The organism is Oxalobacter paraformigenes, from assembly GCF_000158475.2.
Lineage (GTDB): Bacteria > Pseudomonadota > Gammaproteobacteria > Burkholderiales > Burkholderiaceae_D > Oxalobacter > Oxalobacter paraformigenes.
Window position 1 is genome coordinate 688,083 of record NZ_KI392031.1, and the last position, 43,380, is coordinate 731,462.

Below are 43,380 nucleotides of genomic sequence, written 5' to 3' on the forward strand. Positions count from 1 at the left end.
GGGTCGTCCCAGTGTTTGGTGAAGTCGGGAAGATCGGTTTCCGCCTTTTCCACTCTTTCCGCCCTTTCTTTTTTGGCCGGTTCGGCTTTTAACGGCCCGGTTTGGGGAAGGGGCGTTTCCGGTTCGTTGGCCGGGGTCAGGCCGGTTGGAGCCGCGGTAAAGCCGGGAGCGTTACTGGCCGGTTTGTTCAGGGTTTGCTGTCTTTCCAGCGCTTTCCTTTGCCGCTCAAGTTCTCTTTGCTGTTTGTCTGCCCAGCCGTTTTGTTCGTCGGGGTTCTGGCTGCCGGAAAACCTCTCTCCTGCTGAACCGAAGTGGTTTTCAAAGTCGTTCATGGTTTTCTCCTCCCAAAAAAAAAGCCCTCCGGCAACGCCGGAGGGCTTTGTTCAAATACGCGGGGCGCAAAGACCCCGCCACACTTGATTTATACCCGATAGATGATCTTCGGTCAGCTATGGCTGTCGGGATGTTGAAAAAATGCCGGTCAGCGGTGCCGATCCTGGCGTTGGGCCATCTTTTTCGCGGTGTGAGAGGCGGTAGCGGACAGGCGCAAGGCCGGCCGATGCGGCGGGAAAGAAGCCGGTTTTGAAACGGTGCTATAAAGAATGTCTTACCGTGAAGGCTTTTCCTTTGGCAAGGGGAAGCGGTGTTGTTCGGGCAGGTTTTCGCGTGTTCGGGAAAGGAAAAGGTTTTGCTTTTGGGAGGGGTTTCCATCCGGAAGGGAAACCGCTTGTCCACGCTTTTTTGACGGATGTTTTTCTTTTGTCCGACAGGGCCTGCCTGTTTTTCGGCTCGACGGAAAACGGGGAGAGGAAGGGGAAAGGCGCCGGTAGCGGGAACGGCGGGAAAGGGGATGAAATGACAGGAAGAGAGCGGATGGAAAGCGCAGGGAAAGGAAGGGAAAGGAAGGGAAAGGGCCGGGACATTTTTCCGGCGGAATACAGTAGGGAGGGGTTAGAAAGAGGATGAATCAAAAAGGCTGAAAAGGGCGTGAAACCCGCCTGCATGCCGGGTTTGCCGGTTTTTGCAAAAAATGGTGATTTCCGGACCGTTCGGGTGAAAATCCGGGAAAAAACCGCGGGAAAAAGTCGGGAAATCCCGTTTTGGATCGGGAAAAAATCCCTTGTCACATGGCTGAAAAACCGACTTCAGACGATTCAACTGGCCTTTTTATGGGGAATGGTGACGGAAAATATGGGCCGGAAATCCAGTCCGGTTTATCCGGAAACCAGACCCGCTGTACTCATACCCGGGAGAGGAAAAGATATCGCCGGGCCGGCGGCGGTTTTTCATGCCTTGCCGTTTGTCCGGCGCGGCTGTTTTGCGCAGGCGAGGAGGTTTTCCGGCGGCGGATGGCAGGGGATTTGCAGTGCAATACGCCTTCAAAACCGCTTGCCGGAAAACGGGCTGGCGGGGAAGAAGGCTTGTTTTTTAAGGTTTTTTTGGGTTTTCCGGTTTTTTTGCCGTTTTTTGTCTGTTTAAGACGTCATTTGGGCACGGTTTTATGGCGGCGTCCGCGGGCTTGTCGTAAACTCGCTGGACAGGGCGGCTTGTCCAGTCCGTTTTGGGGCTGTTTTTCGGGCGATTCTGCAGGGGCCGGTGCAGACGTTCCGGAGGGTATGGCCGCGCCGTTTGCCGGTGGAAAGGAGGCAGGAATGGGTGTGGGTATCGGAAGGGGAAACAGGTTCAGGCTGTTTCCGGAAGGGATGTGGCTCTTTCTGTTTCTGGTGGTGTGCGAAGCGGTGTCGCTGTCGGAAGCGCTGGCGTTTGAGGGGGACAGAAGGGGCAGGTCACGGGAAGGCGCGGTGGCGGTCTTGTCGGCTGCCGAAGAGGACAAGGCGGACAGGCTTTTCGAGCTGGTTTTGCTCAAAGACCGGGCCGAGGAGGGCGATCCGGAAGCCCGGTTCGAGCTGGGGCGGCGCTATCTTCAGGGCGTGGGGCTGGAACGCAACGATATCATGGCGCTTCACTGGGTGCGGGCGGCGGCCGAACAGGGTTACGCCCGGGCGCAGGCGGGGCTTGGCTGGATGTACGCGGTCGGCCGCGGAGTGGAACGGGACGAGACGCAATCGTTCATCTGGTACGAACGGGCGGCGAAGGAGGGGTATCCGGTCGCCCAGCGGATGCTTGGCAAGTGTTATGAAAAGGGCATCGGCGTCGGAAAGGATCGGGCGATGGCGAAAGTCTGGTATGAAAAGGCGGCGGCTCAGGGAGATGAGCAGTCTGTCCGGCGTCTGAAAGATTGGGAGACGGAAGCGGACTGATTTTTCCCGGACAGTCCGGCGGGCGTATGGCGCTGGCGGTCGGGGTCTGACCGGGCGTTTGCCTGTGTCCGGCCCGGAGCGGGCGGCTGCGCCGTTTTTTTCCTGTTTTCCCGTGTCCGCCGCTTGCCGGTGTGCCGGATGGGATAGGCGCGGGGCATACCGGGCATTCGGGCCGGTGTTTGCCGGAAGCGCTTGAACCGGAGGCCTGTTCTCTCCCGGTCGGGTTGCCGGGAAAGCCCGGATGGCCCTGATGGGCCGGCAGACTTTCTCTTCTTGTCGGGGCAGGGCTTTTCCTTTCCTGTTTTGGCACTGGCGGGCGGTTTCGGGCTTGCCGCCGCCGTCGTGCAAGCCGCGTTCGTGCCGGATCGGCGGGCAAAAGGCAGCCTGCAGGCGGGCTGCGCCAGGCCAGAAGCCGGATGGCGTTTCCCGGCCGGTTCTCCGTTTTTTCCTTCTTCTTTTACGTTTGCCGCTTTTCTGTTATCCTGTATTTAGTTAGGTACCTTATTAATGGAGGGGAGTCATGCAGGACAGGGAAGCGATGGATATTTTCGGCAATTTGCGCTTGTGTTTCACTCTGTTGCACCGGGGCGGCGAGAGGCGGCGGCACTGTCATGGCGGGTTCAGGGGGCGGGGCCGGATGCTGGCGTTTTTGCGGGAACATCCCGGGATCAGCCAGCGGGAGATGGCGGAATCGCTCGGTATCCGGCCGCCGTCGGCCAGCGAGTTGCTGGAACGGCTGGCTGCCGGGGGACTGGTCGAACGGCGGGTCAACGAGGCCGACCGGCGTTCGCTACAGGTTTTTCTGACGGAAAAGGGGGCGAAGCTGGCCGATCATGTCGGCCGGAACCGGCAACGGGAAGCGGCGGAATTGCTGGAGGGCTTTAGTGAGGCGGAGCGCGCGCAGTTGGCGCGTTTGCTGGAAAAGCTGGCGGTTTCGCTGAAAAAACAGACGGCTTTTGCCGGCGGAGATGAGGAAGGGGAGCCGGGTCATGGCGGCGCTTGCGGCTGCGGCGGGCATGGCGGGTGTTTTTCCCATGCGGCCGGAGAGGAGCGGGAAGCGGACGGCCCGGAAGGGAACCGTCGCCGTCACGGCTGCGGCTGTGGCGGGATGCGGGGCAAACGGCGGGGCAACATGGCGATCTGAACGGGCAGGGAAAGCGGAGCCCCGGAGGGAAGCCTGTTTTTGAACGCGTGTCCGGGACAGAGGGGGGCTTTGACGCAAACGACTTCCGGCAGGGAACGGCAAGGGCGGTTCCCTGTCGAACCGGATAGGGTTTTCCGCGGGAAGGCCGGGTTTTCGCGCCGTTTTGCCGGGCCGGGGAGCTGGCGGAAAGCGCTTCGTGGTGAAGACAGGAGACTCTTTCAGGAAAGGGAGGAACGATGCGTTCGATGAGGTCGTGGAGGCAGGGGAGTATGGTGCTGGCCGCCGTTTTTTTGCTGCCGTGCTGTGTTTTTTTCGTGGGGGCGCCGTCGGGTAATGCGCAAACCGTCTTGCCGGCAGATGTGCCGGCGGTCACGCGTTATGCGGACGCTCCGCTGGCGCTGGTGAAGGAAAGGGCCAGGGATGGGGAGGATGCGGCGGAACTGGAACTGGGCCTTCGCTATGTGCTCGGTTCGGACGGGGTCAGGAATGTGCCGGCCGGGGTGAAATGGATCGGGATGGCGGCCAAAAAGGGGATGCCGCAGGCCGAACACGAATTCGGTTCCCTGTATCTGATGGGGGTGGGTGTGCCCCAGAGCGATGCGCTGGCTGTCCAGTGGTTCAGGAAGGCGGCGATTCAGGGGTATGCCCCGTCGCAGACGGCGATGGGGTTCGCCTATGAAAACGGGGCGGGGGTGCCGAGGAACCCGGAAAAAGCCGCTTACTGGTTTGACAAGGCGGCTTCGCAGGGAAACGGTATTGCCGAGGAAAGTGTGGAGGGGGGCATGTGATGTCTGTTTCACGCAACGTCATGTGAAGGGTGTAAACGATGCGTTGAACGAAGGAATACCGGGGCCGGTTCTTTTTGAACCGGCTTTTTGTTTTTTGCGGTCGCCGGACGGCATGAAGAATCGGCCGGTTTTCTTTATAAAAGTGGTGGAAAGAAAAAGCGGAAGTATGAAAGAATACTCCTGGTTAACAGGCCGGAACGGTTTTCCGGCCGGGGGCGGTTTGTCCGTCCGTCCGCTTGCGCGGCCGGGCGTCTTGCAAGGTGGCAAAAAAGAGGATAGGTCTGGATGGGTCTGGGTTTCCGGTTTCGGTTTAGGGCGCTGGCGTGCGGGGTGTGGGCGACGCTGCTGCCGGTTTGCGGTTTTGCCGCGGACAAGCCTGTTTCTGCCCCGGTGGCGCGGAACGCGCCGGCGGATGGTTTTTCCCTGTCTTCTCCGGCGCCTGCCGCGTCCGTTTCGCCGCCTTTGTCGGCGGCTGAGGCGGCGCTGGCGGCCGGGGCGGAAAAGGGCGACGCCCGGATGAAAATGGCGCTGGGCCTCCGGTACGCGATGGGCCGGGGGGTGCCGGCGGATGATGCGCGGGCGCAAGTATGGCTGAAAAGGGCGGCCATGGAAGGCAATGCCGTGGCGCAGGTCAGTCTGGCGGCGATGATGGCTTTCGAGAGCGATGTTCAGGACGCGCCGGGAGCGGCGGTCTGGTTCGGCAAGGCCGCGGCGCAGGGCAATACGCAGGCGCAGGCGGAACTGGCGAGGATGCTGGAAACCGGACTGGGCGTTTCCCGCAATCCCGAAGAAGCGAGGCAGTGGCGGGAGGAGGCAAGGGAACAGGCCGATAAGGTGATGCTGGACTGGGCATGGAAGATCGCCGCGACGGGAGGCCGGAGATGGGAGGTGGCCTTTTCCGGGCCGGATGCGGACGGGACGGTGGCCCGGCCGAAAGGGGAATTTCCTGGACGGGCGGTTTCGCAAAAGAGGATCGCCACCGGGATTTTAACGCCGGACGGCGCGGGGATTTCGCTGGACGTGGAAGCGGTCGGCCGGGCGGTCGAAAGCGGCGACCCGCAGGCATGGACGGTGGGCGCGCTTCTTCTGGCGACAGGTAACGGGGTGAAAAAGGACGAGGCGCTGGCGGTGGAATGGTTCGGAAAAGCGGCAAGGGCGGGCTATCCGCCGGCGCAGGCGGTGCTGGGCGAACTTTACATGCTGGGCTGGGGGCCGCTGGAAGCGGACAATGCCGCGGCGGCGCGATGGATGAAACAGGCGGCGGTGCAGGGGTTGCGTGAGGCGCAGACGAGTTACGGTTCGATGCTGGCGGGCGGCAAGGGGGTGACGGAGGACAAGAAGGAAGCGTTTGGGTGGATCCGGCAGGCGGCGGAAAAGGACGAGGCGCGCGCGCAGCTGATGATGGCGATGAACGCGCTTTCCAAAGGGGATCGCGAAGGCGCGGCGACCTGGTTTTACCGGGCCGCGGAAAATGGCGACGACGAGGTGCTGTCGATTCTGGGGGTGCTCTACGGCTGGGGCGACGGCGCGATTGCGGGCGAAAGCGAAAAGATGACGGAGGTGCGCCGCTACGCGCAGCGGGGCGAGCCGGAAGCGCAGCTGATGCTGGGATTGCTGTATGGAGAAGGCTGGGGCGCGCCGCGGGACGGGGTGTTGGCCGAACACTGGTTTGGGGAGGCGGCACGGCAGCATTATGCCGATGTGTTGCTGCCGCTGGGGCTTTTTTACGCGGAAACGGATCGCCCGGATCTGGCGGCGGGCCTGTTTGATGAGGCGGTCAGGCAAAAGGCTTACGCTTTCGCGCGCGACCGCGAAATCCTGCAACTGCTTTTTGTCGAAACGGAAAGGATGCCGGAGCTGGAAGAAGCCTTGCGGGATCGGGCAGCGGCCTCTGGAAGGGAGGAAACGGCCAGTCCGGAAGGAGAAGGGAAAGCCGGCCCCGGCAAGGTCCGGCAGGCGGAGGGCGGCCCGGCGGGGGCCGTAATGCCCGATGCGGCAAAGGGGGCGGGTTCCGGCCTTCGCCGGGAACGGATTGCGAAAAAGATCGCTTTTCTGAAAGAGCGGGCGGCGCGGGGCGATCCGGCGGCGGAACTCATGATGGCGACGCTGCTGGAGGAGGGCTGGAGTGTGCAAAGGGATGGGGAAACGGCCCGGAGGTTGCGCGATAAGGCCCGTGAACAAATCTGTGCGGCAGGTGGCGGGGCGGAGGATGAACCCGAATGCGCCTTGCCCGATGGGCAGAAAGAGGCGGAGGCTGCCGGTTTGGGCGGGGAAGACGATGCGGACGGGCCAAAGGCCGGGGAAAACGGGCATGGGGAAGAAGACGAGGGTTCCCTGTCGCTGAAGGTGACGGATTATTCCGCGAAAGGGGGCCTGTGAAACGATTTTGTGTGATGGCGGTGGCGTCGGTCTGGCTGGCGGCCGGTTTGCCGGGGCTGGCGGCGGATACGGCGGCGGATTTCCCGGCAAGGCGGTGTCAGGACGCGTTCGGGTGCATTCCCGGCGAATCCTGCCGTGAGGCAAAAGCTTTGTATGCCCGGGCCAGACGGGGCGATCGGGAGGCGGCGACGGCATTGGGATTGCGTCTGATGATGGGAAACGGGGTCATGCCGGACGATCTGGCGGCCATGCGCTGGTTTGAAAAGGCGGCGGCAAAGGGCGATACGGTCGCGCAGGTGGCGCTGGGGGCGTATCTGACGCGGCGGGAAAGCCCGGAGGAAACGGTGGCGCAAGGGCTGGCGTATCTGGAAAAAGCGGCAAAAGCCGGCAATCCGGTCGCCTCGTCGAATCTGGCGATGCTGTACCGGATCGGCCGCCGGGGCATTCCGGAAAACGGGGCGCTGGCCGAAAAGTGGACAAGGTGGACGAACCGGCTGGCGGAAGAAAGGATGATCAGGGAGATAAAACGGGCTGTCGGGCCTTACCGTGATGTTCTGTCTGTCCGCGCCGGACAGCCCGATGACGTGTTGCTGGCCGAAAGCGTGAAAGCGGCGGCCGCCGGCGGCGAGACGATGGCGCAAACGCTTTACGGGGTCTGGCTGGCGTCAGGCGACATGGAAAAGGCGGGGATTTCCCGCGATCTTCTGAAAGGGGCGGACGTGTTGGCCGGCGCGGCGAAGTCGGGCGACGCGGTGGCGGCTTTTGCGCTCGGGGATCTGTTGTGGGTGGGCACGGGCGCGCTGGAAAGGAATCCGGAGGCGGCGGCCGGCTGGCTGAAACAGGCTGCTGAAGGGGGCCATGCGAAGGGCATGGCCTTATACGGCTTTTTGCTGCTGAACGGTTTGTATGCGGAAATGGATCCCGCCAGGGGTCTGGCGTATCTGGAAGAGGCTGTCCGGCAGGGATTGCCGGAGGCGCAGATGGCGCTGGCGTCGGTCTGGATGGGGATGAACGAGCGTGAAAAGGCGCTGCGCGCTTTCGGTAACACGCTCTCGTGCCGGGATTGCACGGTGGAACGGTCGATATTGGCCTGGAAGTATGGGGCCGGGAACGGGCCGGTGACGGGCGAGCCGGAGAACATGACGGAAATCCGCCGGCTTGCCCAGTTCGGCGATCCGACGGCCATGCTGTATCTGGGCATGGCCTGCGATGTGGGGGCAGGCGGCAGACGGGATGCCTGCCAGGCGGTCAGGTGGTATGAAAAAGCGGCGGAAAAGGGGATGCAAGCCGTGTATCTGCCACTGGCGATGGCGTGTGTGGAAACGGACGATTTGGCCTGCGCACGGAAATGGCTGGCGGCAGCGGCGTGCAGCGCTGAAGCGATGGGCTCGCCTTACCATTTCATGCTGGCTTTCGCGCTGGATGAGGTATGGCTGGACGATCGGAAGGAAGCGAACGGGGCGGACAGGGCGGCCGTTTCCGGCGACCGCGTGAAAAGCAGGGCGAAACGGCTCCGGTGGCTGCACCAGGAGGCCCGCCGCGGCAACGGGGCGGCGGCTGCGGTTTTGGGCGGCCTTTATGAGGCGGGAATCGGCGTTGCAAAAGACGAAGAACAGTCGGCCATGTGGCGGCAGCGTGCGAGAGAAGCGCAGGCCTGCCGTCGTTTGCCTTTGGCGGATTCCCCGTCTGCCGGGGGAATGGACGGTTCGCGCAAACCGGAGGGGGAGGCCCGATGAAGTGGAAAGGCGCCGCTGCCGTGCTCTCCGGCCGGAATATGGCGATCGGTCTGGCGCTTGCCGGCAGTGTTTTGCTGTGTACGGCGCTGGCGTATGGCGGGAAAAGCCTGGAAGCCCTTTTGAATCTGCCGGTTCCCGAGCAGCCTGTTTTCGTGGTCAAAGACGAGCAGGCGTTCTTTTCGGTCTTCAGGAACGCGATGGGGCTGGATGAGGAAGAGTCGGCGGCGCGGCGTGCCGCGCTGGGCGCGGACAAGGCGGCAGAGGCTGCCGGGGAGGAAGACGAGGCCCCGTCGGAATGGATGCGGCAGTTGCGCCGGCAGGCGGCGGCCGGAGACGCCAGGGCGCGTTTCTGGCTGGGACGGTTTTTGCTGGAAGACGCCCGGCAACCCGGGATGGAAAAGGAAGGCATCCACTGGCTGGAACTGGCTGCCAGACAGGGGCTTATCCGGGCCCAGCTTTATCTGGGCATGATGTACACCAGCAAGACGGTGGGGCCTGTGGATGCGGCGCTGGCCCGGTTCTGGCTGGAAAAGGCGGCGAAACAGCATTCGCCTATGGTGCAGCTTTATCTTGGCTTGCTCTACGGTCAGGGCAAGGTGTTGCCGCGCGATATCGGCAAGTCGGTTTACTGGACGGAGAAGGCGGCGGAAAGCGGGTTCGCGATGGCCCAGTTCGCGCGGGGCCTGATGGCCGCTTTTCTCGAAGCGTATCCGCGTGACGAGGCACTGGCCGTCCGGTATTTCAGGAAGGCGGCAGAGCAGGGCATGGCCAAGGCGCAGTTTTATCTGGCGCTGATGTACTGGCAGGGACGCGGCGTGCCCAAAAATGACGGGGAGGCGGTTCACTGGAACGCGCTGGCGGCGGAGCAGGGCCTGCCGGAAGCGGAGTTCGCGATGGGGCAGATGGCAAGACACGGCATCGGACTGCGAAAGGACAGGGAATGGGGCCTGATGTGGATCGACCGGGCCGCCCATCAGGGGCTGGCCGAGGCGCAGTATGACATGGGGGAAGCTTATCTGGAAGGCAGGGGCGTCGAACAGAATGTGACGACGGCCGCGGCCTGGTTTTACCGGGCGGCCTTGCAGGAGCATGGCGCCGCGCAGCTGAAGCTGGCGTATATGTACGCCAACGGGATCGGCGTCGAGCCCGATCTGGAAAAGACGGCGCTCTGGCTGGAAAAGGCGGCTTCGGCCGGCAGCGCGCAGGCCAGGGAGTGGCTCGGACAACTGGGGGAGGACGGTGAAAAGGCCGTTTCCGGTTCCGTTCCGCTGTTTGACGACCGGGGTGAAAACGGGTTTTTCCGCTTTTTCAGCGGTGCGCTGATCCGGGGATGAGGCCGGTCCGAAAAGTCCGGCGGACAGGGGCCTTGTTGTCCCGGACAAGCTTCCTCTTCCGGGGGCGGGCCGGTTTGGACGGCGGGCGAAAAAACCGGAGACGGCGGACGGTTTTCCTGAGCGCCGGTTTGGCGGTTTTCCGGAAGGTTGCCGGTTTCCGGATGATCCGGATAAAAAACAGGAAAAATGAGGGAAAACCGGCCGTCCAGCCGTCAGTAACGCGTGTCCCGATGGCGTTTGACGCCGGTTTTTCCCCTTTGCCGAAAGCGGCCCGGCAGGGCGAAGACGCGCCGGGCGTGTCGCCGTTCCCGTTTCCCTGTTATGCGGGCCATCCCGGATGGCCTCTTTTCCCTGCCGGCCGGAAAAGGGCGATGCCTTGCCTTTGCGCGAGGGGGCAGGAACCGGTTTCCCGGTGAGGCCATCGGGCTTTTTCGCTGGCAGGGGCCGGAGCCGGCCTGTTTCCTTCCGTTAGGGGAGCTGGCTTTTTTGGCAGGCGGTTTGCAAAGCCTGTCACGGTTCCGGCCGGAGAGGGGGCAAGCGGGTGTTCCCGTATCGGTTGCGGCTGGCCGGTTGCCGGCGATAAGGGAGGGGCCTTGCTGAATCGCCTGCCTGTGTGGCGTGAGCATTTTCCTGTGCCGGGTTCATGAGGGCCGGGTGTGTCGCCGTTTTGCCGGACGTTTGCCGGTTTTCCGGCTGAACGCAAGCGGCGCGTGGCGGCGTTTTTGACGGTCTCAGGCAGGCGGTGCATTTCCTGCCCGGTGAAAGGTTTCCATTTTCGGGGAAGGGGGTAAAGGGGCGGGCAAATGGCGCTACGCCCTCTTTCCCGCTTCCGGCCGCTCAGATGCCGGCCGGGCATGGTCGTGTGGCCGTTTCCCGCTTCCGGCGGTTTTTCCCGGAACAGGGCGGATGCCGCGAGGCCGTCAGAAAAAAGGCGACAGCCGGACAAATGGCTTTACGGCCGGTTCGGCAGGTGTAAAATAAGGCTTTTGCGGCAATCCGCCGTTGCCGCCGGTTTTTCGCTTAAGGGGCGGTTTCTCCTGCCGGAGCAGGGACAGAAGAGGGTGTTTTTTTATGATTTCGTTTTCGGTCAGTATGGTTTTGCTTTTGGCCGGATACTGGGTGTACGGCCGGTATGTGGAAAAGGTTTTCGGGATCGAGCCTGGACGGCTGACGCCTGCCGTTGCCAGGCCGGATGGCGTGGATTATATTCCCTTGTCAGGCTGGCGTCTTTTTTTGATCCAGTTTTTAAACATTGCCGGGCTCGGGCCGATTTTCGGGGCGATCATGGGCGCGAAGTTCGGTTCGTCGGCCTATCTCTGGATCGTTTTCGGCTGCATTTTCGCCGGGGCGGTGCATGACTATTTCTCCGGGATGCTCTCCCTGCGCAATAACGGGGAAAGCTATCCGGAAATCGTCGGCCGCTATATGGGCAAGCCCTTCATGCAGGTTGTCCGGGTATTCACGCCGGTCATGATGGTTCTGGTGGGCGCCGTTTTCGTGGCGGGGCCGGCCGGTCTTCTGGCGAAGCTGACGGCCGGGACGGTCGGTTTTTCGTTCGGGATATGGACGGCGGTCATTTTCATTTATTTCATTGCCGCCACCCTCTTGCCGATCGACCAGCTGATCGGGCGGCTGTATCCGCTTTTTGCCGCGGCGCTCCTTTTCATGGCTTTCGGCATCCTGGTTTCGCTTTACCTCCACATGCCCGCCTTGCCGGAAGTGACCGACGGGTTGATGAACACGCATCCGAAGGCGGAAACGACGCCGCTTTTCCCGATGCTGTTCATTACGATCGCCTGCGGCGCGCTCTCGGGTTTCCATGCCACGCAGTCGCCGATGATGGCCCGGTGCATGACGAATGAACGGCAGGGCCGGCCGGTTTTTTACGGCGCGATGATCGCGGAAGGGATCGTGGCGCTGATCTGGGCGGCGGCCGCCAATTTCGCCTTTCATACCCCGGAAGGGCAGGCTTTCTTTACCGGCGGCAATGCGGCGCAGGTCGTTGATTTCGTCTCGAACAACTGGCTCGGAACGCTGGGCGGCGCGCTGGCCGTCCTGGGCGTCATTGCCGCGCCGATCACGTCCGGCGACACGGCGTTCCGGTCGGCGCGCCTGATCGTGGCCGATGCGCTGAAAATCGAACAGAAGAGCCTGATGAAGCGCCTTCTGGTGTCGTTGCCGCTTTTTGCGGCCGGTTTTGTGCTGCTGTTTATCGACTTCGAGGTCATCTGGCGCTATTTTGCCTGGTCGAATCAGATTCTGGGCACGATCACGCTCTGGGCCGTGACGATTTATCTGACGGTGAACCGCAAAAATTATTTTATCGGCCTGATTCCCGCGCTTTTCATGACGGCGGTGGTGTCGGCCTATCTGTTTATCGCGCCGGAAACGCTGGCTCTCTCGGCCACCGTATCCTACGCGCTCGCTCTTGCCTTGACCGCCTTGTGCGTTTTCTTTTTCGTGCGCTGGAAGAATCGCCTGACGGGTAAGGCAGTCCCATCGACGGCGGACGGTTCCGTGACGGCCAGGAGGCCTTAACGGGCTGTCCGTTTGGCGCCTTTCCGGCCGGGGGCTTTTGGCTGAAAGGGCCGCTTGCGGCAGGCGCGGCGGCCGTCCTGACGGGTTTTGCCGCCGTTTTTCTTTTTGAGTGTCCGTATGGCCGTTTCAGGATGTGCCGGGTGAGCCATGTCTTGCCAGTGCCGGGACGGGAAGCGGTTTTCCGGACAGGTTGCCGATGGCCGGGAATGCCGGGAAGGGGAGATCATGGAACGGATGGCCGGCCATTCTGGAGGCGGCCTTGCGCGCTGTCACGGAAAGTCCGGGAGATAAGGGAAGGCGCAAGGGAAGGCGGTTTTCCAGAGGGCGAAAGGGGGCGGTGTCCGGATTGTCCTGAACCGGACGGAATATTTTTTCCGGATGCCCGCCGATTCCGCCTTGCCGGTTTTTTCCGTTTAAAGCCCCGGTTGCCCGGGCGATTCCGGGCGCATGAGGCATCGCTTTGCCGGTTATCCGTTTTTTCACCGCTCAATGCCCGCGGGTCGCCGGTTCGGGCGGGGACGGGTTCCGGCAGGCGCTTGCCGGGTTCCTGTTTTTTCGCGGACAAGGAGCCGGAGCGCGGGGTTCGGGCCATCCTCTTTTGCCGCGGGGAGGGCGGGAGAGCCGGTAAACCGGCGGGCGGTTTTTTCCGGCGGGGAGAAAGTCTGCGGGAGCGCGGGTTTTGTGTGACAATATCCGGCAGTTTTTCCGGGCTGTTTGCCCGGCCTGATCTCTTTTTCACGGACAGTCATGCTTGCTCTCCTTTTCCGTTTTCTCACCGTTGCCGTATTGGCCGCGTGCTGCGCCAGTGCGCAGGCTTCCACAGAGGAGGGGCTCGTCTTGCTGGAATCACGCCGGTTTCAGGCGGCGTATGCGGTTTTTTTGCCGGAAGCGGAAAAGGGGGACGCGCGGGCGGCGTTCGAGGCGGGGCGGCTTTTGCTGGCCGGCCGGGGGGTTGAAAAGGATGAGGCGTCAGGCGCGAAATGGGTGCTGGCTTCGGCCGAAGGGGGTTACCGGGACGCGCAGTATCTGATGGGGGCGCTCTCGGTCTATGGGATCGGGGTCGAAAAGGACAGTCAGGTGGCGCTGACCTGGTTTTCAAAAGCGGCGGCCGCGGGAGACGCGCGGGCCGCCACGGCGATGGGGATTTTGACCGGTTCGGGCGCGGCCGGGGGCAATCGCCGGCCGGAAGCGGTTTTATGGTTTAGGCGGGCGGCAGAAGCGGGGGAACCGGAAGCGCAGCGGCGCCGGGCGCTGGCGCTGGCGACAGGCCGGGACGGGAAAAAGGACGAGGCGGCGGCGGCCGGCTGGTTTCTGAAGGCGGCGCAAAAAGGGCTTCGCGAGGCGCAATACAATACGGGCTACCGGTATGCGGAAGGGATCGGCGTGCCGCGCGATCTTGCAAAGGCGGTTTACTGGTATGACAAGGCGGCCGCGGGGGGCGATGTGAAGGCGCAATACAATCTGGCGACGATGTACCTGAACGGTCTGGGCGTTGAGGAGGACGCGGCAAGGGCGGCCGGCTGGTTTTTAAAGGCGGCCGGGGCCGGATACGGGCCGGCGATGTACCGGCTCGGCGCGCTGTATGAAGAGGGCCGCGGGGTGAAACGGGATTACCGGCTTGCGGCCAGGTGGTACGAGGCGGCGGACGCGGCCGCGAAAGAGACGATGGCAAAGGCGCCAAAAGGCCGGGTTAATCCCGTCTGGCGGGGATCGCTTGTCCTGCCTGACGACTTGAGACGTACTTTTCCGGACATTCCCGCGCCGGACGGGGCGAACCGGGCCCCGGACGCCGTCCGTTGACTGGCGTGTCCCTTGCCATGCAGCGCCGCCATTTAATGGCAGTGTTTCCGATTTTTATCAAATGGGGGCGCGAATCCCTGTTGTAGCATGCATCCAGACAGTGGTTGGTTTTGATATGTTCAATCTGATGTTTTTTCAACAGGAAGGATTTTCTTATGCGCAACAGCACTCGTGGATTGTTACTGATTGCCTCTTTGGCGCTGGCCGGATCGGCTTTTGCCGCGCCTGCCGGCGGGATTGTGGAACACCCGCCCGTCCAGTCGGGTTACGGCACCGGCCCTTACGGCGGTTATGGCCCGGTCGGCCCGCTGAATTCGCCCGCTGTGGTCGTGCCTTATCTGGCCCCGAACGGCATAACGGTTTATCCGCTGCAAACGAGCAGTAATGCGGTCAAACCGGGCCCGAACAGCACGGTGAAAGTCAATTACCGCGGCTGGCTGCAAAACGGCACCGAATTCGACAGTTCGTATTCCCGCGGACAGCCTGCCGTTTTCGAACTGAACAAGACGATTCCCTGCTGGCAGCAGGGCTTGCAGACCGTTCCGGTCGGCAGCAAGGTGAAGCTGGTTTGCCCGCCGTCAACCGCCTATGGCGCCAATCAGGTCGGCAATATTCCGCCCAACAGCACGCTGACGTATGAAATCGACCTGCTGGAAGTCATGAACTGAGCGGTTTGTTATGGCACGGAAATGGCGCGCACCTGCGCCATTTTTTTTGAGCGGGGACAAGACGCCGGGCCCGGTTCGCCGAAAGGAACAGGCCGGTTCCGGCAGGGGAGGGCATCATGTGGCTGATCTGGTGGGGAGAAGACGGGTTTGTCCGTATGGCGCGGCTGGAGGTGGCGGTTTCCTTTCCGGCCGGAAGCCGTTATCCTTCGCGTTTCGGAGGGCACTGCCTTTTTTCGTTGCGGCAGCAGGAGGGAGGCCGGATACGCGTCTTGCAGAGGCGTTCGCCTGCCGGGAAAAGCCGCGTTGCCGGCGTCTTGCCGTTTCCGCCGGCAATGCGCTGCAAGGCGCGTGGCCGTTATCCTTCTTTCCGGTGCGGAGCCTGACGGGGGCGGAAAAACACGCGCCAACACCCGTCCCGGGAAAGGGGAGGCCGTTTTGGCCTGTCGCTTCGGCCAATGCCGGTAACCGGTCAGACCCGGGCGGACGGAGGCGCTTCGCTTGCGGCGTGCGGCAAGCCGGAGGTATGATGCGCGATTTTCATCATGACGGAATGATGGCTGACGCCGTATGGCACGGTACTGGCTTGCTGCATGAACATGACCATGGCAAGCAGGCAGGCAATCGAGAAGGCGAATGTCAATATGCGGTTATACATATGGCAGTCCTTTCTTTAATTGTCGGATGAAACGGTTGATCCCCTTATGTTGAGGTTTTGTATAAGATACCCTATTTTCGGTATTTTTTGTCAAATTTTATTTCATTTTGTAGTTATTTTTTTACTGAAAGTAAAAAAATAACCGACATTTCTCAAGCATTCGCCTTTTTTCCGGGCCGCGATTTTTTTCCGGCGAGCCGGGAAGGTTCCATTTCGGCAATCCGGCGCCGTTTGTGCCGCGGCCGGGCCGGTCTCGCCGGTCTTGCCGCGTTCACCGGGGAAGGCAGGAAGGGGAGACGGTTTTGCCGGAAAAAAGACGAGTCGGGAGGTGTTGGGAACAGGATGAATCAAAAGGGTCAAAAAGGGCTTGAAACCCGCATGAATCCCCGGTTTGCCGGTTTTGCGAAACATCTTGATTTCCGGGCAGTTCGGGGGGAAATCCGGGAAAAAACCGCGGGGAAAAGACGGGAAATCCCGCTTTGGACCGGGAAAAAATCCCTGGTCACATGGCTGAAAAACCGCCAACACACGATTCAACAGGCCTTTTTTTGGGAAGGGTGAGCGAAAACACTGTCCGGAAATCCAGTTCGACTCATCCGGAAACCAGACCCGCTGTACCGGACGCCAGCGCGTTTGGAGCGGGCGGCAAGGCGGCGGTCAATCGTTCCCGGGAGGATTGGCTGGCCATCCGTCAAAAGGCGGGTTTTTCTTTTCCGTCCATGTCGCCTGAAGGGCCCGGGAGGGGGCTGTTCCGGCCGGAGGGAAAGGGGCCGGGTTTTGCCCTGACAATTCCCTGTTTTTCCTTCACTGGCCGGGTTCGCCCGCGCAATCGCCGCCATTTCCGTCCTCCCTTTCATCGAATCCGGGGAGGGCGCGTTAAGAGCGGCAGGCAGTCCCTGCCGGTTTGACTGCCGAAGCATGGGGAGGACAGGCCTTTTCCCGCGCCTTTTGCTGCCGGGTTTTCCGTCCGGCGGTACCCGGCGCGGCGTTTTTCCGCTTTCCCCACGGAAAGGTTTCGGGGGTTTGATTTTGTCCGCAAATCCTGATCTAATGTGATCAGGCTCAGATATAATATGAGCAGGCATCGGGGTTGCCGGCAAGGCGCCCGGCAATCCGGGAAACGGAAGGCGGTGGATCGTGGCGAATGGAGAAAGGCTTGGACGGGGAAGCGGGCTTTCCGAACCGGTAACGGCTCTCGGGTGTCCGGCCGTGATGGATGCCTTGAATGCCGGTGTGGTGTGTTGCCGGGTGGATGAAGACCTGAGTTTTTGCTGGGGCAATGCCCGTTTTTTCGGGATGACGGCTTTTACCGAAGAGGCATTCGTCCGGCATTTTGGCGGCCTGCGTCCGTTCTATGCCGCTTGTCCCGAATGTGCCGGCGATTTCGCCCTCATCGAAAGCGCCTTGTCCCGTGCGGTGAAAGCGGGCAACGCCAGTGTCGAAATGGAGATCAGACTGCCGGGAAAAGCGGGCGGTTTTTCATGGATAAAGCTTTCGGGGACGGTTTCTTCCGATGAAACCGGTGCGCCGCTTCTGGTGGCGGTCCTGACCGATATCAACGCACTGGCGGCCGACTGGGAAGAACAGGCCCGTCTGGCCGGAGAACACTGGCGGTATTTCCGCTGGATGATGGATGAATTCGCCGGGAACGTTTACGTCAGCGATATGGAAACCTGCGAGTTGCTGTATCTGAACAGGACGGCGTGCGAGACGCTGGGCGTGTCGGCGGAAAGGGTATTGGGCAGGAAATGCTTTGAGGTCATTCAGGGCCGGCAATCGCCTTGCCCTTTTTGCACCAACGACCGTTTGCGGGAGAACGGATTTTGCAACTGGGAATTCTTCAATCCGGTGCTGGAACGGGCATTCATGATCCGGAACCGGGTTATCGAGTGGGAAGGCCGTCCGGTCAGGCTGGAATTGTCGCATGACATGTTCAGCGCCGAATACAAGCTGGCCAAGAAGGATCGCGAACGCCTTGCGCTGGTCGGCTCGATGCCCGGCGGTTTCGTGCGTCTGGACGCCCGCGATTACCGGACGGTGCTCTGGTACGGGGCCGATTTTCTGAACGTGATCGGTTATACGGCAGAACAGTTCGAAAACGAATTGCATTCGCAATGCACCTATGTCCATCCGGACGATCTGAAACGCATTGTCTCCCGGCTGGAAACGGTTGACACCACGGGCGAAAATATCGTGACGGAAGTCCGGATCATCACCCGAAGCGGCGAGATGAAATACCTGAACATGACCCTGTGTTACGCCAGCGCGGAAGACAGCTGGGACGGCATTCCTTCTTTTTACAGCGTGGGGATGGACGTGACCGAACAGCGCGAGGAACAGGCGCGGCAGCGCAGGGCGCTTGAGGAGGCGTATCACGCGGCCCGGGTGGCCAGCGAGGCCAAGACCAATTTCCTGTCGTCGATGTCGCATGATATCCGGACGCCGATGAATGCGATCATGGGGATGGCCCTGATCGCGCAGACGAATCTGGCCAGTCCGGAAAGGGTCGCGGACTGTCTGGACAAAATCAGCGTTTCCAGCCGCCATCTGCTCAGTCTGATCAATGAGATTCTGGATATGTCGAAAATCGAGAGCGGCAGGATCGATCTGGTCGCCGAAGAAGTGTCGCTGCCGGAACTGATCCGGAATGTGATGGGCATGTGCCAGCCTTTGCTCCGGGAAAAAGGGCTGGAATTTCACGTCAGCGCCAGTCAGGTAAGACATGAGAATATCGTGATCGACGGCGGCCGTTTGCAGCAGGTGCTGATGAATCTGCTCTCCAACGCGGTCAAATATACGCCGGAGGGCGGAACGGTCGGTTTTGTGGTGCGGGAATTGCCGACGGGCATTAAGAAGCGGGGACAATACGAATTCGTGGTGGAAGATAACGGGATCGGTATGCCGGCGGCTTTCCTCCCGCATCTTTTCGAACCGTTTTCCCGCGCGGAAGATCCCCGGATCAGCCGGATCCAGGGCACGGGCCTTGGGATGGCGATTGCGGAAAATATCGTCCGCATGATGAACGGGACGATCACGGTGGAAAGCGAGCCGGAAAAGGGAAGCCGGTTTACCGTTTCCCTGCCTTTTGAACTGGCGGGGGAAGACGATACGGTGGATACGGGGCTGGCCGGTTTTCCGGTGCTGGTGGTGGACGACGACCGGATGGTTTGCGAGAGCGCGACAGTCCTTTTAAACGAACTCGGCATGCGGGGGGTCTGGGTGGATTCGGGCGAGGAAGCGCTCCGGTGCGTCGTGTATGCCCATGAAAACGGGGACGGTTTTTTCGCGGTGATTCTGGACTGGAAGATGCCGGGCATGAGCGGGCTGGAGACGCTCAAAGCCATCCGCAAAAGGCTGGGCAGGAACATTCCCGTGATTGTCATATCCGCTTACGATTACTCGGATATCGAGGAAGAATTCCGGAACGCGGGCGCGGATGCCTTTATTTCCAAACCGCTTTTCAAATCCCGGATACGGCAGGTTCTGCAATCGTTTGGTCCGGGCAAACAACGCGAGCCTGCCGCCCCGGTGCCCGGGAAACAGCGCGCTCCTCTGGAAGGCAGGCGGTTTTTGCTGGCCGAGGATAACGATATGAACCGTGAAATCGCGGTGGAACTGCTTGAAATGCACGGGATGGCGGTCGATGCGGCGGAAAACGGGCTGGCGGCGGTCGAAAAGTTCGGCAATTCCCCGGCCGGCACCTACGACGGTATCCTGATGGATATCCAGATGCCGGTCATGGACGGTTATGAAGCGACCCGGGCAATCCGTGCCCTTGACCGGGAAGACGCGAAAACCGTGCCGATTCTCGCCCTGACGGCCAACGCGTTCGCGACCGATATCGGCAAGGCGCACGCGGCCGGCATGAACGATCACGTTTCCAAGCCGATCGATGTCGCCTATCTGATCGGGACCTTGCGGAAATGGGTGCGGTGAGCCGGTTTTCCGGCCAGAGGGGAGGCGCCCTGACGGGCAAGCGCAAGTCGTAACCGCCGGCAGGGGGGACGCGTCCGTTTCGGGACGCGTCCCCGGTAAGAGCGCCGGTTTTTCAGTCGGGAAAAACCGGGGTGACGATTTCGCCGGTTCCGGGGACGCCCCTTTTTTCCAGATGGCTTTTGAGGGACACGAACAGGTGGGCAAGAAGTTGCCGGAAGGCGCGGGCAAAACGTCCGCTGTCTCCGTCGGCCAGCGCGTTGGCCAGTTTTTCCGACAGCGCCGGCCAGCCGGCTTCCACTTCGATCCGGCTGAACCGCAGGAGGCCGCCGTTTAAGAGCAAAAGGGTTATTTTGCTGTAGATTTCGCGGAGGGCGGCAAGCGGGCTGTAGAGGACGATGCCGCGCAGGCTGGCGCTCAGGGCGGCGGTGATGGCGGCGCTCCCTTCTTTTACGGAAAAGGCTTCCTGAAGCGAATGGCGTATTTCCGGCCCGAAACGGGGGAAGGTATGGCGCAGTGCGGGTTCGCTCGTGACGGCCAGCAGCTGGAAGGTTTCCAGAAAGGTCCGCAGATTGTTGCCCGGCATCAGGGCGTTCAGGCGGTCGGCCATTCCCGGGTCGCGTCCGGAGACGACGCGGGTTCCCACGCCGTTGACGGGCCGGGTGACGCCCAGTCTGTTCAACAGGCCTACGGTGCGCCGCATGGTGATGGCGGAGACGTGATAAATGTCGGCCAGAACCGTTCCGGCGGGCAGCAGGGTTCCCGGCGGATAGAGGCCTTCATTGATTTTGCAGGCCAGATCGATGGCGATCATGTCGCAATAGCGTGTGCGGCCTTTCCGGGGCGTCCATGAAAAGGGCTGTTCCAGAAGCGCGGTCTTGCCGGGAGCGGTTTCGTGCAGAAGCCGGGCCAGTTCCCCGAAAAAGAAGCCGGCGAGTTTTTCCAGCCGGTTTTTGGCCGCGGCATGGTCGCCTGCGGCGCACAGCTGGAAGCTGGCGGCGAATTCTCCGGCCAGATGGTTTGGGAAACGGATTTGGCCCGTTTCGCCTTTTCCGGCGTGGAACAGGTCGGTAAAGGCGCTCTGGATGAAGGCGTTGATGTCGTAGTAAAGGCTTGACGCGGTCTGGCTGCCCAGCGCCAGACAGGCGTCTTCGAAAAGGGGGGCGACGCCGCTCCACTGCCGGATGCGGCCGCTTTTTTCCGGCGCGGGGTCAAACGGGACGCCGGAAGCCGCCATATGGCACAGGCCCTGAAACGCGATGGCGGGCGAAAGCAGTTTCAGGGTTTCCGCCAGATCGGCCAGCGCGGCCCGGCGTTCCCGGAAGGTGTCGCTTTCCAGATAGTTTTCACAGGGTTTTTTGAGAACGACGGTTCCCTTGCCGCGGGCGACGCGGACGAGCCCGTCTTTTTCGAGGGTTTTCAGGGCCCGCTGGGCCGGGCAGTACGACACGCCGAACTGCCGGGCGATTTCCTGCACGGAGGGAAAGCGCCTGCCGTCGCTGTAAAAACCCGACTGTATCCGGGCGGCCAGATGGCGGTATATGGTTTTTTCCAGACTGGTGGAACGCGTCATGGCTTTCAGGTGTCCTTTTTGCCTCCTATTATGCGGGGAGCGGGGCGGAAACGCCAGAGGGGGGACGGGAATGCGCTGTGTCCTTATCGTGCCGTCTGGACGCGCCGGATCATTTTCATGATTTCTTCCGATGCCGCGTAAGGAACCAGCCAGACATCCGGATGGGATTGCTGGAAGACCCTGAAAACTTCATCGGCGAAAGCCTGCCCGATTTCATCGACTCCTTCAAAATCCAGAATGACTTTTCTGAAGCCGTCGAAACGGGCGACCAGCCGTTTTGCCTGGGAACGTGAAACCAGGCCGTCATCAAGCCGGGCCAGTCTTACCGGAACCACCGTTTTGTTGAAATTGAGTTCGTCCGTGTCCAGCGTGTATTGATGGAATATTTCCCGGGGTGTTCGTTTGCTGTCCAGGGCAATGCGCATGAATACAACGGTTCCTGTCGTTTCGGAAGGGCTTCTTAAACCGGTTTCTATCAGAAAATCATCCGGACGTTGAATATCGTGGCTGTAATCCAGTCCATTGGCGTGGATAACGAACCGGTCGAACATTCTCGAGGTGAAAAAGATGCCTTCACCGGAATGATTGGCGCGATCCGTCGTCAGTTTGCCTTTGGCCAGTTCCAGCATGGCCAGCCGTTTGTCCGGGAGATTCAGTTCGCTCCGGATTTTTTCGAAAATGCCGATTCCGTCATCAATGACCATCATGGTGAGTTCCCGGTCATCTGTTTCCACGAGGACTGAAACCGTATCCCCTGCTGAATGATCGTGCGCATTATTGACCATTTCAGTAAAACCGTGGTGAACGATCTGGCGGATGTTGGGCGGCAAATCCAGATAAGGAGCGAAATCCAGTGTCCATTTGACCTCTTCATCCACTTCTTCACGGGGCCACTGATGGAAGAAGGTTTTTGTCGGTCCGATACGGTAAACCGGTTTTCTGGGGGAACCGGAGAGGATGATCCGCTTGTCGTTTACCAGTTCTTTTACGATACGCGAGGCTACCGGACGGGACAGCTTGAATTCGTTGGCCAGCAAACCGATAAAACCGGTAACGGGACGTTTATTCAATTCCCGGGTTACCCATGACCGGACAGGCAAATCGGCTGTTTTCGTTTTCATCACTCTCTTTCCCGGAAGATATGTCAATTTTGTTCTTTTTTATGTCAATTTCAGAATTATTATATGCTAATTTTAAATGGATAACTGGTTTATATATTGCGTTTTCGTAACAGGTTGTCCCTTATCCTTCATCGCTACCGGAGAAAGGAAGCCGGACAGCTTGCGTGAAAAGGGACTGGACAGATTTCAGCCGGCTTGGGATTTTTTCAGGAAAGTCCTGCCGTCTTGACGGAGTCTGGCAGAACCGTTGAGAGAACTGTCCGGGTGGAGCCGCCAGGGCTATTTGCTGCCCGGGACAGGCGCTTCCCTTGCCGTTGTGTTTGCGCGCAGGAAAACGACCGGGAGAAAGCGGCGGCCGGCAGCCGGATGCAGGTGGTCTTCGGCGGCTTCGAGCCAGACGCTTCCATCGGTTTTCAGGAGGGCAAGGCGGCTGTTGTATACGGCGAAAGACGCGACATGGCGGGCGATTTCGGCCGGTTCCGGATTGCTTTGGTAGAGGATATGCCGTGTATCGAGCGAATACAGGGTGTCGTCCTCGTAATGCAGGACGCTGATGTCCGCTCCGCGAGGCAGGGTGAACGAGGGCAGGTCGTTTTTACCGGTTCCTTCTTTGGAAAGGGGGCGGGGTTCGTAAACCGGCAAATTGATGCACCAGCCACGCATGTCCATTTCCTTGCCCCAGTACCAGAGGGTTCCGTCTTCCGTCAGGACGAGATTTTCGTTTTTGAAGGCGGTCAGGCTGATAATCCGTTTGCCGCCGAAGTGGTTCGGGTCGATGGCTGCCGGACGGTAACGGTCGAGGAATGTGCCGTCTCCAAGGCCACCGCAGGCATTGCTTCCCCATGTCCACAGGCTGCCGTCTTTTTTCAGGGCAAGCGCGTGGCATCCCGAGTTGATGAGGGTATGGACCTGGTCGAGCAGCCGGCGGGGCCGGTTCAATACCCCGGGAAGATTGTCGCCACGCAAGTCTTCCGCATTGCCCCAGGCCCAGAGGGTATTATCGTTACGGAGGGCGAAGACCACAAAGCTGTCTGGAACGACGGTGCGGACATCGGTCAGGATCCGGATGGGCCGGTTTTCCGGAATGTCCTGCAGGGCGTATTCGTTCATGAAAAGCGTACCCCGGTTCCGCTTGCCCCAGCCCCAGAGGATATTGTCCTTGTCGATGATGAACAGGTTGCCGGCGGCAGCAACGGCCTTGACGTTTTTCCGGACAGGTTTTGCCGTAACGAAGCGTGCCCCTTCCGAAGGGAGGCCGGCTGTTTTCCAGAGGGTTCCGTCGTCTTCCAGGATGAAAAGCTGGCCATCATCGTGAAAGGCCAGTTTTTGGGGCGTTTGCGCGGCACCGGCCTGAACCGGCGCGGCTGACGGGCCGGAGAAGGGAAGCAACAGGAAGAAGGCGGACAGGATAAAAGCGACTCTGGTGTTCATGCCGGTTATCGGGGTAAGGTGACGGTGAGGGGATGGCGGGCCCTGGTACCGGATTCCCGGCCCAGTTCGCCTTCCGAATTCGTGCCCATGGCCAGAAGCGTTCCATCTTTTTTCAGGATCAGGATATGGTTGTGGCCGGAAGCGATTTCGGCAGCGCCGGACAGAAGCGGTCGGGGAGGGAACCAGCGGAAAGGTTTTTCGACGAAAGCGCTTTCAGGATCGTCCCTGCCGGCGTTGAGCGGAAGGCCGGTTCCGGCGATCCAGACGGTTCCGTCCCGCTTCAGAAAGAGGAGGTGTCCCCAGCCGGGGGTAAAATCCCGGACGTGATCGATGGAAACGATCCGTTCGGGTCTGACGCAGGGAAAGGTTCTGCCGGGTTCGGCGGGAACGGCCCAGCCTTCTCCCCAGTTCCATACGGTGCCGTCGTCGGCCAGTGCAAAACTTTCTCCGGCCCGGGCGGCGATTTTGACGATTTTGCGCGAGCCCAGCGCCGAGAGATCGGTTTTGACGGGGTGTTGGCGAGGGATCAGGGTGCCGTCTCCCAGTTCGCCGTTTTGGTTGTCGCCCCAGGCCAGAAGCGTTCCGTCTTTTTTGAGGGCCAGCGTATGGGAAAAAGCGGAACTGACGTAAACGATGTCGTCCGCGATATTGACAAGTGCGGCGGGGAAGGCGGGTACGGGCAAAACGGCAGTGGCGGAAGCCGGGGAAGCGGAAGGGACAGCCTTTCCTTTGGCGGGGCCGGGCTCGCCCCATGTCCAGAGCCGGCCTTGTTCATCAATGGCAAACGGCGTGTCGTGTCCGGCGTCGATAAAGACGATGTGGGGCAAGAGCATGACGGGTTCGAGGATGAAGCCGCTGGCTTTCAGGCCCAGTTGTCCGTACTGGCTGCTGCCCATGCCCCACAGTGTGTGGTCTTTGGTGATGAAATAAAGGGCGGTTTCGCCTTTGGCGGCCCGGGCCATGACGACGTTTTTCGCTACCGGGACAGGGTGGGACGCATTGTTTCCCTTTAACTGGTCTTTTCCCCAGCTCCACAACTGTCCCGCCGGATCAATGGCCAGACTGGTGCCATTGCCTGCATCGATATGGCCCCAGGGCGGCGCAGCCCGGGCAGGGAGCCAGAGAATCAGGCAGAAAAAGGCCAGCAACCGGATAAGGGACAGGGTCGGGAAAGAGGGGATGGGCAGGGAAGGGTGAAACATGGTTGAGCCGTCCCGTAAAAGTGTTTGAAGTGTCGGATTTTCATTTTAGCGTGGGAGGGCAGTCCTTGCCAAGGGGAAAGGGAACAGGCTCCTCGCCGGAGAAAATCGTTTGCTTATAGGCAACCGCTGTCCCGTTCGATCGACAGGACAAATCCGGCTTGCCAGTCCGGCCGCCCTACCTCTGGCTTATTCCGGCTGTCTGGTCAGGCAAGCGGCAGGAAAGAGGGAGAAGTGTGGGGGCGGGATCGGGAGGCGGGAGGGTGGACACCGCTGGAGTCCGCTGCCTGCGGGTTCCCTGCCGGAGAAGCGGCCCGGAGGCGGGAGAGGGAAACGGAGGAAGACAGGGCCGGCCGGACGGAAAATACGGCCGGGACAGGTCAGGATGCCGGCTTTGGAAACCGGATGCGGACGGGTTCTGCCCGGTTTCCGGTCGTGCCGTCTCCCAGCTGTCCGGCTTCGTTGTCGCCCCAGCTCCAGAGGCTGCCGTCTTTTTTCAGGACGAGGGCATGGCGGGGGCCGCAGGCGATTTCGACGGCGTCGTCCATGAGGTGGACAGGTTTTGTCCAGCCGGTCTTTGCCGTTTGTACGACCGGCCCGGCGCCGTAGGCCCAGACCGACCCGTCTTTTTTCAGGATGAGGGCGCTTTCTTCGCCCAGCGCGATGTCGGCGACCCGGTCGATGAAATCGACTTTGACCGGCAGGGTTTTGGGCGGCAGCGCGGCGTTCTCTTTTCCGGGCAGGGACGCGTTGGCGTAACCCCAGGCATAGAGGGAACCGTCTTCGGTAATGGCGAAGCTGGCGTGGTTTTTCGTGGCGAGCTTGACGATGGGTTTCGATTGCAGGGCGGCGATGTCGGCTTTGTAAGGCCGGTTTTGCGCGGTGTGCGAGCCGGTGGCCAGCGCGCCGGAGTCGTTGGTTCCCCAGACCCAGAGGCTCCGGTCTTCACGGAGCGCCAGCGTATGGGTGGCGGATGAACTGACGCGCTGCACCAGTTCCATGACTTTCCGGGGTTCGGCGATCGGTTCGCCGGTTTCCTCTCCGGGGACGTCTTCGCCGCGGGAAGGGCTGACTTTGCCCCATGTCCACAGGATGGAGGCGGTATCAATGGCGAAGGGCGTGTCGTGCCCCGGACTGATGCCGGTGATGCCACTCAGGATGGGCATGGGTTCGATGACGGGGGTTTCGGAAAAGAGGCCGATCTGTCCGACTTCGCTGTCGCCCCAGCCGTAAAGGGTGCCGTCGCAGGCGATGTAAAAGGAGGTGGCGGAAGCGTCGCCGGCGGCAACGGCGCAGGCGTTGTCGGCTACTTTGACGGGTACGGCGGAAGGCCGGTTCCGGTAGCGGGAATCGCCCCATGTCCAGAGCTGTCCCTTGCCGTCGATGTAGAGGCTGTGTTTCAGTCCGGCGGCCAGCCGGGTGTCGCGGGTGATGGCCGGGTGTCCGGCGGCGTCCGGCAAATCCCCGTCTGTCGTTTTCCAGAAGAAGAGAATGAAAACGAGGACGCAGGCGACGGCAAAGGCGATTGAAAGCAGCAGTCGGTTTCGCATGGGCTTGTTCTTTTATGCACGAAATAGACGGGAACGGACATATCGGGGTTTTCCTGAAAGGATACGGTATTTTGGCGGTTCCGGTTCCATTTTTCCAGTGGGAAACGGGAAATTTTTGCCGGCCGGCCCGGGTGAGGGGAGGCGGAAGCGAAACGGTTCCGGTTTTCCCGGGATTTTTCCCGGAAAAAGAGGATAAAAAGACGTCGTCAAACGTAAGGGCAGAGAGGCGTTGGCATTTGGGGTGCCTGATAAAGTACGGTATTTAAAAGCCGTATTTCGGGCACAGGAACTGGATAGGAAAAAGTTTGTTTTTTTCTCGGGCGCGTTCGGTAGCGGTTCGGAGAAAGCCGGAAGCGGCCCGGTTTGCCGGGGAAGCCGGGGTAGTGAAATACGCTGGATCAGCGTATCGGCAGGGGTTCGCAAAAGCCGGGAGCGGGCCTCAGGCGGTCGTCCGGAAGCGGCAGGTCTTCCGGTTTCAGATCGAAGCGAACCTGAACGGGAGCAAGGCGCGTTTCGGTGGTGCCGTCGCCCAGCTGGCCGTATTGGTTTTTGCCCCATGCCCAGAGGGTGCCGTCCTTTTTCAGGACGAGCGAATGATATTCGCCTGCGGCGATTTCGGCAGCGCCATCCATCATTTTGGTGGGGCGTCTCCTGCCTCCGCTTTCCGCGGCGGCTCCCTCCGCGTAACCCGTGACCCAGACGGAACCGTCCTTTTTCAGATAGACTTCGTGCAGGAAGCCGACGGCGATGTCGGCGACGTGATCGATATGGGCCAGTTTCACGGGAACCCAGCGGGGTTCGTCCATGCAGTAGGGTTTCATGTTGTTGGGTTCGCCCCAGTTCCAGACGGAGCCGTCGTCGGTGACGAGGAAGGATTCGGTCATGCGGGTGGCGACCCGGACGATTTTTCGGCCGCCCAGTGGGGTGAGGTCGATTTTGACCGGATGGATGCGTTCCCTGTCGTCTCCCGTACCCAGGGCGCCGCACTGGTTGTCGCCCCATGCCCAGAGTGTGCCGTCTTTTTTCAGGGCCAGCGTATGCGTCATGGACGAGCTGACGCGGATGACGTCTTTCATGATTTTCAGGGGGCGCGTCGTCGTTTCCCGGATTCCGTCACCTCTCTGGACGTATCCCGCTCCCCAGACCCACAAAGAGTAATCCGGCGCAAGGGCGAAAATAACTTCTTTTCCTGAAACACGGACAGCTTTATCCATCAGTTTCCGTAAAGGAATGTACCCGTTTCCGCGATGGACCGGCCTGACCACTCCCAGTTGCCCATCATCGCTGTTTCCCCATCCCCAGAGCGACTGATCCTGTTTGATGACGAATGAACGGACAGCATGGGGGTCTGCATAAACGGAGTGTGCGTCGCGCGTGACGATTTCCGGAAACGGATGATTGCCGTTGTGCGGCAAGCCCGATTCTCCCCAACTCCAGAGATTTCCTTCCGGATCAATGAACAGGCCGTGAATATTTCCGGCGGCAATGTGGCTGTCTTGAACAGCTTGGGCGTTGACCGCCGTACCCAGACACAGGAAAAAGAAAAGGGATAGAAGGAATTTGTATGAAAAGGACATATAAAGGCAAACAGGTGATTTTATTTATTGTACCAATTCGTTTCCTCGAAAAGCCGTCTTGCGCGCCATCTCGTTTGAGGATTGTCCAGATAGTGGCGTGCTTCTTTTCTCAGCATATCGGTAGCCTGGGGCCAGTCATTTTCCAGAACGGCTTTCAAAAAAGGGAAATTACGGAAATAAGTACCGTCCTTGTAAAATTGTGAAAAAAGCAGGGTTTGCTGGCGTGAATCGTGTTGGTGGAAATAGCGTGCATTCGGGTATTCGACATGAACCACATCGATTATGCCGTCCCATTGCTGTACCGCTTTTTCTGATGCATACTGCATAAGCGACCGGTTGATCGCGTCGATATCATCGTCGTTCAAATCGGGAACGCCGTGACTTAAAACACTTTTCAGAAAAACGATAGTGTCGTCTTCTTCAGGATTCAGATAGGGAATCAGTTGGGTAGCCAGTTCTTCTGACATTCCCATTTTGAGCAATTCGGTTTTCTGTCGTTGACAGGTTTCCGAAACGGTTGCAGGGTAACCGCTGCAAACCGTTTCTGTCCATCCCGGTATCGCGAAAAAAAACTGGGTTGCCATTACAAAGGCAACAAATCTGTGCATGTTATATCCGCTTTCATTGTGGCGAATGCTTGACTTTATTGTACCATTCCACTTCATTCAATAGCCGGTTGCCCCGCCATCGTTTTGCAGAATTGTCGATGTCGTTTTTGGCTTCACTTTTCAATGCATTGGCAGCAGTTTCCCAGTCGTTTTCCATGACTGCCTCGAAGAACGCTTGATGTCGTTTTTCAAAACTGCCGTTCTGGTAAAACCGCGAGAAGAGCAGGGTTTGCTGGTCGGAAGTCAGTTCGTGGAAATAGGGCGCGTTGGGGTGCCGGCGGCGTTCCCTGTCCACTTTGGCGTCCCACTGTTTCCGGGCGTTGTCGCTCATGTTTTGCATGGTGGCGCGGCTGATGAGGTCGATTTCCTCGTCCGTCAGGGAAAGCGGGTTTTTGGCCAGAGCGGTAACGGCGTCTCCCCGCTGTTTTCCCAGATACGGCGCCAGTTTCCGGACCAGCTTTTCGGGCAGGCCAAGGCGTCTCAGTTCGGCAGGTTCCTTGCGCTGGCCAATGTCGAGGCCGGAGGCGACCGTGACGCCGGACTTGTTGTTTATTTGCCCTTTTCTGTACGGTACGTCGGCGACGGTTCTGCCGCCCCCTTCCCAATGGCTGACTTGGGGATGGTTGATGCCGATGGCGCGGCAGGCGTTGGCCAGCGTCAAAAGGGCGTTGATTTCGCGGCTTGGCCCGGCTTCGACATAGCGGCGGCCCGCGATTGTTGGGGCGTTTTCATCCAGAGGCCGTATGGGCAGCGGTTCGCACAGCGGGTTGTCGGGATTGACGGGAAGGCTGTTTCCGGTGACGGGTTTCGGCTGTTTCGCTGCCGGGGTATAGCCGGTTCGGAGAAAGCCGGAAGCGGCCCGGTTTGCAACGGGAACCGGGGTTTTAAAGCCGCCGGATGAAACGGCGGGGCGGTTCCCGCCGGTTGCTGCGCGGTGGCGGAGCATCGCGTGGACGAGGAGCCTGCCGAGGGTTTGCCAGCGCCCGTCGCTTATGCCGGGAAAACGGATGTCGCCGGTTTCTGTCGGGGCGGCGGTTTGCGGGATGTGGCCGGCATGGCCGGAGAGGGCTGTTTCCCCGGCCAGCCTGTCTGCCGGGGCAGGGGATGCGGCCGGGGAAAGTCCGGTGTCCCGACGGACAGACATGCTTGACGTTTCCGGCGGTTTCGCTATGGGTTCGGGCAGGCCGGTTGGCCGGACGTTTTCCGCTTGCCCGGTGTGGAAGGAGGCGGCGTCTTTTCCGGTTTCTGCCGTTTGGGCGCCGGGAAAAGCTTCGGGCGCTGCTGAAAGGGCGGTCTTGCCGCGGGAAGCGGCCGAAAGACCGGCCGGCGGTGTGGGGAAGCCGGCGGGTTCCGGCGACGTTTCGGGGCCCGAAGCGGATAGCGAAGGCGACGGCGGGGTCGCTGTTTTGGCGAAGGTTTCCTGCCATTCTTTTTCCAGCGAGGGCGTGCGGAACAGGTAGGTGTGGCCCGGCGGCGGTTTGAAGAGCGGGGCGGAAAGGCCCGGTTTCACGAGGTTTTTTCCGGCATAGTCCTTGTCGTCGCGTTCGGCGCCGAAGGGATCGTTCGGGTTGATGGTCATTTTTTCTCCTTTCAATGGTTTGTGTTTTTGTCGATCCGGCTTTTTTCAGGGCCGGAAAAGCGTGTTTTGTTTTCGCCTTGCAACGCGGTGGCGTACCGGGTGACAGGCGTTCGGGAAAGCGTTTTCCTGCCGGGCGGCCGTTTTTTCCGGACGGGATGCCGCTTGTGGCTTCCCGGCAGCGGAAGCGGGGACAGGTATTCGCTGGCTGTCTGGCTTCAGGCGGCGGGGAGCGGATTAAACCGGCATGGGGCGGGAAGGCAGGGCGGGAGGGTTTCCGGCGGATGTCCGGGCTGCTTCCCGTTTATCCCGGTTTTTTTCTTCGGTCAGCTGGCGCGCGCCGGAAAAATCCGTAAGGGAAGGCAAAAAGGACTGGAAAAGGGAAAGTGTACAGGAAAGGGAGGCGCGCCTTTTTGCCGGACGGGAAAGTGGCGGGAGAGCGGAGAGGAGGGAGGGGAAAGGCGGGCAAAAAAAACGGAAAGTGCCTGACCGTTCCGGAAAGCGCTGGAAGTCCCGGGTTTATGGGGCCAGCCAGAGGTTTTCTTTCTCTTTATGCCCGTTTGGCCGGAACTTGTCCGGCAAGCGGCCGGTATGGCGTCCGGTTTTTTGAAAAACCGCGCGGGATGTTCCGGAAATCCTGACGGGGCGGCCGGAGAGCGGGTGGGAACGGCGGGGGAAGCGGTTTTCGGGCAGCCGGAAAAAACGGTCAGCCAAAACGGAAAGCCGGCGCTGGACTGAAGAGGGCTTGCCCGGCGCGCCGGAACGGCCTGTGCGAAATGGCGCGTACGGCATGAGGCGGGGTGGGCGTCCTGTATGCGGGGGCGTGCCGGATCGTTTTTTCCGGGTTTCCGCTCCGGTTTTCCCGGAGGCGGACAGGGAAGGTGATCCGGCCTGTCGGGGAGGGTGGCGATGGGCTGGCTCCGGGGAGCAGGGAGGCGTCAGAAACGGGATGAATCAAAAAGGCCGAAAAGGGTGTCAAACCCGCCTGCCTACCGGGTTTTAAGGTTTTGGTAAAAAATGGTGATTTCCGGGCAGTTCGGGTGAAAATCCGGGAAAAAACCGCGGGAAAAAGACGGGAAATCCCGCTTTGGGGCGGGAAAAATCCCTTGTTATATGGGTTATATGGCTGAAAAACCGCTGTCAAACGATTCACCAGGCCTTTTTATGGGAAAGGGTGACTAAAAATACTGGCCGGAAATCGAATCCGGTTCATCCGGAAACCGGACCCGCTGTACCCGGGGAAGCGGTACCCGGGGTTTTCAGGGCATGGCGGACGCGGTAAAGGCAGGTCGAACATGGCGGGGGAAAGCGCTTTCCAAACGGGCAACTATGGTTTACGGGCTTTGCAAACCCGCGCAATCTCGCCTCTTTGGGGGGCGGCCTGTCGATTGCGGCATACGACGGGAACGGGGCGCCGTGTCTTTTCCGCGAATATCCATTATGCTATCGGTATTGCCGTCTGGGCCGCCGGGACACGATCCCGGTTTGGGGCGATGGCGGAATGTGGATTTCATACTATGAACGCAAAACTGAAGGGCACGATCTGCGGCGTGGTCGCCGCGGTCAGCTATGGCACCAATCCGCTCGGGGCGCTGTTTCTGTATGGGGAAGGGATCAATGCGCATTCGGTTCTCTTTTACCGCTTTCTGCTGGCCGGCGTCGTGCTGGCGGTGCTGATGCTGGCCAGACGGGAGTCGTTTCGCGTCGCGAAACGCGAGTTGTCGATTCTGTGCATGCTGGGCGTGCTGTTCGCGATTTCGTCGCTGTCGCTTTTCATCAGTTTCCATTATATGGATGCGGGGGTGGCCTCGACGCTGCTTTTTGTCTATCCGGTCATGGTGGCGGTGATGATGGCGGTTTTTTTCCGCGAAAAGGTGTCGCGGGTGACGGTTTTTTCCATTCTTCTGGCCTTGACGGGTATCGGGCTGCTGTATCAGGGCGACGGCGGCGGCACGCTGAGCACGGCCGGGGTGCTGCTGGTGATGCTGTCTTCGTTTTCCTATGCGCTTTATATTATTGTGGTCAACAAGTCGTCTCTGACGATGTCGCCGGTGAAGCTGACGTTTTATGTGCTGCTGTTTTGCGTGATGACGGTCGGCGCGCATTCGCTGCTGGATGCGAAAGATCATGTGCAGTGGCTGGCGACGCCGGCGATGTGGGGGTTTGCGTGGATGCTGGCGCTGGTGCCGACGGTGATTTCGCTGGTCATGATGGTGGTTGCCGTCCAGCTGATCGGTTCGACGCCGACGGCGATTATGGGGGCGCTGGAACCGCTGACGGCGGTTATTATCGGGGTTACGGTGTTCGGCGAAAATGTCACGGTGCGGCTGGCGGCCGGGATTGCGCTGATTCTGGCGGCGGTGATCCTGATTATTGCGGGCAAATCGTTTTCTCTCCGGCAAATCCGGTCGGCTATCGCGCACGCGCGGGAAAACAGGTTAAAGCGTGAAGGCCGCTAGGCGGGAAGAAAGGGCGTGAAGGCGCGGCCCGGGCGCTGGCGTATAGAGGCGGCGCGAGGCGTTTTCAGGCAGCCGGGCTGCCGGCTTGCCAAAGCGGAAGCGCTGTCGTCCGGCGCTCGACCGGACGGATTGTCGCGTTTTGTTTCCGGCGGGCGGCACGGCGGCGAAAAGCCGGTATGGCGCGTTTTCCGCGCTGTCTCCAGCGGACGGGAAAGGGAGCGGGGAACGTGAGGGAGAAAAGGAGACGGTATCGCGCTGCCGGTTCCGGCGTCGGCCGTTTTGGGGCTGTCCGTTTTCCTGCCTTGCGTGCCCGGTCTGGCGCGGCCGGCATGGTTTTTGTTGCCTGCCGGTATCGCGCTGCCGTTTCCGGCCGTAAGGGGCTTTCCGGGCGCCGGCGTCTGCCTTTTGGAACCGGGTTTGCCGGGGACGTCCGTTCAATCGTTTTCACTGTCTCGCCGCGTTTGCGGTTCCAGAGGCGTTCGGGATTGGCCCGGGCGGGGCTTTCAGGGAGGGGCACGGCCGGTTTTTCCGCTTTTTCCCGGAAAAAGCGGCTGCCCTAACGGTCTCATCTTGCTTTTCGTCATGTTTTTCTGCCATTGCTCAAGGTTCGGCGGCAAAAGAAGGTTAAGCTGGGACGTCCGGGGTCGGGAACTTTCGGGGGCCGGTTTTGCAAAGCCCGGCAGGGAGGCGTTTTGTGGTAAAAATGATCTTGACATTAAACCGTCGAATGCGCATTGTATCGTGTAGTCCAGGGTGTGGTAAAGCAGAACGCGACAAATGGCCGAAACACGTTTGCCGGTTGTGTCGTTGCCGGATTTTGAGGGATTTTTCAGGGTGTTAAGGCTTTTTTTGACGACGTTGCTGTCTTTTGCCGGTGGGCGCGGACTGTTTGCTTTTTTAGGGGAAGACGGTTTCTTTTCGGGTCGCCGGATTCGGGAGGATGGCGTCATGCGAAGGGAAATAATGGGATTGAGTGTGAGCCGGGTTCGTCAGGGAACGCTGGCTGTGCTCGGATGCCTCATTTTTGCCAATGGCGTCTGGGCCGGAGAGTATTCCGACGGCATGCGGTTCTATCAGGAAAAGGAATACGACAAGGCGTTTTCGTCTTTTAAAAAGGCGGCCGCGAAGGGCCATGCCGCCGCGCAGTCGGCGCTGGGCGCCATGTATTATAACGGCGAGGGCACGGAAGAAAACGAATCGGCGGCGGCGCAATGGTACCAAAAGGCGGCCGAACACGGGCGCATGGACGCCCAGTTTGCGCTGGGCGAATTGTACGAGGCGGGCGAAGGCGTCGAGCGCAACGACAAGAAGGCGGCGTTCTGGTATCAGAAGGCGGCCGATCAGGGCCATCTGAAGGCGCAGGCGAAGCTGGGTATTCTTTATATGGAAGGCCGCGGGGTGAAGCGCGACGATGCCAGGGCGGCGTCGCTCCTTTCAAATGCGGCCAGGCACGGCATTGCGGTGGCGCAGGCGAATCTGGGGCTTTTGTACGCCAGCGGCCGCGGGGTGGCGGCCAGTACGAACAAGGCGCTGGAGTGGTATCGCAAGGCCGCTTCGCAGGGCGAGGCCGGGGCGCAGTTTTCGCTGGGCAATATGTATGAGGACGGTACCGGGGTCGAAAAGGATCTGGTGAAGGCGGCGGTCTGGTACCGGAAAGCGGCGGAACAGGGCAATGCGGAAGCGCAGAACAATCTCGGACGCCTTTACATGGAAGGCGACGATTTCGAGGGGCATGAAGACGAGGCGTTTGTCTGGTTCCAGCGGGCGGCCGATCAGGGTTTCGCGGAAGCGCAGACGAATCTGGGGGTGCTTTACGCTTACGGGCTTGGCGTGGATCAGGATGTGGAAAAGGCGGTTTACTGGTACCGGCAGGCGGCGGAACAGGGCCAGCCGGAGGGCGCTTTTTTTCTGGCCGAGGCGTATTACCGGGGTGAAGGCGTCGGGCGCGATGACAGGCTGGCGGTCAAGTGGTACGAGTTCGCCGCGAAACAGGGCGTGCCGGAAAGCCAGGACAGGCTGGGTCTGATGTATACGAACGGGATCGGGGTCAAACAGGATTACGGCAAGGCGGTTTCCTGGTTCAGGAAGGCGGCGCGGCAGGGGTATGCCGAATCGCAGAACAATCTGGGCGTCTTGCACGCCCGCGGACTGGGGGTGGAACAGGATTATGCCAGGGCAATTGCCTGGTACCGCAAGGCGATTGCCCAGAATCTGCCGCAGGCCCAGTTCAATCTGGGCACGATGTATTTGCAGGGGCATGGCGTCAGGCAGGATGTCGATATGGCCCGCAAGTGGTTCATGAAGGCGGCATCGCAGGGGTTGCCGGAAGCGGAAAAGAGTCTGGACAGGCTGCCCAAGGAGGGCGGGTCGATTGATACCGATCTTTCTACCTGAGGCCTGAACGGGGAAAGGATACGGGGCATGACGGGGCGTCATGCTTTTTTTTTGCGGCGGCTCCCCGTGTCGTGAGGCAGGGCGGACGGGGTTTGCCGCGCAGGCTGGCGGTTGCGGACGGGACGGTTTGCCGGGCAGGGGAAGGCGGGGAGCGAGGCGGGGCATGAAAAAAACGGATGGCGTGCCGTATAGCGGGTCTGGTTTCCGGATGAGTCGAACGGGGTTTGCAGACAGTATTTCAGTCACCCTGCCAGATGAAAAGGCCAGTTGAATCGTTTGACGGCGGTTTTCCAGCCATGTGACAAGGGATTTTTTCCCGACCCAACGAGGGATTTCCCGTCTTTTTCCCGCGGTTTTTTCCCGGCTTTTCACCCGGACTGCCCGGAGTCAAGCGGTTTTGCAAAAACCGGCAAACCGGGTATTCAGGCGGGTTTGATGCCTTTTTTGACGCTTTTTTCATCCTGTTTCCAAGGTTTCCCTGCTCTTGCGGTGTGTTGGACGGCGGCTGTTTGGGCGGCATGGCGGGCGATGCCGGGCCGGCTGTGCAGGCGGTGACGACGGTGACGGCGGCGCAACTGGATTCGTGGGGGAAGGCGGCGCGGGCGTCGATCCGGCAAGAGCGGTACGACAGGGCGTTGGCCGTTTTAAGGGAACTGGCGGCAAAGGGCGATCCGCGGGGTGAATATGGGCTGGGGCTGATGGCGGCCAATGGGTGCAGGGTGAAAAAGGATGACGGGGCGGCGGTTTCGCGTTTCAGAAAGGCCGCGCAAGCAGGCGTTCCCGAAGCGCGATCCGCGCCGGGGACGAGGTACGATGCGGGACGGGGTGTCCGGCAGGATATCCGTCAGGCGGTTTTCTGGTATGAAAAGGCGGCGTCGGGCGGAGACGGCAGGGCGCGGGCGAGGCTCGGAACCTGAATCTTTTGGGGCGCGGCATGCCGCGCGATTATGGCAAGGCGTTTGGCTGGCGGCAAAGGGCGGCGGAAGCGGGCGCCCCGAAAGGACAAGTATGCGCCGGGCATGATGTATGTCCGCGGCTGGGGAACGCCGCGTGAACGGGAAAAGGCCAAAGTCTGGATCGCGCGGGCCGCGCAGGCCGGGGAGCCGCAGGCGATGCGTCTGATGGGCGAGATGGCGCATGGCGGTTTCGGTCTGGCCCGGAACGGAAAAACGGCGCTTTTCTGGTACCGGAAAAGTGCGGAGGCGGGGAACCGGGAAGCGATGCAGCGGCTGGCGGCAGCTTACGGTTCCGGTTCGCCGGGATTGGCCGCCGGTCTGGAACAGGCGAAACGCTGGCAGGCAAGAGCGGCGAAAGCGGAAAGCGCGGAACCGCTTTTGCCGGCGCCCGGGGCTTTCTGAGGGCCTTAGGGGACGCGTCCGGCCGGGGTCTGGCGGAGCGCCGGTTCGGCAAGGTAGTCTTCGTCGGACACGGGTTCCAGCCAGACGGCGGGGCCTGCTTCCGGGTGGGTTTCGATGGCGATGTGCGAGAAGGGGGTGTCGGGCGCGGCGCCGTGCCAGTGTTCGGCGCCGGGAGCGATTTTCACGACGTCGCCGGGTTGCAGGCAGACGACGGGTTTGCCGCGTTCCTGATAGCGGCCGGCGCCGTCGGTGCACAGCAGGATCTGGCCGCCCGGATGGGTGTGCCAGTGGTTGCGGCAGCCTGCTTCAAAGGTGACGTTTACTGTCGGGCAATTGAAGGTCGTATCGGGTTCGACAAGCCAGTGCAGCCAGACGGTGCCGGTGAATTTGCGGCTTTTCAGCGCTTTTCCGAGTGGAAAAACAGGGGATGGGGCGGTAGCGGTGTCGGTCGTCATGACGGTCTCCTGGGTTACGGGGTGGCGGCCGGGTGGCCGGCAGGGGTTCGGCAGGGCTTGCCGGCGGCCTGTCGAACCGGATGGTTCCGGCAACAGGCCGGACGGAGAACGGTTTTCTTTTTTTCTCCGCTGGCTTTCGCCTGCCTTGTCCGATGATACCGGAAAAACGGGAGCGCGGGCCCGCAGTCAGGATGGAAAGGGAACGGGAGCGCGGTTTTCCGGCCGCCGGGCGCTCCGGCGGCCCTGTCCATCGGATCGTCAGGCGGAGGGCGTTTGTTCTGTTTCGGGGGAATGTAGCCTGAAGCGGGGCGGCGAAAGAACCGCACGTTTTCTGCGGGCGGGAAAGGCTGTCCCGGACGGGCCGGGCGGCGGGAACGGGGTTTTTCCGGCTGAGGGGGTGAGACAGGTTGGCCGAAGGCGGTGGCGAGGGCAGGATTTCACCGGGAGGGAGGGAACGGCCGGCCCGATGCCCGGAACAGTCTGGCGGTTTTTTGCGGAAGACTGCCCGGTTTGCCGGGTATTTTTGCAGAAGGGCGGCCGATCTGCCGGTACGACGCTTCCGGTTTCCGCCGCTTTGGGCGAGGCGTTTTTGACGGCCCGGCAAGGGAAAGCAGGGGGGACGGGGCCGTGCTGCGGGGAAAGCACGTGTTCCGGTGGGACGTATCCGCGCGGAATGGCGGGCGGCTTCCGTTGGGGGTGCGGAGGGCGCGCTTCTGTCGGGGCGAGGCGGGCGCGAACCGGCCGCGTGCCGGGTATGGCGGGAAAGACGGCAGGGGAGAAAACACGAAAGACACATGCCTGAAAGGGCGTGGCGGGCGGAAGGCGCGCTTTCCCGTTTGCGGGCGGGGCTTATCTGGCAGCGCCTTTTTTTCGGGAGGCTGGCGTTTTTTGAACGCGCGGGAAAGCGCTGCCGGATGGCGCAGGTGGGGACGGCAAGGTCTTTCAAGGCCGCCGCCATAAAAAAACGCCCGTGGAAAGCTGGTTCACGGGCGTTTTTCAGGCAAAGGGAGAGCAGGACTTCATTATTTCCGAAGCCGTCCGGAATAAGCTCTTTTTTTACAAATCCTTACAGACGATACATTTCTTCAGAATCGGGCAAACCGGCCGGCGCGCTTTTTTGCCGGCCTGTCCGGCCGGGTTTGTCAGAAAAACGCGGGAAACGGACGGGGATGCACGGCATGGCTCCGGTGTCGCGGGAAGGCGGGTGTGCGGGGAGAGCGGCAGCCTGATCACGCCGGGGGAGCCGGTCGGTGAATCGGGCGGGAGCGGGGCGCTTTCCGGGCGGAGGCACGCTTGTCCGCCGGGAAGCGGTGCGGCGGCAAGCGGTTTTGGCGTTTGCCGGAAAAGGGCGCATGGGAAGACAGGCCGGACCCGGATTGCGCGGGAGGGCAGGACAGGGAGTGGGCGGGGGCTTATTGCCGGGAGGTTGCCGCTTCCGGAAAGTCTGCGCCGGTTTGCTTTTGCGGGCTGTTTCCGGAAAAGCCCGATGCATGTATGGGGTTTTTTTCGGCTTTCCGCCGTTTTCCGGATTGTGCCGATGGCGGCTGTTTCAGGAAACGGGAGGCTTGCGTCCGGCCGGAAACCCGCTGGAGCGGGCCGGCGGAAAAAGGGGTTTTGCCGGGTGTTGCGGCCTGTTTTGCTTGCTGTATTGCCGGGTCATTTCTTTTTCCGGGGTTTTGGGGGCGCTTTCTTTTTTTCCCCGAACAGGATTTTCCAGAGAAAATAAAGCGGAAAGAACTGGAAGAGGATCATTGGAAGGGAATCGCCGTAACGCGGCCTGATGTATAACAGATGGATGAGCCCGATGACTATGGCAACGGCCACCATGATGATAATCCGGGTTTTCTTGCTTAACTCTTCAGATTCGTTTTCCAATTGCGTTTCCTTCCTTTTTCTGCGTCCGGGGCGGCCGGAACGGGTCGTGCAAAGCGTGCTTTCGCTGCCATGCCGGGGGTTTTTCATTTTCCGCTTCAGAGGGACTGGCGCCCGGAAAGCCGGCGCTTTCACGCGGAGACAATGGCGGGACGCCGGCGGCGAATCCGTCCGCGCACGGCGCGTGTAGCGGTACAGGATGTACTCTACAGGCTGTCCGGAAGAATTTCAATCCGTGTGGCTGTAAAACGCGGCGAACGCCTGAGCGCTGACCAGTCGGGACAGTTTGGCGTTTCCGCCAGCGCACCTGTTGTGGCGCAGCCGCCGTACTCCCGGCGGTTCGCGACAGACAGCCGGGGTTTTACTCCACGCGCCAGTTCGCGCACCGGTAAGGGTGCGACGACGGACTGACCAACGAAGTGCTGTACAACGCAAGGTTTCAATCCACGCACCCGTGAGGGTGCGACGCATACGCGATAAATGAGGCCGTAAGCATCATCGAGTTTCAATCCACGCACCCGTGAGGGTGCGACCGAAAGGCGATTCTGGCGGCGATTGAAAAACTGAGTTTCAATCCACGCACCCGTGAGGGTGCGACATATGTGGCACGCGGACAAAAACACAATGATGTGGTTTCAATCCACGCACCCGTGAGGGTGCGACCAGCAAACCCTGCCGGGTGTTTTATCGAGATCCCGGTTTCAATCCACGCACCCGTGAGGGTGCGACTGGATCTTGCAACCACGCTGGTGAGCCTGATCAATGTTTCAATCCACGCACCCGTGAGGGTGCGACGCATCCATGCCAATACGATACGTTATCGGAGACGTTTCAATCCACGCACCCGTGAGGGTGCGACCCGGAAGATACCGCCTCTTTGGCAACCGCTAACGCGGTTTCAATCCACGCACCCGTGAGGGTGCGACGATACAGGCAGAAATTTGCGACGGAATCCGGATGTTTCAATCCACGCACCCGTGAGGGTGCGACAATATCTAAAACCAGCTCGATATTGGGGTTATTTTGTTTCAATCCACGCACCCGTGAGGGTGCGACGACGCTATCGGCATGCGCATATTTGTGGGAGCGGGTTTCAATCCACGCACCCGTGAGGGTGCGACAATGGACATCAAAAAGGCTTCGGCTATGGCGATGTTTCAATCCACGCACCCGTGAGGGTGCGACTTAACACACTTGAGGAGGCGGAAAATGTCGAGGCTGTTTCAATCCACGCACCCGTGAGGGTGCGACTTCTGGACGTTGTTATAGATAGTTCGTTCAGAAAAGTTTCAATCCACGCACCCGTGAGGGTGCGACATAATTACGTCGAAGAATACCTCAAGGATTTCAGGTTTCAATCCACGCACCCGTGAGGGTGCGACCGGCTGGAGTATGAGGTTGTCGGCTGGGGGAAGAACGGGGTTTCAATCCACGCACCCGTGAGGGTGCGACTGGCCCGCGTGGATTAGTTTTACGCTGGAAAACGGTTTCAATCCACGCACCCGTGAGGGTGCGACTTGATCTCTGTCGATTATAAAGCAGACCCGTCGGAGTTTCAATCCACGCACCCGTGAGGGTGCGACCAGAAAAACAAAAATTCAGCGCGTGCAAGGAGCGGTTTCAATCCACGCACCCGTGAGGGTGCGACATATTTCCATCCGTATTTAACATGATGGGGTTGGGTTTCAATCCACGCACCCGTGAGGGTGCGACCCCGGACAGACGATTATTATTCTTGGCGCAACAAGTTTCAATCCACGCACCCGTGAGGGTGCGACCAGGAGCTTGACCGCATGACCACGCGCCGCGAAGGTTTCAATCCACGCACCCGTGAGGGTGCGACGCAGGAGCTTGACCGCATGACCACGCGCCGCGAAGTTTCAATCCACGCACCCGTGAGGGTGCGACGGGACGGGTGGAGCGTGGAGCAGGAAAGCACAATGTTTCAATCCACGCACCCGTGAGGGTGCGACCAATTCCACAAGATGGACGCGATGTATGCATTATAGTTTCAATCCACGCACCCGTGAGGGTGCGACCCGACATTACAAAAGCTGCTTGATATTAACCGTGTTTCAATCCACGCACCCGTGAGGGTGCGACGCAGTAAAAGAGTTCACAATTCGGGCGAAAGACGGTTTCAATCCACGCACCCGTGAGGGTGCGACCAGAATGGCTGATTGAAAATTACGAACCGCGCCTGTTTCAATCCACGCACCCGTGAGGGTGCGACGTTGCCGCCATCGTCGCAAAAATTCCACAATCCGATGTTTCAATCCACGCACCCGTGAGGGTGCGACTGATGTGGTGGGCGTTTCATACACCCAGCCAGCGTGTTTCAATCCACGCACCCGTGAGGGTGCGACCCGTTTGCATCGACATCCCCAAACACATCATCTATTGTTTCAATCCACGCACCCGTGAGGGTGCGACGGGGCAAGTACAGGATACTATGGTATCGGCGGCGTTTCAATCCACGCACCCGTGAGGGTGCGACGATTTGACCAGCAGGACGCAAACGACCTGACGATGTTTCAATCCACGCACCCGTGAGGGTGCGACTGTGCCCTTGGAAAGCCTGATGGACCGGGCTTTTCAGGGGCAGAATGCGGGAACCTCCCCGTTTTTGACGCGAAACGGGACGGTTTTCCCGACCGGTTCCGATTTTACGTGTTTTTTCAAGGGTTTGCCAGTGCGAGCACCGCACCGGGGAGAGGCTGTGAGCCTCAGGTTCCCGCGTTTTCCGGTTTTCCGGGGCGGGCGTCCGGATGGCGGCGATTTAACGCAGGTCGCGGTAGAGATCGCGCAGCATGGCTTCGGTAATGGGGACCGGGTTGTTTTGCAGGTTCGGGTGGAGGCTGGCCTGAACCAGTTTTTCCAGTTGGTCGTCGGTCAGGTCGTATCCGGCAAGGCTGGTTTTCAGGCCGGTGCGGTATTTGAGTTCGGAGATGGCGTCGGCCATGGAACAGGCGTTGTCGAATCCGGTGGCAAACGCCAGTTCGCGCAGGCGTCCATCGGTGTCTTTTTCCGCATTGATCCGCATGAAGTGGTCGATGGTGAGGCCGCAGGCTTCGCCGTGGGGGATGCCGAGGTTGCTGGTTAACGGATAGGAACAGGCGTGGGCGGCGGCGGTGCCGGGCAGGGCGAAGGCCAGTCCGGCTGTGACGGACGCTTCGGCCATTTTTTCCCGCGCCAGCGCGTTTTCCGGTTCTTCGCAGGCGGTTTCCAGATGCCGGAAGACAAGCCGGGCGGCATGGATGGCGAGGGCGTCGCAAACGGGCTGGTGATGGATGTTCCAGTAGGCTTCGATGGCGTGGCAGAGCACGTCCATGCCGGTGCAGGCGGTCACGTGTTTTGGGACGGTGTAGGTCAGTTCGGGATCGACGATGGCGGTGGCGGGGTAGAAGACCGGGGTGTTGAGCGGGGCCTTGAGCCCTTTTTGATGGTCGGAGAGGACGGCAACGCGGGTGATTTCGCTGCCGGTGCCGGCGGTGGTCGGGACGGCGATGAGCGGCAGGTGCGCTTCAGGCAAGGGCCGTTTCTTTTCCAGATACTCGCTTGCCGGGGCGGCGGCGGTGCAGAAAGCCGCGGCGGCCTTGGCGCAGTCCAGTACGCTGCCGCCCCCGACAGCCAGGACAAAATCGCAGCCGTTTTGCCGGATCAGTCCGGCGCAGGCGTCGCATTGGCTGACGTCGGGGTTGGGCGAAACGCGGCTGTACACGGTCTGGAGGGTTTTTTCATTGTCGGCGACGAGCCGGGCGGCCAGTCCGTTTTTTTCAAGGGATGGCGAGGTGACAAGGAGGCCGCGGGTTCCCCCGAGCCGGCGGATTTCGTCTTTCAGGCAGGCGATCATGCCGTTGCCGAAATGGATGGTGACGGGTTGCAGGTAGTGCCAGTTCATGGTTTGCCTCTCCTTTCCTTGTCCGTTGAGCGGTTTTTTGTCCGGCATGCTCTTGGCGGAAAACAGGATGCGCGGTTTCCGTTTCTCCGTTTTCATGGGCGCTTTTTTTATTTTACACCGGTGTCTGCGGGGTGGGTTCGGGTAGCGGTCCCGTTTGTCGAAACGGCGTTTTTTGCGGCAAGGGGCGCCGTCGCTTTTGCCGGATGCGGTTGTTTTACGGGCCGGACGGTTTTTTCCGGTGAACGCGGTAGTAGAGCCAGACGACGCTGTTTTCCAGTTTGTCGGCGGGGAGCAGTTCGAGGCGCTGGCCGGCGGCAGGCAATTCGTCTTCTTTCCCCGGGTATTCGACGATGGAACAGATGCCGGACAGGATATCTGGGATGAAATTTCAGACTTTGACAAGGAATGGAACCGGATCATTCCCATTCCCTGGAAGGGTGGCAAGGAACCCTTTATCCGGGTGCCGATAGCACAAGGCCTGCCTGTATTGCCGAATGTAGGGCGCACGCTGGAAGAAATGATTTTTTCGTCGAAGAAGCAGAATCCGATTGAAAAGATGGTGCGGCTTGCCCTGCTGACAGTGGATGCATTTAATCCGTTTGGTGCGTCTGGCTCGCCCGGTCAGTTTATTGCCCCATCTGCGGCGAAACCCATTATCCGGATTGCAGAACACAAATCCTTTACCGGTTTGCCTCTGCATCGCAGTGATGCGCCTTTCGGCGGATACAATGAACCAGCTTATGCCAAAGCATATCGGAATACACCGAAGCACTGGACAGCCATGTCGAAGTGGCTAAACAACATTACCGGCGGTGATGATGTTTCGCCCGGTCATATTGATATCGCACCGGAGACATTGCGCCTTGCCATCACGTCTTATTGGATGCCGGGTGTTTCGTCACAAATTGTCGATCCTGTTTTCAGTCTGGCGACAAAAGCGCTGGGCGATGAGGCCATTTCAGTCAAGGAGATTCCCGGTCTGTCTTCTTTTGTCGGTCTTGCACCGGATGAGCGTGCGCAAGAGAGAGCCTTTTTCGCCCGGATGAACGACTGGCGGCAGACAGTGCATC

General features: G+C 60.4%; 30 protein-coding genes and 1 CRISPR repeat array. Of the genes, 16 read left to right on the plus strand and 14 right to left on the minus strand.

What is annotated here, in order from left to right; genetic code table 11:
- The coding region (locus OFAG_RS14120) for a hypothetical protein (RefSeq protein ID WP_020995015.1) at positions 1-332 on the minus strand (332 nt) is incomplete at its 3' end.
- A gap of 1,320 nt (positions 333-1,652) precedes the next feature.
- Here OFAG_RS14120 and OFAG_RS14125 point away from each other — a divergent pair.
- The 7 genes from OFAG_RS14125 (at position 1,653) to OFAG_RS06895 (ending at position 12,180) form a co-directional block, all read left to right on the plus strand.
- Positions 1,653-2,261, plus strand: coding sequence for a tetratricopeptide repeat protein (locus tag OFAG_RS14125; protein ID WP_187138752.1), 609 nt, complete (start codon positions 1,653-1,655; stop codon positions 2,259-2,261).
- 520 nt (positions 2,262-2,781) lie between these two features.
- Positions 2,782-3,405 (plus strand): MarR family winged helix-turn-helix transcriptional regulator, encoded by a 624-nt coding sequence (locus OFAG_RS06855; RefSeq protein WP_005877079.1) that lies wholly within the window; start codon positions 2,782-2,784, stop codon positions 3,403-3,405.
- Between the two features lie 236 nt (positions 3,406-3,641).
- Positions 3,642-4,193, plus strand: coding sequence for a tetratricopeptide repeat protein (locus OFAG_RS06860; RefSeq protein WP_051347013.1), 552 nt, complete (start codon positions 3,642-3,644; stop codon positions 4,191-4,193).
- A 285-nt stretch (positions 4,194-4,478) separates the two neighbouring features.
- Positions 4,479-6,572: a tetratricopeptide repeat protein gene (locus OFAG_RS06870; protein WP_005877075.1), complete on the plus strand. Its 2,094-nt coding sequence runs from the start codon at positions 4,479-4,481 to the stop codon at positions 6,570-6,572.
- Positions 6,569-8,308 carry a tetratricopeptide repeat protein gene (locus OFAG_RS06875; protein ID WP_005877073.1) on the plus strand — a complete coding sequence of 580 codons (1,740 nt, stop codon included), beginning with the start codon at positions 6,569-6,571 and terminating at the stop codon, positions 8,306-8,308. The genes OFAG_RS06870 and OFAG_RS06875 overlap by 4 nt, the downstream gene beginning before the upstream one ends.
- Positions 8,305-9,642 (plus strand): tetratricopeptide repeat protein, encoded by a 1,338-nt coding sequence (locus OFAG_RS06880; RefSeq protein ID WP_005877070.1) that lies wholly within the window; start codon positions 8,305-8,307, stop codon positions 9,640-9,642. The genes OFAG_RS06875 and OFAG_RS06880 overlap by 4 nt, the downstream gene beginning before the upstream one ends.
- A gap of 1,071 nt (positions 9,643-10,713) precedes the next feature.
- A complete protein-coding gene (locus OFAG_RS06895; RefSeq protein ID WP_005877068.1) occupies positions 10,714-12,180 on the plus strand; it encodes a carbon starvation CstA family protein in 1,467 nt (488 codons plus the stop codon).
- Positions 12,181-12,306: 126 nt separating this feature from the next.
- On the opposite strand, the gene OFAG_RS06900 is transcribed toward OFAG_RS06895, so the two are convergent.
- Complete coding sequence (locus OFAG_RS06900; protein ID WP_040719875.1) at positions 12,307-12,663, minus strand: hypothetical protein; 357 nt, start codon at positions 12,661-12,663, stop codon at positions 12,307-12,309.
- 264 nt (positions 12,664-12,927) lie between these two features.
- On the opposite strand from OFAG_RS06900, the gene OFAG_RS06910 reads away from it, so the two are divergent.
- The 3 genes from OFAG_RS06910 (at position 12,928) to OFAG_RS06920 (ending at position 15,031) form a co-directional block, all read left to right on the plus strand.
- Positions 12,928-13,980: a tetratricopeptide repeat protein gene (locus OFAG_RS06910; RefSeq protein ID WP_020995020.1), complete on the plus strand. Its 1,053-nt coding sequence runs from the start codon at positions 12,928-12,930 to the stop codon at positions 13,978-13,980.
- Positions 13,981-14,135: 155 nt separating this feature from the next.
- Positions 14,136-14,648 carry an FKBP-type peptidyl-prolyl cis-trans isomerase gene (locus tag OFAG_RS06915; RefSeq protein WP_020995021.1) on the plus strand — a complete coding sequence of 171 codons (513 nt, stop codon included), beginning with the start codon at positions 14,136-14,138 and terminating at the stop codon, positions 14,646-14,648.
- Positions 14,649-14,764: 116 nt separating this feature from the next.
- Positions 14,765-15,031, plus strand: coding sequence for a hypothetical protein (locus tag OFAG_RS06920; RefSeq protein ID WP_020995022.1), 267 nt, complete (start codon positions 14,765-14,767; stop codon positions 15,029-15,031).
- Between the two features lie 86 nt (positions 15,032-15,117).
- Here OFAG_RS06920 and OFAG_RS06925 read toward each other — a convergent pair whose 3' ends face one another.
- Positions 15,118-15,303 (minus strand): hypothetical protein, encoded by a 186-nt coding sequence (locus tag OFAG_RS06925; RefSeq protein ID WP_020995023.1) that lies wholly within the window; start codon positions 15,301-15,303, stop codon positions 15,118-15,120.
- 1,137 nt (positions 15,304-16,440) lie between these two features.
- Between OFAG_RS06925 and OFAG_RS06940 the strand changes: the two genes are divergently transcribed.
- Positions 16,441-19,239, plus strand: coding sequence for a PAS domain-containing hybrid sensor histidine kinase/response regulator (locus OFAG_RS06940; RefSeq protein ID WP_020995025.1), 2,799 nt, complete (start codon positions 16,441-16,443; stop codon positions 19,237-19,239).
- 112 nt (positions 19,240-19,351) lie between these two features.
- Here OFAG_RS06940 and OFAG_RS06945 read toward each other — a convergent pair whose 3' ends face one another.
- The 8 genes from OFAG_RS06945 to OFAG_RS12905 form a co-directional block, all read right to left on the minus strand.
- A complete protein-coding gene (locus OFAG_RS06945) occupies positions 19,352-20,809 on the minus strand; it encodes a GntR family transcriptional regulator (protein WP_005877058.1) in 1,458 nt (485 codons plus the stop codon).
- 83 nt (positions 20,810-20,892) lie between these two features.
- Positions 20,893-21,930: an STAS-like domain-containing protein gene (locus OFAG_RS06950; RefSeq protein WP_020995026.1), complete on the minus strand. Its 1,038-nt coding sequence runs from the start codon at positions 21,928-21,930 to the stop codon at positions 20,893-20,895.
- Positions 21,931-22,209: 279 nt separating this feature from the next.
- Positions 22,210-23,361, minus strand: a complete 1,152-nt coding sequence (locus tag OFAG_RS06955; protein WP_005877053.1) for an RCC1 domain-containing protein — start codon at positions 23,359-23,361, stop codon at positions 22,210-22,212.
- Between the two features lie 5 nt (positions 23,362-23,366).
- Positions 23,367-24,563 carry an RCC1 domain-containing protein gene (locus OFAG_RS06960; RefSeq protein ID WP_005877052.1) on the minus strand — a complete coding sequence of 399 codons (1,197 nt, stop codon included), beginning with the start codon at positions 24,561-24,563 and terminating at the stop codon, positions 23,367-23,369.
- Between the two features lie 377 nt (positions 24,564-24,940).
- Positions 24,941-26,110: an RCC1 domain-containing protein gene (locus OFAG_RS06965; RefSeq protein ID WP_005877051.1), complete on the minus strand. Its 1,170-nt coding sequence runs from the start codon at positions 26,108-26,110 to the stop codon at positions 24,941-24,943.
- Between the two features lie 398 nt (positions 26,111-26,508).
- Complete coding sequence (locus tag OFAG_RS06975) at positions 26,509-27,687, minus strand: RCC1 domain-containing protein (RefSeq protein WP_005877050.1); 1,179 nt, start codon at positions 27,685-27,687, stop codon at positions 26,509-26,511.
- A gap of 20 nt (positions 27,688-27,707) precedes the next feature.
- Positions 27,708-28,295, minus strand: coding sequence for a lysozyme family protein (locus tag OFAG_RS06980; RefSeq protein ID WP_005877049.1), 588 nt, complete (start codon positions 28,293-28,295; stop codon positions 27,708-27,710).
- Positions 28,296-28,308: 13 nt separating this feature from the next.
- Positions 28,309-29,874, minus strand: a complete 1,566-nt coding sequence (locus OFAG_RS12905) for a pesticin C-terminus-like muramidase (protein WP_020995027.1) — start codon at positions 29,872-29,874, stop codon at positions 28,309-28,311.
- 1,514 nt (positions 29,875-31,388) lie between these two features.
- Here OFAG_RS12905 and OFAG_RS07000 point away from each other — a divergent pair.
- The 4 genes from OFAG_RS07000 (at position 31,389) to OFAG_RS12915 (ending at position 36,082) form a co-directional block, all read left to right on the plus strand.
- A complete protein-coding gene (locus OFAG_RS07000; RefSeq protein ID WP_005877047.1) occupies positions 31,389-32,330 on the plus strand; it encodes a DMT family transporter in 942 nt (313 codons plus the stop codon).
- A gap of 777 nt (positions 32,331-33,107) precedes the next feature.
- Positions 33,108-34,724: an SEL1-like repeat protein gene (locus tag OFAG_RS07010; protein ID WP_005877046.1), complete on the plus strand. Its 1,617-nt coding sequence runs from the start codon at positions 33,108-33,110 to the stop codon at positions 34,722-34,724.
- A gap of 518 nt (positions 34,725-35,242) precedes the next feature.
- On the plus strand, positions 35,243-35,641 hold the full coding sequence (locus tag OFAG_RS14460) for a tetratricopeptide repeat protein (RefSeq protein ID WP_051347015.1): 399 nt from the start codon (positions 35,243-35,245) through the stop codon (positions 35,639-35,641).
- A 102-nt stretch (positions 35,642-35,743) separates the two neighbouring features.
- Complete coding sequence (locus tag OFAG_RS12915; RefSeq protein ID WP_222707661.1) at positions 35,744-36,082, plus strand: tetratricopeptide repeat protein; 339 nt, start codon at positions 35,744-35,746, stop codon at positions 36,080-36,082.
- A 5-nt stretch (positions 36,083-36,087) separates the two neighbouring features.
- On the opposite strand, the gene OFAG_RS07030 is transcribed toward OFAG_RS12915, so the two are convergent.
- The 3 genes from OFAG_RS07030 to OFAG_RS07050 form a co-directional block, all read right to left on the minus strand.
- Positions 36,088-36,537 (minus strand): cupin domain-containing protein, encoded by a 450-nt coding sequence (locus OFAG_RS07030; protein WP_005877041.1) that lies wholly within the window; start codon positions 36,535-36,537, stop codon positions 36,088-36,090.
- A gap of 1,656 nt (positions 36,538-38,193) precedes the next feature.
- Complete coding sequence (locus OFAG_RS13805) at positions 38,194-38,412, minus strand: hypothetical protein (RefSeq protein WP_147617667.1); 219 nt, start codon at positions 38,410-38,412, stop codon at positions 38,194-38,196.
- Positions 38,413-38,845: 433 nt separating this feature from the next.
- Positions 38,846-40,971: direct repeats of the CRISPR family, unit length 31 nt; unit sequence GTTTCAATCCACGCACCCGTGAGGGTGCGAC.
- A 217-nt stretch (positions 40,972-41,188) separates the two neighbouring features.
- Positions 41,189-42,310: an iron-containing alcohol dehydrogenase family protein gene (locus tag OFAG_RS07050; protein ID WP_020995033.1), complete on the minus strand. Its 1,122-nt coding sequence runs from the start codon at positions 42,308-42,310 to the stop codon at positions 41,189-41,191.
- A 238-nt stretch (positions 42,311-42,548) separates the two neighbouring features.
- On the opposite strand from OFAG_RS07050, the gene OFAG_RS07055 reads away from it, so the two are divergent.
- A partial coding sequence (locus tag OFAG_RS07055; RefSeq protein ID WP_020995034.1) for an LPD38 domain-containing protein occupies positions 42,549-43,380 on the plus strand: 832 nt, incomplete at its 3' end.

What these genes read in the sequence shown, in the direction of transcription:
- OFAG_RS14460 (WP_051347015.1), top strand. Translation starts at nt 35,243, where the DNA reads ATGGCGGGCGATGCCGGGCCGGCTGTGCAGGCGGTGACGACGGTGACG.
- OFAG_RS07030 (WP_005877041.1), bottom strand. Translation starts at nt 36,537, where the DNA reads ATGACGACCGACACCGCTACCGCCCCATCCCCTGTTTTTCCACTCGGA.
- OFAG_RS06880 (WP_005877070.1), top strand. Translation starts at nt 8,305, where the DNA reads ATGAAGTGGAAAGGCGCCGCTGCCGTGCTCTCCGGCCGGAATATGGCG.
- OFAG_RS06855 (WP_005877079.1), top strand. Translation starts at nt 2,782, where the DNA reads ATGCAGGACAGGGAAGCGATGGATATTTTCGGCAATTTGCGCTTGTGT.
- OFAG_RS06895 (WP_005877068.1), top strand. Translation starts at nt 10,714, where the DNA reads ATGATTTCGTTTTCGGTCAGTATGGTTTTGCTTTTGGCCGGATACTGG.
- OFAG_RS14125 (WP_187138752.1), top strand. Translation starts at nt 1,653, where the DNA reads ATGGGTGTGGGTATCGGAAGGGGAAACAGGTTCAGGCTGTTTCCGGAA.
- OFAG_RS06920 (WP_020995022.1), top strand. Translation starts at nt 14,765, where the DNA reads ATGTGGCTGATCTGGTGGGGAGAAGACGGGTTTGTCCGTATGGCGCGG.
- OFAG_RS06870 (WP_005877075.1), top strand. Translation starts at nt 4,479, where the DNA reads ATGGGTCTGGGTTTCCGGTTTCGGTTTAGGGCGCTGGCGTGCGGGGTG.
- OFAG_RS12915 (WP_222707661.1), top strand. Translation starts at nt 35,744, where the DNA reads ATGATGTATGTCCGCGGCTGGGGAACGCCGCGTGAACGGGAAAAGGCC.
- OFAG_RS06980 (WP_005877049.1), bottom strand. Translation starts at nt 28,295, where the DNA reads ATGCACAGATTTGTTGCCTTTGTAATGGCAACCCAGTTTTTTTTCGCG.
- OFAG_RS06910 (WP_020995020.1), top strand. Translation starts at nt 12,928, where the DNA reads ATGCTTGCTCTCCTTTTCCGTTTTCTCACCGTTGCCGTATTGGCCGCG.
- OFAG_RS06945 (WP_005877058.1), bottom strand. Translation starts at nt 20,809, where the DNA reads ATGACGCGTTCCACCAGTCTGGAAAAAACCATATACCGCCATCTGGCC.
- OFAG_RS07000 (WP_005877047.1), top strand. Translation starts at nt 31,389, where the DNA reads ATGAACGCAAAACTGAAGGGCACGATCTGCGGCGTGGTCGCCGCGGTC.
- OFAG_RS06960 (WP_005877052.1), bottom strand. Translation starts at nt 24,563, where the DNA reads ATGTTTCACCCTTCCCTGCCCATCCCCTCTTTCCCGACCCTGTCCCTT.
- OFAG_RS07010 (WP_005877046.1), top strand. Translation starts at nt 33,108, where the DNA reads ATGGCCGAAACACGTTTGCCGGTTGTGTCGTTGCCGGATTTTGAGGGA.
- OFAG_RS07050 (WP_020995033.1), bottom strand. Translation starts at nt 42,310, where the DNA reads ATGAACTGGCACTACCTGCAACCCGTCACCATCCATTTCGGCAACGGC.
- OFAG_RS06860 (WP_051347013.1), top strand. Translation starts at nt 3,642, where the DNA reads ATGCGTTCGATGAGGTCGTGGAGGCAGGGGAGTATGGTGCTGGCCGCC.
- OFAG_RS12905 (WP_020995027.1), bottom strand. Translation starts at nt 29,874, where the DNA reads ATGACCATCAACCCGAACGATCCCTTCGGCGCCGAACGCGACGACAAG.
- OFAG_RS06965 (WP_005877051.1), bottom strand. Translation starts at nt 26,110, where the DNA reads ATGCGAAACCGACTGCTGCTTTCAATCGCCTTTGCCGTCGCCTGCGTC.
- OFAG_RS06950 (WP_020995026.1), bottom strand. Translation starts at nt 21,930, where the DNA reads ATGAAAACGAAAACAGCCGATTTGCCTGTCCGGTCATGGGTAACCCGG.
- OFAG_RS06955 (WP_005877053.1), bottom strand. Translation starts at nt 23,361, where the DNA reads ATGAACACCAGAGTCGCTTTTATCCTGTCCGCCTTCTTCCTGTTGCTT.
- OFAG_RS06925 (WP_020995023.1), bottom strand. Translation starts at nt 15,303, where the DNA reads ATGTATAACCGCATATTGACATTCGCCTTCTCGATTGCCTGCCTGCTT.
- OFAG_RS06915 (WP_020995021.1), top strand. Translation starts at nt 14,136, where the DNA reads ATGCGCAACAGCACTCGTGGATTGTTACTGATTGCCTCTTTGGCGCTG.
- OFAG_RS06975 (WP_005877050.1), bottom strand. Translation starts at nt 27,687, where the DNA reads ATGTCCTTTTCATACAAATTCCTTCTATCCCTTTTCTTTTTCCTGTGT.